Consider the following 57,671-nt stretch of genomic DNA (forward strand, 5'->3'; position numbering starts at 1 on the left):
GTCCGGTGAGCCGTTATTTCCCACGCAGGCATTGTATGCCCCCATTGCATGATCGCCACGGAACAGGGCATTCCAGTTCAGCTGCGCCGGACGTGCTCCTCCCCCAGTAACTGTCTTTGAATCAGTCATTTACTTTCCTTTTCTGAAAAAATTCTGCTTTTTCGCTACCTGAGCGATGTCTAAAAAAATTATCTCTCGAGATGAAGGCTTGGGGCAGATCGGGGTCATGTATTAGATACAGTATAATCACCTCCGGTTCTGTCATAAACCGGATCTGAGAGTGAAAGAAAACGCCCAAACCATAAAGCAATAAAGATTTACAGATTTACAGATTTACAGATTTACGTTTATAAAATATGCTCAACGCACCAAGTAAAGCAAAAATGCTTTACGAAATAATTAAAAGCCCTGAAGGATAAAAACATCATGGTAATGCTCAATGCCCGCATCGATGATGAACTGAAGAAACGCGTAGACCCGATGTTACAGGCGATAGACTGCACGGCCACCCAGGCCATCAGTGGACTCTGGCATTACATCGACCAGCACGGCCGCCTTCCCTTCTTCATAGAGTCCCGGACTTATACTCCGGAAGATGCTCTCATCGACCTGCTGACGCATCTGCAGTCAGCCGGATACCTGCTGACCGTGTCAGGTGAACGCATGGCTGCAGGGGAAGACGCCAGGGAAAACCGCCTTGCGGTCTGTACGGCGCTTACGCCGCTTCAGAAGTTGGTCCAGGATGACCTGCGCCGCGTGCAGTTCGGGCGCGATGGTGAGCATCTGGTGAATTATCTTCAGACGCCGGCAGGAGAAGCCTATCTGGCACTGACAATCTGCGTCAACATCCTCGGTAACGAGGCGAACGACCATAACCAGGCAATGTATCTGAACAGGGCGCAGCATTTCCGTACCGAACTGGAAGCACTGGAAAAACGCATGAGTGAAATGGGGCTGTACCAGCATGAACCTGCCGTCCGTTCGTATCATGCCGTCGGTCAGCACTGTGCAGCTGAGATTTTTCAGCCCGAAAGTTACGGGCACGGTGCATGGCAGGTCAGGGTGACGCTGAAACCGGGCAAGAAAGGCAGCGAGCCGGGCGATCCGTACTGGTACGGATTGCCATTCCCGACAATTCCCGGACGAATCTTTAACCCGGGGACACCTTACAGTATCCCAGTCAGCGGGAAACATGGCACCGAGATAGGGTTTAAGTTTGTGGAGGGGGTCAGCTTCTTCCACATGTACTCCAACGGAATGCCAGAAGAGCAAAATGAAAACAGCGCAGAGACGGTCACCACTTTGCTGTGCCGGCATGTGGATGAGATCCTGGCTGGTTTTAACGCTTCATGATTCTGGAGGAGACTGGGGTCAGTTTGGATATCGAAAATTATTGTACGTTAAGGTGATTTTTTGTACCTCTGAGCTGTGGTAGAGCTTGACCATGTTGACAGGCAGCTCTGAGCGAACAACGGACATAGCATTTTGCTAAAAAATCAGTCGTTGTATGTTTTCATACCTGATATAACCCCCCGCATTATTGACAGTATAATTTTATATCGGCCCTATTTCTCCTTGCTGAACGATTCACAACTCATTCGAATAGCGTTTCTTAACCACTGATGGGCAGGATCCCTGTCTTTTCTTACATGCCACGCTTGTAAGTATGAAAAGCCCGGCAGGGCAACCGGTGGAGAAAATCTGCACAATGACTCGTGGTAACTCTCAGGGCTGACTGAACGGCTGGCAACGGTCAGAACTAAATCGGTACCAGGCAGCAGGCGCACGGCTGCGCTCCAGTGCGGAAGTGCAACGCAGATGTGCCTTTTAAGTCCCTTTATTGCCAGAGCTTTTTCAATTTCATCAACAGAGTCTGGCTTCAGGCCCAACATGACATGGGGCTTTTCAAGCCATTCCTCCAGAGTTAAATCTCTTCCGTCCGGTAAAAAATCCCTGTCGGCCAGACAGATGAACTGCTCGGGGAATAAGTCTTCTTTTTTGATCTCACTTCGGGCGTCAGGGAATATGCCCAGCGCCAGATCCAGCTCTCCGTCTTCCAGTTGAGCCAGCATCATTTCACGACTCGCCTGGCTGATGGCGAAATCAAAGCCCGGTGCTGCTTTGCGCGCGTAGTTCACCAGCGAAGGTAACACGATGCGTGCTGCGTAATCTGACATGGCAATTCTGAAAGTGCGGCGAGCCGTTAAGGGATCAAATTCAGGTGCACCTATCAACTCGTTGAGCTCAGACAACGCACCGTCCAGAGAAGGAAGCAGGCCCTGTGCTCTGACCGTGAGTACCATCTTTCCTTCCCTCCTAACAAGGAGGGGATCATCAAAATGCGCGCGAAGCTGGGCCAGAGCATGGCTGACTGCTGGCTGACTGCGGTGAAGCCGGATAGCCGCGCGGGTAACGTGTTTTTCTGTCAGCAGCGCGTGCAACGTTAACAACAGGTTCAAATCAATTTTTCTGAGCTCATCCATGCTATGCATACTCCACATACATACAAACGATTTTTATAAATATAACTGATAAGTGAAAATAGTCCCATCAAGTCATTACGCTACTGAAGAGGTTTCAAATGTTGAGTAAAGCAATGGTTCTGACATTCGTGCCCGCCGCAATGGCATTTCTTGCCGGTGCCGTGCTGCCTTTTCAGGCAACAAGCAACGGCGCGGTGGGCAAAGCTCTGGGGCATCCACTCTGGGGGGCTCTGGTTTCACTCACCGTCAGCACGATGGTGATTCTGCCTCTGCTCTGGTTACTGAAGGTGCCGGCTCCGCGAATCGGTACTGCTCTGCAGGGCCCCTGGTGGATGTGGATTGGTGGCGTGCTCGGCGCGATCTATGTCGGTAGCGCTGCGGCCTTCGCGCCAAAACTTGGGGCCGGCGGATTTATCGTGCTCGTAGTCGCCGGCCAGATGATTGCCGCGGTAATCGTTGACCACTTTGGTCTGATGAATCTGACGCCGCGTCCCATCAATCTGGCACGCGTTGGCGGAGTGTTGCTTATCCTGGCCGGAGCCCTGTTTATCCAGTTCGGGGGTAGCACGCAGTCTGCCAGTACAGCACCTTTAGCCGATGAGCGGACGTGACCCTTATCGTTCCACATTAAGCAATAATGCAGCCAGGCTGCAAAACTTATCAAAGCAACGTAATTGAGGAGTATCTGTATGAGCATCGTAAAAATTCAGTTCAGTGATGGCCGCCCAGACGTAACCGGCATTCAGGATGCAAATAATGTCCTGCACACAGTAGGTGTTCGCGCCAGTACGATTGAAATCCCGGCGGAGGCACGCCCTTTACTGAAAGCGTATAAAGACCGCGCTATCACCGAGGGTGAGGAGCATCAGTTGATTTCTATGTTCAACCTCACCCGCGCTGAGCTGATGGAGCAGATCCGTCTGGCAGGCCGAACTCCGGTCATTGAGGGCGGCGGTGAGTTCACCACCGAGGGGGGGCAGTCATCATATCCTAAAGTTTACGATATGAAGGCAATGCCACCGGACGTACAGAAATTCGTCCTGAATAAATATGGTCGTCTTCACGTCAATACCTCGGATAAAGGAACAGGGATTGACGAAGTTATGACTGTTATCGCCGGTGGTCCTTTCACCTGGATGTTCCTGCTTACAGACGGAACTCTTGCGCGCCTGACTGTTGGATTCGTTGGTGAAAATGACGATGCCGTCCGCCTGAGTTATCCGGGTATTCGCATGCATGCAGGCTACATGGATGCGAAAGAAGGTCTGGTTGTGGCCTTTGCACACGGTCCGGATAACTTCGAAATCCGTTATGAAGCGGACATCAAGCATGCTGAGCTCTTAGGTGATAACCCGTGGGTAAACTTCTCGGGTGACATGCCAGAACTGCACAGCAAGCTGGCCTGAATGTAAGCAACATCTTGAGCGGCATAAGGATGTGCCCTGAGTGAAAAGTGAACGCAGATTTAGAAGGGGAACAGAAATTCAACATTCCCCGTCTATCCTGTGCTGTTACCTTGTCAGTCGCGCAGACGGTTGACTGTTTTCCCTTCAAGCCTCTAAAACACATATCAACCTCCCGAACATAGTTACCTTGATGTAAAGTAATTACCGTTCTACTGTTTCCTGATTCGCATACAACGCATATCTCAATGCTAAAGACTGCTATATCGTCTCTGAAGGAGAGAACTATGGAAAACTACATATGTAAGGGCTGCGGAACTTCTTATACAGCCTCGGTGTGCCCGCCAGAACTCTGTCAGGTCTGCAACGAAGAAAGAGCACACGTGCCTGGCGGTCAGCAGGAGTGGACGACGCTCAGGGACATGCAAAGAAAATATCGTAACAGCTGGAAGATGCTGGAACAGGATATGTTCGAGATCACCACCGTGCCCCGATTCTCAATCGGCCAGCGGGCCATACTGATTCGTACGCCAGCGGGCAATATCCTCTGGGACTGCATCTCCTTCCTCGACAATGCGACTAAACATCTGATTGATTCTCTGGGCGGCATTTCTGCCATTGCCATTTCTCATCCTCACTACTACACAACGAGTCAGGATTGGGCTTCCTCGTTCGGTTGTCAGGTTTACCTGCACGCGGATGACAAAGAATGGCTTATGCGACCAGATTCTTCTATCCGTTTCTGGGAAGGAGACTATGTTGAGCTTAATAAGTATGTCTCGCTCGTCAGGTTAGGTGGCCACTATCACGGCGGAACAGTTGCACATCTTCCCTTCGCTGCAGAAGGAAGAGGTGCAGTGTTGTCAGGAGACATAATTCAGGTTGCCGCCGATCGCTGTCGGGTGTCCTTCATGTGGAGCTATCCAAATATGCTGCCACTTTCGGAGCGTACCGTTAGCAGAATGACTGAAACGGTGCTGAAATATCGCTTTGACCGACTTTACGGTGCCCTTTCCGGTCATGACGTCTTGTCCGGAGCAGGAAAAATCATCCGTACTTCAGCCGATCGATACATTGATTTACTGAATGACAGAACAGGCACAGAACTACCGGCTACTGAATGATCTGCTTCGGTTCCTACAGGAGGAAACATGGCCATTCTTGAAAACGGGACATGGTATCCCGATAAAAACGCATCTGAGCTGCTAAACGTGGACAGTCTTGAGCACAGCTTCGTGCCTGAAGTCAGCCGTTATCATCTATATGTTTCGCGCGCCTGTCCTTTTGCGCACCGTCCGTGGCTGGTTATCTCAGTTCTGGGACTAGGGCATGCCATCAGCGTATCTTCAGTAGCCGCGCGACGTTACGACAGGGGCTGGGAGTTTGACGCCGACGACCGTGATATTGTTGGTGGTAATCAGCGCCTAGCGGATATCTATCTGCATAGCAAGGCTGACTATTCGGGACCGGTTACCGTTCCGGTAATGTTTGACCTTCATGAAAGAAAAATTGTAAGCACGGATTCAGCGTCAGTTGCGCTGAAGCTGGCAACAGAATGGCTGCCCCTCGCAGCAACACCATTGGATCTGGTTCCGGAAGGATCACGCCAGGACATCAACTCACTTAACACATGGCTCCATGCGTCCGTTAACAGGAAATTCTATCAGGTTGGGTTTGCACAGCAGCAGGATGAATACGAACAGGCCAGCCGGGAACTATTTACCGCCTTGGGCGAACTCGAAAACATATTGGCAGCACAGCCCTTCTTGTTAGGGGAATCGCTCACGCTGTCAGATTTGTTTCTGCTTCCAAGCCTTCTTCGGTTTGAAGCAGTGTACGCTATTCACTTTAAAGCTAATTCAAAATCGCTGACTCAGCTGCCAAATCTTTACTCTTACATGTTGAGAATGCTTGAGGTGCCAGGTGTGCGGGAAACTATAGATATGGAGCACTCAAAGCTGCATTACTATTTCTCACACCGCCATATAAACCCCACCGGCATTGTACCAGCTGGGCCTGTTTTGACCTGGCTGAAACACCAGTAGTTTAGGAAAACCTTCCGGTATTATTATCGGAAGGTTTATGCGCTCCGTATCAGGCGTGCTCAAACCGGACTTGCGATGTAGGGCGGACAGAGCAAAGGCTAGTTTTGCTCCCCTCTGGAGATATCATCAGCCACTTTGCGATGTTCTTTGGGTATAACGTTCTGTGGACCTTAAGGAATATACGCACTCAGGGAATCGCGCTCTGTAAGAGAGTTTACGAATTCTGCCGGAACAGCGACATGGCAGGGGGCATGATCAATACATCTCCTAGATAAACCAGCTTAAACGCATCTGTAATACTGACTGGTGATCATGATCATGAATGCATAACAAGTTGGCTGTAGGTGTTATTATCAAAGAAAGAGTTATTATTTACCTTCACATCAAAGCAATAAGTATTAGTCCTTCAACTTCCACCTAATAGCAGGGTATCAGCAGCGCATGAGCACAAATCGTAAAAGAGATCCCGTAGACGACATCCTTGAGCAATGGCAGCGCGAGCGCCCTGACATTGACTCTTCGCCAATGGGCCCCCTCGGGCGACTGGTTCGATGCACTGCGCTTGCGGAACCACTGCTGCAAGCAGGCTATCGCCGGCACAACCTGGAAGTATGGGAGTTTGACGTGCTTTCCGCTCTGCGCCGTGCAGGGGCGCCTTTTATTTTAACTCCAACCCAATTATTACCCGCACTGATGATCACTTCAGGCACAGTAACGCACAGGCTGAAACAGCTAGAAAAAAGGGGATTGATTAGCCGGAAAGCAAATACGGAGGATGCCCGAAGTAAATTTGTCTGCCTGACTGCAATTGGAAGAAAATTGATCGACGTGGCAATTGAAGATCATGCAAAAAATGAGAAAGAAATTGTATCTTCACTCTCACCTGAACAGCTTCGCCAACTGGACGACCTTTTATCAGTTTTCATGCAAAGCCTTGCTTCCCGGTCGAAATTTTAGCTGGGAAATATTAAAAATATTCATATTTTTTAACAGGTTAACTTTTACATCGACGTGCAGGTTAACTTTCATTCAGCAATATAAAATACGTATTTACATTCGAATGTACACGGTGAAATGTGACAAACCGCACTTACCTTGACATAAAGGTAACTATGTTTTAGGCTTTAGCTATGCCGAATTACCGGTCAATTCAATACAAATTTGCACTATGTGCATATTAGCATGCAGTGTTTAATGCTGTATATATATTGAATGGTTAAAGTTATCAAGTTGAAAGGTTGATTATCATGAGTTTAAATTATTTTTCTGTGGTTAAGTTTCGGAGAGCCACATTTTTTAAAGCTGCAACATTATTAATATTATCAGGCGCGTCACTCTCGTCATTTGCGTCAGGTGGATATCAGAATCATAAAGAAGAGCCACAAAAGGGTGACGTCTACGCAGGGCATATGATTCCGAAAGAAAATATGCAAAGCACCGTGACTGCAGTCAGCTCTTTTAAACAAAACTCATGGATTACACTTGAGGGAAGCATTATCAGTCAGCAGGAAGGGAATCATTTTACATTCCGTGATAATACGGGTCATATTCCTCTGGTAGTCAGTGACGATGCCTGGCGTGGACTGGACGTTGATGCTCTTTCGTTGATAAGGGTCAGTGGATACGTAAAGGAAAATGATAGTCAATATTATCTTGATGTCAGACATATTGAACTCCCCTAGTTATTATGTTTAAGGTTAATGTAATATAGGAAGCCTGATCGATTTATTTTCATTTAAAAAGATTATTCCTGTTACTCACACTAATACATAAGCACCTTTCCCCCGGTTAGTTTAAAGAAACATACAGCATGCTGATTTTGCCCGCATCACAATCCGAATCCGAAGAGCTGCAATCTATTCTTAATGCAGCATTCGATTCAAACGCCCGGTACTTTCCGGAAGATATGGAAGAAGATGAGGATAGTGGCGAAGAATTAACTATCCGGTCCGCATTATATGCAGAGGACATAATTGTTCTGGCCTTCTGGGAGGGTATTCTCCTGCTAGGCGGTGCCATTATCAGAACTGGGGAACAAGATATTAATTATCTTGAAAGATTATTTATACTGCCTCAGTTCCAGCGAAGAGGGCTTGGTTACCAAGCCTGGCTATGCATCGAAAGGCTTTATCCCTGTAAAGGGGGATGGAGGCTCAGAACTCCAACGTGTCTAATCAACAATGTCTGTTTTTATGTAAATAGATGCGGATTTGCGATCACTTGTGTCGAGGATATGGGCAACGATGGCGTTGGAATGTTTGTTTTCACAAAGGCATCAGCACAGGATGAAGCCTGTATCAATGGTGTCGGTGATTGACAGAAGATTTCTGCGCTGATTATCAACGTCCACTCCTGGCACTGAGCGGAAGCGCATGTCAGGTCCGCTATGAGCGAAATTGGCACACCTTTTTATCAGCCATTTGCATTGTATATTGCTAATTCATTCGCGATAACATCGATCAGCTTTGTTACCCGACGGGGTTGAACGGGAGCTGGCGAGTAAACGATATGTAGTGCAGTTGGTGAAGGGGCGTAGGCAGCCAAAACTTCGACGAGCCTGCCACAAGCAAGATCATCCTCAACATCCCATATGGACTTTTTACACAGCCCATGTCCCTGCAATGCCCACTGTTTGATTAACTGGCCATTGTTGGTTGTCCGCTGTCCGTTAACTGAGACGGCATAGGGTGCTCCATGGTTTTGAAATGACCAAATACGCTCGATTCCCTGCGTAAAGCGCATCATGATGCATTCGTGATTTAAGAGATCATCGGGGTGTAATGGAATGCCTTTACGGTTCAAATAATCGGGAGACCCACAAATCAAACGACGATTTTCTCCAATCGGCCTGGCTTTGAGTGTGGTGTTAGAAAATGTTCCATAACGTATGGCGAAATCGACTCCCTGACTCACCAGATCAACAAAACTGTCGGTCAGGTTGAGATCAATGGTGACATCGGGATGACTGACAAGGAACCGATCGAGAATGGGCACAACACGGGTTTGTCCTAAATCGACGGGCGCGGTGATTTTGATCGGACCAGATATTTTTTGTGTTCCTGATTTGATGCGGCTTTCAAGTTCATCGGCCTCGGCCAGCAGTCGGCGTGCACCTATCGCGAAAATTTTTCCCTCTTCAGTAAGGCTTAACGAACGAGTCGTTCGCGCCAGGAATCTCGTCTTGTAATAAGACTCCAACATCATCAGACGTTCAGACACAGAAGCTGGAGAAAGTCCAAGTTCACGTCCTGCTGCTGACAGGGTGCCCTTTTCAACAATCATAAGGAACAACTTCAAATTTTCTAACATTATTCGGAATTCTCGAAATATACATTCGTTATTGCACCACTTATCAATAATTTCCGCAAGGTTTACACTCATCCTCCTTAAGAAAAAATTGAATAAGATTGGGACATGATTTGACGACACAAACGACGCCGCACCCTGACTCTGCCCCCAAAATGGCAAGCTTAAAGACTTCCACTGTCATCCTGTTTGCTTTTGCCTGCGGAGCCACTACCGCGAATGTTTATTACTCACAATCAATCGCCGGATTGATTGCAAGTAGTATGCATCTCCCGGCGAGTCTCGCGGGGCTGATTGTCACTACCACCCAGCTTGGCTATGGCATGGGTCTGTTTTTTCTGGTTTGCCTGGCCGATTTGATTGAGAACCGTCGGTTAGTATTGATGACCACCGCGGGTACTATACTTAGCCTGATTGGTGTAGCGATCAGTTCTGGTCCCGCAGCGTTGGTGGTCACTTCGTTTTTGCTTGGAGTTTGTACCGTAGGCAGTCAAGTCCTGGTGCCGCTTGCGGTTCATCTTTCGCCGGAGCGTAAACGTGGGAAAATTATCGGCAATATCATGTTCGGATTGGTCTCTGGCATTATGCTGTCTCGCCCCTTAGCGAGTTTTTTGGCAGGCTATTGGGGATGGCGATCCATCTTTGTTTTCTCTGCGGCTTTGATGCTCGGTACCTTCGTGCTAATGATGCGCGCGTTACCACAATGGCATCCCCAATCGAAGCGAAATTATTGGGCTACGCTGCGGTCAATGCTTAACTTGCTGATAACTTCAAGAACTCTGCAACGCCGGGTGGCCTATCAGGGTACGATTTTCGGCATATTTAATATGTTTTGGACTGCCGCTCCTCCCATGCTGCATCTGCGTTTTGGTCTCGCCCAAGCGGGAATTGCTGCCTTTGCGCTGGCGGGAGCGGCAGGCGCACTTTCAGCTCCCGTGGCAGGTAAAGTTGCAGACCGCGGGGGAGCAAAAATCGGCACCGGTATAGTGATCGGTTGCGCGGGTATTGCGCTACTGATGAGTGGCTGGGGGCACGCGGAAGATTCATTGATGATTTTGGTCTTTGCCGCGATAATTCTCGATGCCGCAACACAGGCGAATCAGGTCTTTGGCCAGCGTGCCATCCAGAGTCTGGATACCGGGGCGCGGGGAAGGCTAAATGCGGCTTATATGACCGTGATTTTCATTTGTGGTGCAGTGGGTTCGGCGCTGGGTTCATTTACTTTTTATCATGGCGGTTGGAGTGCGATCGCTGTGGTCGGAGCATGTTTGGCAATGGCAATTCTGCTGGTCTTTATGACTGAACTGCTCACAAATAAATCTGCATAAATCTTGTCTCTGCTATTGTCAGCATGCTGATTTTCTGTAAAAGCGCAGTGTACTGTTCCTGACCGCAGCGCGTAGCTGCAAATAAATGAAAAGCCCGCCGGATTTACTGCGGGCATTTCAGTAAGAGAAAACGGGATACGGTAATTTAATGACTGTGCCTGCATTTGCAGCATTTGCTCGCTGTCTTTGTCAGTAAGTTTTCGTCAAGTCTTCCCGCAAAGAGGCCGCCACTTCTTTAAGGATAGCGTTGCGTCGACCCGTTGAACTCACAGCACAAAGCGGACCTTCCCTGAATATCCTTTCTCAAATTGGCTTAAAGAAAGGGTCAGCGGGTGCTCATGACAAGCTGAACGGCATTATTCCAGCTGATTCTGAATACAGGGGCATTATCTGATGAAGGCATATCGGATACTGTATGCTCGGTAATAACTCCGCCTAGCCTTTGGTAATAGTTGGTTGCCCTGACGTTATCTTCAAAAACCCACAGGTAAAGTGGTGACTTCGCATCTTCGCTGCATACCCACTCTGCTGCATGATGGAGCAATTTTTTTCCTGCACCCTGGCCTCGCAGTGCAGAACTGACATGCAGGCTGTCAATGTACGCCCCCCATTGAGCATCCTTCTTTAGCATTACACATATAAACCCTTCAATGTTCTCTTCATTTTCTGCGACAAAGACAGCCACATCTCGGTTGCTCTGATTCAACAGAGACTGCCAGTGGGAAAAGCGCTCATTTTGCGCATGATTTTCGAGAAAATCTGAAGACATCACATTTCCATAGGTATCACGCCATCCGGCTGCGTGGAGATGTGCAATTGCATCGGCGTCACTGTATTGAGCTTTTCTTAACTGAATCACGTATGTGCCTTGTCTGAAATCATTATGAGGAAAAAGCGATTATGCCCTGGCAATTAGATAAATATTTATCGTAGAAAACAAGACGTGATTACCAAATTGTCACCATTCCGGGAACGTCCGTTTCTGGCACCAAGCCGCCTGCTGAGAAACGTCGTCGGCTAAGAGCGAGGAGCAGACACTGAATGTAAACGGCGCGACATGGATGTTTATTGTTCTGATTTCACGGGCGGGAGAGATGTTTTTGCCTCAGATATTAATTTTTCCACCACTTCCAAAGGGATGTTCTCTTCGTAGCAGGTTAATACTTGTCTGTCTGAGACTGAACGAAGGGGGCGGACAGATAACTGTTTATGACACTTCATCCTAACTGCTGTTAAAATAACATTTATCCTCGTTATGAGATGCTAAGTGCCGACCAACATTGATAAGGAGTTCAGATGTCTATTTGGCAGCCAAAAAGCCATGAAAATAGCCTTAAATTACTACTGAAAGATATTCCTGATTGTAATTGGGCACCTTGTATCGAGATGACCGTAGGTGGTTTAACCGAAGTCGCTTTTTCACGCAAATATAACCACTTGCTCCTGATAATTTCCTCTTCCGGAAGAGGGGTGCTTGATTGCCTGAGTGGCGAGATTATTGCCAGAAATTATGAAGAGTATGGAAACTGGTACGACTCAGTTGGCCTTAAATGTGCAGGTATAGGACCGCTGAGTGGTGAGATTCTTTCCATTGCAGGTCTGTGTGGCGGTGGCTTACCCATGTATAACCGGTATGGTGAGTCACTGGAGCGAGTATCCCCAGAGTGGCCTTTGGAAATGTTAATCTGGTGCCCGCCGGGTAAGAGCGCATTAATTGCCTCCCATAAAGAGGGGTGTCTCAGGCTTGCAAATGATTACTTTCACTGTGTTGGTTTCTCATGGGATGGTGAGTTAATTATATCTGCAACAAGCAGTGATATTACGGTCTGGAAAAGGCAGGGTTGATTAATCTGGCAGCTACGTGATGTTATACATCAAAGCAGAGCATGTTTTACAATTCCTGGCGCCACAGCAGTTCAAAATGGCTCACAATAACCTGCAAACAGCTACGGCTATGAACAAGGTGGATATAGATTAATTTCGAACCAAAAAACCTTTGAAATATGAATTATTGTCAAATGAAGTGAACGATGTTTTCTATATTTCAGATGAAAATATAGAATTAAAGATGTGATAGGGTGGTATGAGCCATGCCCAATTTTTTGATACACAATAGCCATCGCAACGTCCGCTTCTGGCACAGGTTGTGTGAAAACTTTTTTGGCCGCTGAAACTGCCAAAAACAGAGCTGAAAACCGCGCTCATACGTAAAATTCGGCTCTATTAACCAGTCGATCAATTCCAGATTTTGCGTAGACGTGCGCACTTCAGTTTTTGATCAGGGTTTTCACACAGCCTGGGCACACAGCTGACCTGCTCCCCGTTGATTAATACAGACTGAATAGACCTAGTTTTAGGCCTCCATCACAGATAATCGTTTGTCATGGGGTCCGCTTGGAATTCGGAAATTATCCTACGTTAAGCGTTTTAAGCTTAACGGGTGATTTCGTTCCATTGAGCGGAAACCCCTGACCGTAAGTGATGTACGGTACGTTCAGTCTGTCCGTTTATGGTTTTGCTCACTTTCGGACATGCAGACAGAATGGTGTACGTAATCGTTCGGTTTCGGACGCAGAAACACCACAGCAGCTGCAATTAACGTAGTTGCAGACACCTTACTGGTTAATAAATAGCCTTGGCGTAGGATGTTTTCCCTTTTCCAAGCGGACCCCAATACGGCCAATTTCCCTCAGTGCTTTGGCAAGTCCGTTTTGCTTGGGGTAGCTGGCAAGCTTTTTCAGCATCAGGGATGCCGTCACTGTTCCCTGCTTTATCGAGGTCGCCAGACGCAGCACTTCACGCCAGTGGATTTCGATCTCTTTCAGATTCAGGCTGGTCGTTGATATCAGTGACTGAAGTGCCGGGTATTGGTCCGGTTTCCCTTTGATAAATAGCTTCTTGTCGTGGAGATCCCTGATTCGCGGACAGAACGCAAATCCCAGCAGATGCATCAGGGCAAAGACATGATCGGTGAAACCCGCGGTATCGGTGTAATGCTCCCTGATTTCCAGGTCGCTTTCGTGGTACAGCAAGCCATCGAGCACATGGGTTGAATCCCTGACCCGACTGATTATGCAGGTGTAAAACGGGCTGTATTGATCCGAAATATGGGTATAAAACTGACGTCCAGGCTCTTGCCCATATTTCGGGTTAACCTGCCCTGCGTAGCGGCCTGAGCTGCCTGTTCTGAAATTCTGTCCATCTGATGATGACGTTGTCCCGTCTCCCCAGAATGTCGCCAGTGGTCTTTTCCCCTGCGCATTTACCAACTCTGCAAGAGCGGCTGAATAGGTTTCGTCGCGGATGTACCATGCCTGTATATCTTCGAGCGATGATTTGGTGCTCCCGGGGCAGGCTTCCGCCATTTTGGTCAGGCCAAGATTGATACCATCCGCAAGAATGGTGGTGAGAAGAAGGCGGGTATCGGGACGGGTGATGTCATTTTTTATATGCGAAAAATGTCGGGTAAATGTCGTCCAGCTGTTTACCTCATCGAGAATTTCCGTGATTTTAGGGCGCGGTAGCATGCTGTAAACCAGCTCTGCCAGCGGTGAAACCTGCACCGGAACGCTGTTGTCCAGCGGAGAGACTTTTACGCCCCTGTCGGAAATCTCCACATCGGGCAGTTCACCAAGGGCAGCCATGGCATTGACCTCTTCAAGTCTGGACTGAAGCAGGGTCATACGGCTGGTAATGTACTCATGATAATCAGCAGATACAGGCAGCGCCGGTGTGAGTTTGTCAAAGTCCTTTTCGGGAATGAGGTAATCATCAAAATTTTTGCAGCGGCGTGAACCTTTAACCCAGATGTCCCCGGAGCGCAACGCTCCCTTAAGCTCGCTGAGCGCACAAAATTCATAGTACTGCCGGTCAATACCTGCAGGTGTAATTACCACCTTGCGCCAGCTTTCGGGGACAAACTCCAGCGGCGCTGTCGCCGGAACTTTACGTGACTGTTTCCGGTACATATCCTTGATCACAACCTAGCGGGTTTACAAATAAAATTTCTCATCTGCTCTCCAATGAGAATATACGTGTGACCGGGTTGTATCCCCCGGATTTCGAACTGACAGGGTTAGATACGTTTATCCATAGCCAATCCAAAATGGGGGAGCGTTTATTGAATGGGCGCTCGATCTGGGAAACCATTCGTTTTGTGCTGGGACAACCGCGTAGTTGTCATATCAGTAGCATCTACTTTGAAGGCCCCACCCGGTAAAAACTGGGAGATTAAGGCGCTATCTGGCGACGTTGAGTAGTCTGCTCAACGTCCGACCCCTTGTTCTAATACAATGTCATCTTCTCAGGGATGGCCCACTTTATAGCAGAGGCGGGTTTTCACTCTCCGTATCCACCCGACTATCCATCAGGATGTACTCTCCCCCCTACGAAACACCACCCTGTCATAAAGTTATCTAAAATCCTTATATAATTTTTTGTGACAGTCGTGATATACAAACGTTAATGAAATTCATATTTCCACGAAGATAAAATATAAAACAAAGGAAGGGGGACAGATATTGGGAAATACTCACCGCCTGTATACGACCGCATTAGTTGGTTTTGGACCAGCCAATTTAGGATTGCTTCTTTCTGCATATCGGAAAAATAAACTTTCAGAGATAGCAAAGAATGGTATTGCCATCTTTGAAAAATCACCCCGATTGGGAGCTGGCAAACTGGGATATTATCAGATAACAGCCAATTCCCTCTCATCTGTTTTTTTAGAATGCATCGACGATCCACGATTTTATGAATTAACTTCTGATTTTATCGGCGGCGACGCACTCACATTTTTAAGAGATTATCCGGATACAGCACCACAGCTATCTCTGGTAGCCGATCTGTTAGAAAGACTGGCAGAAAAAATAATTTCACGTCTGGCTGAAAAATATCAGATAACACTCTATCGTGAAGCAGAGGTTACGCAGATAAAGAGGTCAGGGAAGAGTTTTTCTATTTCTTTTAACCATAATGGCAATATTGCCACGGCAGAAAGTGAATTCGTGTTCGCCAATTGTGGCGGATACCAGACGGCTGAGCAGTCGCTACTCAATGATATCGCCCCCGTTGCTGTCACCTCTGACGAGTTTCTGAGTATCGATAAAGATGATGCCAGCGCCCTGTTACACCGGCATAAGATTCAGCGCGTCGCGATTATCGGCGGGTCACACAGCGCGATCTCCAGCGTTATCAGACTCTCTGAGATTGCCGACAACGCAAGCCTGGCTATTACGATCTACTGTCGCTCGCTTCCACGTCTCTATTTTGAAACCGCAGCCGCTGCCCAGGATGAAGGATATGCATTCGATCCCGTCGCGGATGTCTGCCCTCTCAGTGGTCGCATTAACCGCTTTGCCGGACTGAGATACGACTCCCATCAGGCAGCACTCTCTATTTTCCGCACCGGCTCTGTGAGCCCACAGAGTCCTGCAGTCAATTTTATCGTTAGCGATAATCCCTTTATTACTGCCAGCAACAGCAGTAATCAGGAGCTCTGTATCCTCGCAACAGGATATCGTTCAGCCAGCCCCGTTACCGGGTTATCCGGGAAAGATACAGATGGACGAGTCAGAGATATCGCTGGAAATCCCGTTCCTGGCCTTTATTCATTTGGACTGGGAGCAGGCTTATCTCCTTCAGAAAAAGCAGGAGGGGAACCCTCGTTTAAAGGGCGATTAGATGGCGTCTGGCTTTACATAAACGATGTCGGAGATGTAATTATTGACGCATATACCGAAGATCAACATATCCCGGAAAATATTGCCACAGGAAGATAAATATATGTCTGATGAATCTATTAAGAAAGCTGTTATTCTTGCAGCCGGAACAGGCAATCGTCTCTTCCCAATTACTGAAATTATCCCGAAGCCGTTAACTCCCGTTAACGGTAAGAGCATTATTGAACGACTGGTTATTAATCTGCTGGAAACTGGTGTTAATCAGATAGTGGTTGTAACAGGACATTTTGGTAAAAAAATTCAGTCGCAGCTGAATCATGCATTCCCTGATGTCGATATCACCTTTATTGAAAACACCCGCTATCAGACGACAAATAATATCTATTCACTATGGCTTGCCAGAGAGTATTTTACTGAAGACTTTCTGCTGTTAGAGGCCGATGTTGTTTTACGCAGCTCTGTGCTTGAACAACTGGTCGGCGGTAAGAAAAATACCAGCGCCTGCATGGTTGCGCCAAAAGCGATTTTTATGGATGGCGCATGCGTGGAGTTGAGAGGTGTTCCGCTGGTTGTCACCGCGCCAAAACAGGTGCCGGTGCATAAGCAGGGCCCGCATCATTACAAGACGTTAAACTTCTACCGTCTGTCATCATCATTTGCCAGCGGCTGGCTTTTACCGCAGCTTCAGCACAAGGTAAATAGTGACGAACTGTCAGATTACTATGAAACGCTTTTTGCTCAAGCCATCTCCGAGGGGATTGAGGATTTTCAGGCATCCATTGTTCCTTCATATGACTGGTATGAAGTCGATAATCTTAACGACCTCGATATTGCCGAATATCTGCTCAAGCCGGTTGAAGATCAACAGACATGGCTTGAAAAAAGGCACGGCGGTTACTGGCGCTATCCGGTGCAGGATCACTGCCTACTGTATAACTTCCATTATCCACCGAAAAAATTGCTGGATCACCTCTCCGCCCGGTTAGTGAATCTGGTACGTGAATATCCCTCAGCGCAGAGGCCGATAGTTGAACATCTATCATCATACTATGGCGTGCCGGCAACAAACCTGGTGGTGGGAAACGGCGTCAGTGAGCTGATCCCCCTGCTGTTATCCGGCATTAACAAACCGCTGGTGATCCCCAGCCCCTCCTTTAACGAATATGAAGCGGTTATCCCCGCGCATCAGGTGCGACGCTTTATGCTGAGCGAAGAAGATGGATTTGCGCTCAGTCCACAAAAAATCCTTGAATATGCAAGAGAAACCGGTGCCGGGCACATTGTGCTGATATCCCCCAACAATCCGACCGGTAATGCTCTGACCAGAGAGGATATCGCCCTGATTGCTCGAGGCGCGCAGGAGCTGGGTATTGAGGTAATTCTTGATGAGTCTTTTGTCGACTTCCAGGGACAAGGACGCACGCCGTCATTCCTGCCTGATCTGCTGCAGCATACTAATCTGTCGCTGCTGTTCAGCCTGAGTAAATCGCACGGTATTGGCGGCATTCGTCTGGGATTATTTGCCTCAGCAAATCAGGAGCGGGTTGCTGACGTGCGCCAGCGGCTGCCAATCTGGAACATCAACTCCTTTGCTGAAGAGTATTTAAGAATGTTTTCCGCTCACCGCAAAGAGTACGAAGCCTCATGTCAGAAAGTGTTTGATGAAACGCAAGCATTGCAAAAAGCGCTCAGCGATATTCCCGGATTACAGGTTTTCCCTACTGAGGCCAACTTTATCTTTTGCCGTCTGGATAATGAACTGGGAACCGCACGTGAATTGATCACAGAACTTCTGCAGACAGATGCCATATTCCTTAAAGACTGCTCCGGAAAAATATTGCAAGACTCTCAGCAATATTTCCGCGTTTCTTCGCGTAATGGTAAAGATAACAGAAAACTGACAGAGGCTATTTCACGCGCGGTTTTACGTAAAGCCAGTAAATTTATTTCTGCAGTGGCGTCTTAATATGCTGAGTTTTTATCAAGACCGGGCCAACCTTTGCTCTTTTTTCGGGTTTATTGCGGGCTGTGTGGCACTTTATTCTCTGACCCAATCAGAGATGTCTCTGGCCCTGGGCTTTATTCTGCTGGGTGCCATTGCCGACGTTTTTGACGGGCCTTTAGCCAGAAAAACGCTAAACCGTCCACCGCTTTTCAGCGAGTTTGGCCAGGGGCTGGATACGCTGGGAGATATGTGTCACAGCGTGCTGGCACCCGCGCTGTTTGTCACGCTTGCACAGGGAGGATCGCTGGCTGGCATTCTGTGCGGCCTTATCCTTGCCGCCGCAGGAACGACAAGGCTGGCCTATTTCACCGCCGTGGGCTCAGACAAACCCGGTTTCTTTGTTGGCGTGCCGGTGACATATCTACCGCTGACCCTGGGTATTGTTGCCAACCTGTTCCCGGCGCAGCAATCAGCATCGGTCGTTTATATTCTTTACTCACTTATTATGGTGGCACTACAAACCGGTAAATTTTATTTCCCTAAATTCAGCCACAAGTGGCTCTATCTTTTCGCATTGATTCTTATTTTGCTGGCTACTCTTTCCTTCAGCCGTGCGTTATTTCCGGCAACATTTTAACTGGAGATCTTTTAATGTCATCCGCAGATTCAATTATTGTTCTTGATATTGACGGCACGCTGACTGACAGCGTGCGTCCACACCAGATTGCGTTTGAACAGGCGTTACGCTCTTTCCCTTTCCCGGCATTATCCACTGACTGGGGGCAATACCAGCACCACTCAGATAGCGGGATCTTTTATGAAGCCTGGGAGCTGGCGGGCTTTAACGGTAAACCAGACCTTATACAGCTTGAAGAGCAGTACCGCCTCGCTTATGACCAGGTGCTGGCGCAGCATCCGGTGACGCCAGTTGCGGGCGCTTCTGCTTTTATTGCCAGCCTCAGCCAGACGTGGGGCATTGTTTTCGCCACCGGCAGCCTGCGTTCAGGCGCTCTGCACAAGCTGAGCGTGATTGGCATTGATCCTGATGACTTTATTCTGATTACGGCATCAGAGTTTCATACGCGTGAAGAGATTGTCCAGCAGGCCGTTCAGGCTGGCAGCCTGCGTTATCAAATCCGCCAGCCACAGCGGGTGATATCGATAGGCGATGGCATCTGGGATCTGAAGACCGCCAGAAATCTTGGTTATGAGTTCCTGGGCATTGGCGAAGGGACAAAAGCAGAACAACTGCGCACGTCGGGTGCAACGGTTTATGCCGACTTCAATGACCTGCTTGCCGACTATCGTCAAATTTTTTCAGCGCAGAACAGCGGGGAAACAAGGTGATCGCCATGGGAACTGGTCAGGTATTTTCTGCGGGTATCCCCTTCAGGGGAGAAAGGGAGATTTTAACCACCCGAGAGATCCTCTTTGCCATACATAAAGTGCTGGATGCAGATTGCGATGTTATTGAAGTGCACTCCTCAATACCAACGCTCTCCGGGCTGAAACGCGGTACAGCCAAATGGAGTTTTCTGCGTGCAATCAGAGAACTGGTAAGACAGGGGAAAACGTTACTGTTTCCCGCATTTACGTTTTCCTATTCAGCGGGCAAAGAGTTCAATATTCACCATTCTCCGTCGGAAACCGGGGTGCTGGCGGACTGGGTGCTGAGTCTGCCGGAAGCGAGGCGCACACCCAATCCAATTTTCTCTTTTGTGGTTATCGGCCCCAAATCCCCCCTTTTTTTAAATGCCGATCACCACGATGCCTATGGTCCGCGCTCGGTTTTTGCGGTGCTTGAAGAGCAGAATGCCGGTGCGCTGATGCTTGGCGCAGCCTGGGATTACCTCAGCTTTCTGCATAAAATGGAGCAACAGCACGCCGTCCCCTACCGTGAATTTAAAACCTTTAATATCCTGGCGGACTTCGGCAACGGGCCGGTTGACCCGGATATGCGCGTTTATGTGCGCCGCCGCGATATCAACACTGAACTGAACTTTGCCGCGGCGGGGCTGACAGCAGAAGCAGAGGGGGTCGTTACCTCGTTTGCGCTGGGACAGGGAGAGATTAAATTTGTCTGGCTGCGCACTATCGTGAACATCTGTAACCGGGAGATGGCCGCCAGCCCATTTTTCTTATTGCAAGAAGGCAACCGGGTCGCTGCCGATATTGCCAACCTTGAGTTACAGCAGCAGCAGCAGCCGTTTCGCGTTGCACTGCTCAGCGCCGAGAATCCCGATTACCTTGTAGAAGCGTTAAAAAAGCAGCTGGCGATCGCTGCTCCGTCAAGACGTTTTGTTTTTTATGCCAATCACTATGGCAACTTCTATCAGGATCTGACCTTAAACGACTCTTCCCTCCGCGACTTCAAACCCAACCTGACGATTATTGCCGATACACTCGAAAGCATCAGCGGTAAGGCCGGGCGTTATGCGCTCGATGAGGAGAGCCACCACAGTCGGTTACAGCGCTGGCACAGCGCTGTCTCTTCATGGATGGCAACCAGTGACCATCAGGTGGTGGTGTTTAAACCGGTCTGGAGCATTTCTGCGCCGGCGGATGAAGGCGTTGGTGCTTCTTCCACACGGTATGACGCACAGGTAGAAGAGCTTGCCGCTCAGCTAAGCGCAGAGTTACGTCAGCGCGGCGGCATCCTGATAGATACCGCAACCCTGGCCGCAGAGGCAGCCAGCCCGCTTCGCGATCCGCGCACCTGGTATCTGGCGCGTACGCCCTGGTCCCCCCAGTTTGCCCGGGCTGCGGCCAACCGGATAGCCGGTTTGATCCTCGACCGCTGCGGTCTTTCCGTGCGTCTGATTGTGGTGGATCTCGATAACACGCTGTGGGGCGGTGTGGCAACCGATGATGGCATTGAAGGCGTGGCGCTGGGAGGAGACTATCCGGGCAACGCCCACAGAGATTTTCAGCTGCTGCTTAAGTCCCTGTCGCAGTGTGGGATCGGACTGGCTGTCGCCAGTAAAAACGATGCAGATGTCGCATGGGAAATTATTGATCGCCACCCGGAAATGGTTCTGCAGCGGGATGACTTCGTCGACGATGAGATCCACTGGCAACCAAAGGCGGACTCAATCCAGCGTATTGCGAGCCGTTTAAATCTCGGTCTCTCTAATATTATGTTCCTGGATGATAATCCGATTGAGCGCGAAGCGGTCAGACGCACGCTCCCGCAGGTCATTGTGCCTGAGCTGGGCAATGAACCAGCCCTCTATTGTGAAGTGTTGATTAAAACACCGGGGCTTAACCGGGCGCTGATCACCGAAAATGACCGTCATCGCGTGCAGTCATTTAAGCAGCTCAAAACCGTAGCCACAGCGCGCAGCAGCGCCTCTGACGCATTCTCCTTTATTAAGGAGCTCAATGTCACGCTGACATTTTCGGCACTATCGTCCGGAAACAGTTCGCGTGCTGAACAGCTGATGACAAAAACCAATCAGTTTAATACCACGATTAAGCGATACAGCGCGCTGGATTTAAAATCTCTGCAAGATCGTGGTTATACGGTAACGGTATTAGAGGTGACAGATAAATATAATCCGCAGGAGATAATGGGCGTACTGGTGATGAAAGATGAGGTTGTCGATTCAATCGTTATTTCCTGTCGCGCATTTGGTAAAGGTATTGAGCAGGCTATTTTTCACGTGCTGACAAAACAGACTTTCGAGCGTTTCGCGCGTGCTCTCCGCGTGGAATTTATTAAAACCAGTAAAAACCATATCGTCGCCGATATTCTCAGCGGCTTAAAGTTTACCGAGCAGGATGGTAGCTGGACTGCCAGCGCCGACAGCATCAGTGTTGCCATCCCGGCAGTGACCCTTTCAGGGCTTGAGGAACTCCCTTTATGAAATTCAGCCAGTTTTCTGTTGGGCAGTATGTATCGTTTGACAAAACATTCTCTCTGACAGATTACGAGAAATTCCGCGACTTCAGTGCAGATTCAAATCCTCTGCACTGGAACCGCGACTTTGCTCTTGCCTCGGGAAGTGCTCAGCCGATACTTCCGCTGGGGCTGGCGACCTCGCCGTTTTCAGCTATTGCGGGAATGGCCTTTCCGGGGGTGCCATCCTTAATTATCTCATCATCGTATAACGCACACAGCCCGGTACACTATGACCGGGATATTACCTACTCCGCTAAAATAACCCATATATCTGCGGAAAAAAGGATTTTGAAACTTGAGCTCAAGGCATACGAAAAAACCGTTGCGCTGATTTCAGGTGAAATGGTGGTACAGGCCAGATTTGATGAATGGGAAATTCCCGCCGATCTCACCGCTGAATTTACGCTTAAGCAGCCAAATAATCTTGTGCTGATTACCGGATCTGACGGTGCAATAGGCTCCGCTTGTGCAACGCAATTTGAAAAAGCAGGCTGGCGAGTGATTCGTCACAGCCGCAAACGTCAGGCCGCAGAGGTTATTACCGCAGACTTAAGCCAGGAAGAGGGGCGCAGCAGGCTGGCGGAGGCGGTTAAACAGTACCAGCCAGCGCTGATTATTCACAGCGCCAGCGCCGACATCATCGCACCACTGCAGGAGCTGATTGCCACCAATTACCAATCGTTGAAATCGCTGACGGAAGCCTCTCTGCCTGGCATGCTTGCCGCCCAGCGCGGGCGCATCATTAATATTGGTTCTGTTGCTCAACAACGTGCCAGTGAACCACTAACCGACTACGCAGGAGCGAAAAGCCTCGCAGACTGGTATCTGCAGCAGACCGCTCTGCGGTACCGGGAAAATGGCATCGAAACCACCACTATTTTGTGTGATTTAACGCGCAGCGCGTTTTCATCTGCTCTGGATCTCTCTGGCACAACGCCGCTTGAACCGGAAGAAGTGGCAGAAAGCGTGCTCACCACGGGGCTTCAGCAGCAGCGTCTGGCAGGGCATTACATTCTGACCAGTAATGGACTTTTCGAGTTACGGGATGAAGAAAGAAGCGCCGCTGCGCTGCACGATATCCCGCCAGAAAAAACAGCCCCCACGCCGGCGGGGGTCAACGCTGCAGTAACGCACTCGCGCAGCGCACTACGTGCCCTGCTTAATCAGATTTTGCCGGACTCGGTCGGTAAATCCGATCAGCAGCTGCGAATGAATAATATTTCTGGCTGGGACTCAATGATTCAAATCGCAATTGCGCTGGAAGTTGAAGAAAAATTTGGCATTACGCTCTCCGGTAGCGCTATTTCTGAACTCACTTCATTTGACGCTCTCTGTCAGGCTATCGAATCAAGGTGAAGATCGCGTTTTTATCGCCGCAGATGGTCTCAATACTATTTCACGGTTAATTTCCTCGGTGACGTACAGGAAGAAGAGATATGGAAGCAAAAAGTTCACACCTGGTTTTTGTGGAAACGCGTTATACCAATCTTAAAACGCTCCATTACGCGTTGGATGCAGGCTACCGGGTCAGCTATATCGGTTCACGGCGTTATTCTGACTCTTATGACGGGCCGGAATTCCGCGCGCTGCAGTCGCGGTTACAGAATTTAATCTGGGTGGACAATAGCGCCGAACGCGAAGATGTCAGATCCGCATTAGCCACCATCACTCAGCAGCATCAGATCGATGCCGTTATCTGTTTTTTTGAAATAGCCATTAATGCCTGTGCGCAGGCTGCAGATGATTTGGATCTCCCCTTCACTCACGCTGAGGCTGTCGCAATCTGCCGGGATAAGCTGCGCTGCCGCGCCTTTCTGCATGAGCAAGGTATTCCGACTTTGCCCTGGTATGAACTACGCGAGAGAGGAGAAATTTACCGTGCCGTTGAGGAAATCGGCCTGCCGCTGATTGTCAAACCTCGCCGTGGGGCAGTCAGCAAATTTATCGATATCATAGAAAATGAAAAAGATTTACAGCTGTTTCAGGTGCAACATGCCCAGCCCTCGGCAAATGATACCGGCATTGATGCCGAGGTGTTATCACATGGATTTCTAGCCGAAAGGTATTTATCCGGCAAAATGTACTCCGTGGAGCTGATTGCCAATGGTCGTGAATTAAGATGTATCACCGTTACTGAAAAAATTGTCTGGAATACCTCATCCTTCGTTGAGCTGGGCGCAATTATACCCGCCAATACCAGTGCAGATAAATTCAGAGAAATATCTTCCTACGCCATCAACTGCGTCGCCGCCATCAATCTTGGGCGTGGGATATTCCATGTCGAAGTGATTGATACGGGTAATGAGATAGTACTGATAGAGATCAACCCAAGAATAATTGGTGGTAATGGCCGTAAGATGATTATCTCTTCTTATGCGTTTAATCTCGACCAGGCCATTATTGATGCTTACCTTGGCAATGACTTTGGCGATATCCCGCAACAGCCAGTAAAAACCACTGTCGGACATCATATCGCGCCGCTGGAAGCAGGAAAACCAGCGGTACGGAAAAATGCTGCACTGACTATAGATGATCATGTCGATCTCTATATAAAAATTGATGAGAACGCCTCGTTTAACGCCTTCAGAAGCAATTATGACTCCCAGGGCTGGTTTATTAATGCCGCAGAACAACGCAGCCTAGCGCTTGAGCAAAACCGTCACGGACTGAATGCCATCGCACAACATTATGGCATCAAACTTATTATCGACACCCCGCTGGTGTAACCTATGAACAGAACATTTTTTATGCAAGGGAATCTGAAAGAGAACTACCATAAAATAATCTTTGGTTTTTCTATTTTTCGCGTATTCAGAAACCTGACCTTTCACTATGCCATCATGGTCTCTTTTTACCTCAGCATCGGGCTGTCCGTTGCCCAGATAGGCTGGCTGGAGGCAGCATACTGGGGAACCAAAATGTTCTCCGACGTTCCCTCAGGCTATGCAGCTGACAGATATGGACACCGGCGCGGACTTTATATCGGCAACGCACTGATTATTGCCTCTCTTACGCTGCTGGTGTTCAGCACCAGTTTTTCACAGTGTGTTGCAGCTCAGATTATCGTGGCGATGGGGCACAGTCTGACTGCCGTTTCAGATTCTGCAGGCTGCCGCCAGTCTTTGGTTAACCTGAGAATTGCCAGCAAGTATCGTGTGGCAGAATCTGTTGGTACGGCAAGTCGCAATTTCTCTCTGTTCGTCGGTGTGAACTGCGGTGCCATTCTTTTACATTTTTATGGATTGCGTGGGTTGTTTATATTAAGCATTGGCGCAATCGCAGCAGCTATCGCCACGGTTCATCTGTTTTGCCCACACCATGATGCTGAAAACCGTCAGGTCAGCGGCAAAAGCACGCGTGAAAGAGGCTCACAACGGCAAGACTTTTCTGGAAAATTATGGATTAGCTCGCTAGCGATTGCTTATTCCTGCCTCTACTTTATTGAATTTTTCTCCATCCCTTTTACCCAAGTGCTGCTTGGCGAAAAAGGATTCTCTTCAGACTCGATAGCCATGCTGTTTAGTTTCCTGCTATTAGGCAGCGGGGTTGCATCTACCGTTATATCAAGGCTCTCGTTATCGTTCGGCGTATTAATAACATTTATCCTGATAGCGGTATTAATTCACGGTATTTTTCTGGTGATTCTGGTCGAAAACAGCTGGTCTTACGCACTATTTTTACTCACTTATAGCGGGTTTATAGTTGGTAAAGGCGCTTATATACCGATAATAAGAAGTGAAATACTGAGAACGGCCGATCCCGCCAGAGCATCTGCCGTTCTTGGATTTATTTCTATGCTTGGCGGGGCAACGCTGTTTTTCCTCTCCCCGGTGATCTTTGATCTGATAAGCCAGAAAGGTAGTATCGCTGGTGCGATAGTCATTCTCGCCGTCGGTGTGACTGGCGCTCTCGTTATGCTTATTGGCTGGCTGTATTCCCGTTTGTGCGTCAAAACAAAGATTGTGCCTTCCACTGTGTCAGAGTAGTGCTCAGGGATTAGTGCACAATCCGCAGAGAGGCAAGATAAATCTTGTCTCTCTGTAAACCTGCCATCAGGAATACTGATCCTACCCACCATTGACGTCGGTTCAGAAGTCATACTCTTCCCGCTCCTGACGGCTTAGCGGCCTTGCACGGCGGGGGCAGTTTGCGGCTTCCTGAGCATCCACCAGGTTATCTTTTTGGCTGAAGGCGTCAGCCAGCGTTGCACCAGGGCGAATAATGCTGAGTTTGGTGATTAATCAGATCGCACAATCCGGCTGAGTGCCCTCAAAGTGATCTCCTATTGCGAACAGTTATTTAGGGTTCATCGCGCTTTAATAACGATTTTGCGGAAATATTTACGGCCTTAAGCAGCTATTCCAGATTAACACCCTGCATTTTTCCCTCTTTTTTTACAATTCGACCATCGATGATCACTGTCTCAACATTATCTGGTTGAGCGGAGTAAACAATAAGTGATGAAGGATCGCCGCCGCCAAAACCTGCCACATTGAGACTGTCAGGGTTAATTATCTGCCCGTTTTCTCTCTTCCAGAGTGCCGGTAATATCACTCAGCCCCAGAGATTCAGCTGAGCGCCGCATTGCTAACCTCAGCAGTTCCCGAGGATCAGGCAGCGTTTCATCCTTAGCTTCTCCGCTCTGGGTAAGCGCAGAGATACGAAGCGTTTCAAACATGTTTCCTCCCCCGGCCAGAGCATTTCCGTCGATACCCAATCCCTGTCTTTCAATGCCCCTGAAATGATTAAGCAGCGTAAGTCCGTAACCAACGCGCTGCTCACTGACCGGTGTTAATGCCAGCCCTCCTCCGGCTTCCTGCAGTGCGTTCAACTGCTGTGGCAGGGCGTCGCTGGCGTGAACCACCGTAAGAGAGGGTGAAAGGTAGTGGCGGTCTATCAGGGGGAAGGTCACTCTCCCGAGTGAACAGCAGCGAACTTCTGCTGTTCGCTCAAAGCTGCCTGTCAACATGGTCAAGCGCTACCACAGCTCAGAGGTACAAAAAATCACCTTAACGTACAATAATTTTCGATATCCAAACTGACCCCTATTATGCCAGTCGCCTGTACGCAGAAGGAAAGGGTGCGATCGTTGACGTTGACGCCCCGGATTTTCAGTCGATGATGAATAAGCTTTACGGCAGCATGACGACGCTCATTGAAGAGCCGCCGGAGGCCCACCTGTCGGCCACGGGTAGCGCTGAGGAATAGACCGCTGCCGTCTCCCGCACGATGCGCCAACCCGCACAGACGCAGCTCATTGGCGGCCCCGGTAAAAAGCCATAGCCCCACCTGAACGGAACCCCGCCCACTCTGCACCAAAAGCCGCACTTGCGGCTTTTTTTATTTCACCCGGTTCACCTTTATTGAGCAGTTCGGTGTGGCGATGCTGCTGAGTCTGGCCCGCCTGAGCAGTGGCGGTCTGCTGCTGCCGGTACTGCTGCATGCTGAAGCCTCCGTTATTGCCCTGCTGCTTAACCTTTGATCTGCTGCTGCCGTCCCTTTGTAAAGTTTACTTCCGCCAGGTACTATTCGAATCCCCGGCTCACCGCCCCATTATTTTATGCGCGTCAGCGCATGAAGGCGACATCCTGTGTGTCATGTGGCTCAACCGGTAAAGGTCGCCGTGACGCGGCGTAGCCGCCCTGCACTGATAGGTTCCACCAATCCCAGCCCCCTCCCTGCTAAGCCAGACCCGCTCATAGCCTCGAAGAAGCTTTATTTGCGCCGTCGGAGTGGTCCGGTCGAAGACCGGGCGTATCTCCGCGTTAGCGGGCCCCCAGGGCCGCTTACGGGCGTGTACTCAGCACCTGAAGCGACACCTCTTACAGCAACTCAGTCCTTAGTTACAACACCCATTCTAAAGCCACACAGTTCCGGGCCTCTGGCCCGGGGCGGCGGGGCTTTGTAGTAGGAATCAAACACCTTTTGTACACACAAAAAATGATCTGGCAGGGGTAGCAGCATGGGTATCATTCACGATGTTCAAACGATATAAATCTCGCTGATAAAATCATTCATCACACACAAATAGCCATCACCCCAAAAATCTGCCAATATACGTTCCATATATGTTTCGTATAGGTGCCATATGGGAATCGTCAAAATTTCCGACCTGATGCATGAGAACCTGCGCATTGCCAGCCAGGCGATGAGTCGTTCGATCAATTCACAGGCGGAGCACTGGTTAAAAATCGGCATGCTGGCCGAGCTCTATCCCACGCTCACGCATCATGAACTGGCCAGAGCGCTGGTGCAGGCAGAGCTGGATGGGGGAATGGAGATGGCCCGTATTCTCAATGGCGACGTGAAAACAGAAAAGGCGGTCTGAAAACGATGGTAACTCTCCACTCTGCTGATGAAATCGAACGTGCACGCGCAGCGGGCCATGCCGCGGCACAGGTCCTGGCAATGATCGTTCCCTTTGTGCAGGCCGGTGTGACGACCGATGAACTGGATCGGCGCTGTCATGACTATATTGTCAATGAACTGGGCATCATCCCGGCGAATATTGGCTATCACGGCTACACCCGCACCCTGTGTACCTCCGTGAATCACGTGGTGTGCCACGGCATCCCGGATAACAAGGCGTTGCAGGAAGGGGACATCGTGAATATTGATGTTGCGGTAATCAAAGATGGCTGGTTTGGTGATACCAGCCGCATGGTGTTTGTCGGAAAACCTTCAGAACAGGCGCGGCTGCTGGTTGAAGTGACTTACCAGTCACTGCTGGCGGGGATCCGGGCGGTACGTCCGGGTGCCCGGCTGGGAGATGTCGGTGCTGCCATCCAGCAGGTGGCGGAAAAAGCCGGTTTCTCGGTGGTGAGGGACTACTGCGGGCACGGTATTGGTCAGGTTTATCACGATACGCCAGATGTGCTGCACTACGGCACGGCAGGGCGCGGGATGCGACTAAAGCCGGGAATGATTTTTACCATTGAACCGATGATTAATGCCGGAAAGGAAGAGACCGATGTACTGTCCGATGACTGGACGGTGGTGACGCTGGATGGTTCGTTGTCCGCACAGTGGGAACACACGATTGCGGTGACAGAAACGGGGTTTGATTTACTGACGCCGTGGCCGGATGGCACGGGGCAGTACCCGGCGGTGTGAACAACAGGGTGAAGCTTCTTCACCCTGTTTTACAACAAGCACTGATAGCTGCCTTTTAAACTATCTATTTTTATTGGTTTTTTTTCTTGGCCATAAAAAAGTTACAATACAGCTGATTAGTAGTATGGAAATGCTTGTTAAAAACCATCTGTCGGGGGAAAGTATAAATGAAAGTAAACAAACGAAAATGACATATAACTCAATAAAAAAACAATCAATGAGTGATTTTATGAAAAAGTTATTTTTGAGCGTTTCTGTTTCCTGCTTTTCGGAAGATAAAGCGCGAAATTAAGTATGATATTACACTTGATATTACCAATAGTAGAATAAAAAACGAATCAAAGTCGCTTTCAGAGCTAAAAATGTTTGTTGTTTTGGCAATGCGGTAAATTATATCAGATGGAAAGAATTTAAAGATAAGAATGAGGGCAGTGGTGATGACCACTATGAATGTGATTAGCAAGGTTAGTGTGAAAAAAATCCATTTCTTCAAAGTACAAACTCCTGTATTGTAATTTCCGCATATAATACTACATCTGATAGAAAAGGAAATCTATTATGTGATTAGCATCACATCTTAAAGTTAAAATGGAATCGGAACGAAGCGCAGCGCTGGCTCTGGATAAGGCTGCAGAAGCTTTCAGAACGGTGTAGTACTCAAGTTCTTAATGATGTTAGAGGTGGATTTGAGAGGGTAACCTGGTACGGTTCATGCCTGTTTGACAGATATAATGATGTATGTTCTGAACTCAACAATGAGAATAAAAGGTTTTTCTTATCTATTTCTGAAGTTTATAAAAGAAATGATGTAATATTAGATATGGTAAAAATATATTTGAACTATGAATTGGACAAGGTTCATGGAAAAATATTATTCAAGAGTTAGATAGAAAAATACTACGCGTAAAAATTATGGAGGGTTTATTTTGTCTAAATGGATATCAAAGAAGCTGAGTTTTGTCTTTATTTTCATGTTATTTACTGTTGCTTTTTTTGAACTATTTTTTAGATTTATTCCAATAGATATCGCTGATAAGTTTGCATCTTATTCAAATCCTTTTTACATCTTTAGTAATCTTAGTGTCATTGTCGTCGCGCTTATATTGATATCTTTAGCTGCAACAATATTTCTACATTCGATAATATTTCGAAAAAACAATAAGTGATATAAGGGTGAAACTTCTTCACCCTGTTTTGCTATACGCAGCTTACGCGGCGGGCACGAAAGGTTCGCCCAGCGTCAGCATCAGGCGGTTGGCCCAGGCGAAGAACGCGGTGGACTGCACCAGATCGAGTAACTCCAGTTCGCTCAGCCCCTGGGCACGCAAGGTCTCCAGCTGTGCCAGACGGGGTGTCGGCGGCGTGGCTGAGAGGGAAGCGGCAAGGTCAATGATCGCCAGCCAGCGGTCATCCTGATCGGCCGCCAGCGGCTGGCCAGGCGCGATATCAATAAAACGCTGCACGTCTTCCGGCTGTTTCGAGAGCTGTCCCGCCTTACGCGCATGAACAGAGGCGCAGAAGATGCAGCCGTTGACTTTACTGGCCACCGTTGCAGCCAGCTCACGCTCTTTGCGCGGCAGTCCGCCTGCTGTATAAAAAATCCCTTTATCCGTCAGCGTGCGCTGTTCCAGCAGCGGCAGGTTACGTGCCAGCAGGCGGAAGTAATCAGACTCTGAGTGACCGAATTTTGCCAGCGTGGCCTGCTCGACCGCATTAAATTCCGCCAGAGGTTTGGCGGCCAGCCACGGTTCCCAGCCCAGCTCATCACGGGTAAAGCGCACCGGCGCCTGCTGGCCACTCAGTGTATGCGATTCGGTGCGCCAGACGGCGGCCGGAGTCCGCTCGACAGTGCCTGCGGCCACATCTTCGCCACCCAGCAGGCGCAGGCCGCGTAACAGACGGCTCTGGAAACTCACAAACGCCACCAGCTGTGACAGCGTCACGATAGCGGCGGCTGACCATCCTGCCTGCTCCAGCTCGCGCAGATGCTCAGGCTCAGCGGCTGCGGGTTTAAATGTCAGCCGCTCCGCGTGAGCCAGTGCGCTTTGCCACTTTGTTTCCGGCTGCGCCCCGGCCTGGCGTGCGGCGTAATGCTCTGCCAGGCGTGATTCGCCGTGCCAGTGGGCAACCTGCTGGGCAATCGCCAGCCGTGCGATCAGGGGGAAGTCATCGCCGTTGTGTGCAGAGAACAACACCTCGTAGCTGCCCTGAGTATGTTCAGTGGCGGCATCACGCGTCTGGCGTGCGGCGGCCAGTGCACTTTCCGGGGCGATCCCGGCCAGCTGTTGCAGTAAATCAATGGACTGTGTCATACGGTTTCCTTGTGGGAGAAGGCGGTAACAGGGGCGCGCCAGCCAAGCGCCGGGGCGACGTCAGTGGCCAGCAGCTCAATGGAGGCCAGGATCTGCTCGTGCGGTGGATCGATCGAATGTACCTGGAACGACACGTCAGTGACACGGGCCAGGGCGGTGTCGCGCTGCAGGGATGTGACCACCTGTTGCGGCGTACCGAGATGTACATCGAAGGCGGCAATATAATCGTCCAGCGTATTCCCCGGCACCACATGACCCGCTGCACGATGTTGCGCAGCCTGTGCCGTCAGGCCCGGCAGTGCCAGGCGGCGCGCTTCTGCCCCGTCGCGACTGACGAAAGCCGTACGCGAGGCAAGAATGCGGGGAATCGTCCCTGCCGGGAGCGCCGCGAGATAGGCATCGATCATCGGGTTCTGTATCTCATCCAGCGGCAGAAGAGGGGTGCCGACAGGCCGCGGCTGCGTGCGCGACAGCATCAGGCCATGCCCGGCTGCACCGGCGCGGGCGGCACCCGCCACGGAGAAGGTCGCCTGCCAGATGCGTTCTGCCAGCTGTGGTGCGGCCGGGTAGAGGCGGTTGTCGTCATGGCCCAGGGTATCACCGCCCCAGGCCTGTAGCAGGGTGTTCAGCCCGGTATTAAAGGCGGCGGCGCGCTCATCAAAGGTCAGCCCGAACGGCAGAAATGACGTGTGCGTTCCGCCGGAACCCAGCCCCAGCTCCAGACGCTGGTGGCTCAGCAGGTCGAGCACGGCGGCGTCTTCTGCCACGCGCAGGGCATTTTCCATCGGCAGAGTGATAATGGCCGTGCCCAGGCGGATACGCGAGGTCTGCGCCGCCACACTGGCAAGAAACAGCAGCGGAGAGGGCAGGCCGCCTTCGTTCTCATGAAAGTGGTGCTGGGCGATCCAGGCGGTATCATAGCCCCAGCGCTCCGCGTGCTGGATCTGCAGGGTGGCGAGACGATAGCGTTCTCCGGCACTGGTTTTATCCAGCAGGCGGGTGAAAAACCCAAGGCGTTTGGTGGTCATGCGGTGTCCTTAGCGCGGGTCAGCGCAGGGATGGCGGCGATCAGTTCACGGGTATAATCGCTGGCCGGAAGCGAGAAAATGTCGGCAGTATTGCCGCAGTCAACCTGTTGCCCGGCACGCAGTACCGACACGCTGTGCGCCAGCTGGCGAACCGTGGCGAGATCGTGAGAAATAAACAGATAGGTCAGCCCCAGTTCCTGCTGCAACTGTTGCAGCAACGTGAGGATCTGCGCCTGAATGGTGACATCCAGCGCGGAGGTGGCTTCATCCAGCACCAGGATCTGCGGGCGCAGCACCAGCGCCCGGGCAATGGCCACGCGCTGGCGCTGGCCGCCGGACAGTTCATGAGGCTTACGATCCAGCAGGGCGAGAGGCAGCGCCACGCGGCTGGCCACCTCTTCCACTCGCTGGCGGCGTTCTTCCCGGCTGACCGGAGCAAAGTTCAGCAGCGGCTCTTCAATCACCCGAAACAGCGTCTGGGAGGGGTCGAGTGAGGCAAACGGGTTCTGGTACACCAGCTGGATCTTCTGGCGCAGCTGGCGCAGGGCTTCACCGTGCAGTGCGCTGATATCAATGCCGTCCAGCACGATGCGCCCGCTGTCAGCCTGCTGGAAGCCCAGCAGAATGCGGGCAAGGGTGGTTTTACCGGAGCCGGACTCGCCCACCAGCGCATGAGTGGTGCCGCGTGCCACGCTGAAGGACACGTTGTTCAGCGCCTGAAAACCTTCCTCTTTGCCCAGGGAAAAGTATTTGTTCAGGCCGCTGATCTCGATGGCGGGCTGGGAAAAACTGGCTTCAGGCGGCGTGGCGAGCGTACCGGAAAGCGCAGGTGCATCGGCAAACAGCTGGCGGGTATACGCATGCTGCGGGCGGTGGATAATCGCATCGGTGCTGCCCTGCTCCTGAATCTCCCCCTGGCGAAACACCAGAATGCGGTCGGCTCGTGCCGCCGCCACCGCCAGGTCATGGGTAACAAACAGCACCGCCGTGCCGGACTCGCGCCGTAGCTCGTCAATCAGATCAAGAATGCGTTTTTGTACCGTAACGTCCAGCGCACTGGTCGGTTCGTCAGCAATGATCAGGGCCGGTTTCAGCGCAATGGCGATGGCAATCAGTACCCGCTGTTTCATCCCGCCGGAAAGCTGGTGCGGATATTGCCGTGTGCGCTGTTCAGGGTGTGACAGGCCGACGCGGGCGAGCAGGGCGATCACCCGTGCTTCGCGTTCCCGGCGTGACAGTCGTTCATGCAGCAGCAGGATCTCACCCACCTGGTCGCCAATGGTTTTCACCGGGTTCAGTGAACTGCCAGGGTCCTGTGGGATCAGGCTGATGCTGGCACCGCGCAGGGCATCCAGACGTTTTTGCGACCAGTGGGTGATCTCGGTACCGTTGAGCCAGATTTTCCCGCTCTCGCGTTCACCGTTTTGCGTCAGCAGGCCGATAATCGCCTGCGCGGTGGTGGTTTTACCGGAGCCGGATTCCCCCACCAGCGCCACCACTTCTCCACGGTTCACCTGGAAGGAAACATTGTGAACCACGCGTTTATGCTGCTGGCCACTGCGGTAGGCGATGTTGAGGTTCTCGATTTTCAGTACCGGAGTGATGGATTCGCTCACCGGCGGCCTCCTGAATAGTGATGGCTGATACGGTTAGCGGCCAGTACTACCGCCACGACGATCACGCCGGGGAAGGTGGTCAGCCACCAGGCGGTGGAGATGTAATTACGGCCTTCGGCAATCAGCAGGCCCCATTCCGGGGTCGGCGGCGGTGTACCGTAGCCAAGGAAGCTCAGCGTTGAAATTGCCAGAATCGCGCTGCCGAACTGCAGCGCAGAGAACGCCAGCACCGGAGTCAGTGAGTTCGGCAGGATATGACGCCACAGCACGGCGATAAAAGTGCCCCCGCTGCCGCGGGCAGCTTCAACGTATTCTGAGTGACGTACGCGCACCACTTCCGAACGGGCCAGACGTGCGAAATTCGCCACTGAGGTGATACCCACGGCAATGGCGGCGTTGACCGTGCCAAAGCCGAGCAAAATAATAATACTTAATGACAGCAGCAGGCCGGGGATCGCCAGCAGAACGTCGACCAGGCGCATCATCACGCCCTCGCTACGCCCGCCCAGCGATCCGGCGGTTACGCCCAGTAAGGTGCCGACCGTCAGGCCCAGGGCCACGGCCACCAGTGCCCCGCTCAGTGAATGGGAGGCGCCCCATACGATGCGGGCATACACATCGCGGCCCAGCTGGTCCGTACCCAGCCAGTGACCGGCCTGCGGTGCCAGACGCTGCGCGCCGGCAACGCCTTCCGTGCTGCTCCAGTCGGTGAACCAGCCGGGCACCAGTGCCCAGAGGATCACCAGAATCATCACTGCCCATGCCAGCGTCAGGCCCGGGTTCAGGCGCTGATACCACCCGCTGCCTGCACGGCGATGGCGGGTTCCTGTGATGCTGTTCAAATCCACCAGGCTCATGATGTCGCCCTCGTAAAATGTTTCAGTCGCGGATCGAGCAGCGGTGAGAACAGATCGACCAGCAGATTAATCAGCACAAACCCGGTCGCTGAAATCATCACTACCGCCTGCAATACCGCCACATCCTGATTGTTGACCGCCTGCTGAGTCAGCTGGCCGAGGCCGCTGAGACCAAAGACCGTTTCGGTGATCAGTGCGCCTGCAATCAGTTCACCCAGCAGCAGCCCGGCGATGGTCAGTACCGGTAGCAGGGCGTTGCGCGCCACGTGATGCCAGAGTACGCGCCGCTGGCTGGCACCTTTGGCACGCGCGACCGCCACGAACGGCTGGGTCTGGACCTGGTCAATACTGCGGATCAGGATCTGCGCCAGCGGGGCGGAAATCGGTACCGCCAGCGTGATGACCGGCAGGATCAGTCCGACCCATTCGCCGGGGTTAATAATCGGGATCCAACGTAGCTGGAAGGAAAATACCTGGATCAGGGCAATCCCCAGCCAGAAGGTCGGCAGTGAGATAAACAGCGACGGTAGCGCCTGCAGGGCATTACGCAGCCAGCGCAGGCCCACCAGGCTGGATGAGAAGGCAATCAGCACCGCCAGCAGGGTAGCCAGCAGAAACCCCGGCACGGCCAGGCGCAGGGTGGCGGGGAAATTCTCCGCCAGAAGCTCACTGACCGGCACCCCGGCCTGCACGGAGAAACCAAAGTCACCGTGCAGCATGCTTGCGAGGGTATGCAGATACTGCTGCCAGAGTGGCGTACTGGCACCGTAGGCCTGACGCATCTCTTCGATCTGTGCCGGGCTGAGGCCAAGGTCAGGATTCTGAAACTTAATCAGGATCGCATCGCCGGGCAGTACCTGGAGCAGAATAAAAGAGACGGTAAACGCCGCCCACAGTACCAGCAGTGCCTGCCCCAGCCGCCGGGTAAGATAACCGGTCATGGTGGCTTACCCCCGTTTTTCCAGCCAGACAGCATAGAAGCTTGGTCGGCCGACGGCTTCAAACGTCAGACCTTTCAGCCACGGCGCGCCCGCAAACACCTGCGGTTCTTCGAAGATAGGAATGTTATAGGCGTTATCGATCAGATAGCGCTGAGCGTCGCCCGTGAGTTCCAGACGTTTTTTCGCATCGGTTTCGCTGGCGATGCCGTCCAGAATGGCGTTCAGTTTGTCGTCGCGGAAGTTTTTCACCAGGCTGCTGGAACCGCCTTTCTGAAGCAGCGCATCACGCACGGTCGGATAGAACGAGCTTTTCACCACATCCGGGTCGGCGCGGCCCACTTCGGTCACATTGAGCGGGGTTTTCAGCGGATCAAGGCTGTCGACGGTTTTGCTGCCCGCATCGCCTGCACGCACAGTCAGGGTGACCCCCACCTGCTTCCACTGCTGAGCCACCAGCTGTAACACTTCTTTATTCTGCGGCTGTGGCAGGGACTCATACACCGCCAGCGCCAGCTTTTTACCGTCTTTCTCACGGATGCCGTCGCTGCCCGGTTTCCATCCTGCTTCATCCAGCAGTTTTTTCGCCAGTACCGGATCAAACGTCAGTCGATCGCTGAGGTCGACGAAGCCTGCGGCTGAAGTGGCCAGTACCGACTTCGCCTGTGGGTAATTTGGAGAGAACAGCGTATCAACGATCTGTTTGCTGTTGGTGGCATGTAACAGCGCTTTACGCACCTTCACATCGGCGACCAGCGGGTTATCCGGGCGGAAGCTCAGGCTGTCATTAACACCGCGTGTCGGAGCCGCATAAATCGGGAAGTTCTGCTGCTGTGCCTGTTTCTCATCATAAGCCTGCACCTGGCGGATGGCATCCGCCTGGCCTGCCAGCAGCGCGCCGATGCGCACACTGTCTTCCGGCGTCACGATAATTTTGATGCCATCGAGGTTCGCCCGCCCCTGCTGCGCGAGGTTTTTTGGCCCCCACTGATAGTCTTTGCGCACCGCCAGATCGACTTCACGCCCCAGCTTCTCGCCACTGACAACAAACGGCCCGGAACCGATGATGTGGCGGGCATCGCCCAGGGCATCAAAGTTACGTGCCAGCGTGCTGAGTGATACCAGACCGGAACCGATGGTGGCGGTACCCTGCAGGAAGCCAGGAGACGGCTTTTTAAAGAAGAATTTGACCGTCAGCGGGTCAACCACTTCGCTGTGATCGTAGTTATTGATCACCTCTGAAACGGGCAGACGCTGGGCTTTATTCCCCAGGCCGTAAGTATCAAAGTTTTTCGCTACTGCTGCGGCGTCCAGCGGTGTGCCATCGGAGAAGGTGACGCCCGGGCGGATTTTGAAGGTGTACTCGGTATTATCAGCGTTGTGCGTCCAGCTCTCTGCTATCCACGGCTCCACCTGCAGGGTTTCCGGGTTCTGCCAGGTCAGCTTATCGGTGATCTGGTTCAGAATCCCGCCGTTCGGATAGAAGCCCCCGGCCGGAGGATAAAGATTGGTGTGAGCCTGCTGCTCCAGATACACCAGGGTGCCGCCCTGTACAGGTTTGTCTGCGGCCGATGCGGCGGTGGCGTTCAGTAAGGCAATGGCTCCGGCAAGTGCCGTCAGGCGAAGAGCAACGCGCATGGTGAATTCCTTTATTGTCAGTGTGCTAAGTGGCTGACAATAAATATCAGGCCTGACAAGGGGTCAGGAGAACCAAGAAATTCATCTGGCTATTTGCGTTTTTTGCATAACGATCAGGCGTATTTTTGCACACAGGTCATTTCAGGGGTGATCGCATCTCCCTGCTGGTTGCACACCACCAGCGGTGCCAGCGGTTTACCGCTGGTGGTTTCCAGTAAATCGGAATGGGTTTCACCGGCAGCAAACAGATGCTGTTCCCCAAACTGTTGCAAAGAAACAATCAACGGAAACAGGTCCCCGGCGCGGTCGGTCAGCACATACTCCTGCCAGGCCGAGCCATCAGAGGCCGGTTGCACCCGCAGCAGTCCGGCTTCGACCAGCTTTTTCAGCCGATCGGCGAGAATATTGCGTGCCACCCCCAGGTTACGCTGAAACTCGCTGTAGCGGCGCACGCCGTCAAACGCATCGCGCAGGATCATCAGCAGCCAGCGATCGCCAATCAGATCAACACTGCGTGCGACCGGGCAGGACGACTGGCTGAGAGGTAAACGGTCAGTCATGATTTGTTCCTCGTCAATTTAGTTGCATTTTAAAACCACTTGCGGCAGGCTGCAAATGGTTTTAATTTGAAACCAATTGGGGCATGGCATGAATACATGGGTAGCGAAGAGCGCGGACAGTACAGGCTTATCGTCATTGCAGGTAAGTCTGTTTGCCTGCAGTAGCGGCCTGAGCGTGGCGAACGTCTATTATGCGCAGCCGCTGCTGGATGCGCTGGCGCACTCTTTTTCCATCTCCTCTGCGGCTGTCGGTGGGGTGATTTTTGCCACCCAGGTGGGTTGCGCACTGGCGTTGCTGCTGCTGGTTCCGCTGGGGGATGTGTTTAACCGGCGTCGACTGATGCGCTATCAGCTTGCCGGATTAATTCTGGCGCTGTTACTGGTCTCTGTGGCCACGCATGTGCTGATGTTACTGGCAGCGATGTTGCTAATCGGCCTGCTGGGAACGGCAATGACGCAGGGCATGATTGCCTATGCGGCCGCGGCGGCCAGCCCGGAAACGCGTGGGCGTGTGGTGGGTGCCGTTTCCGGTGGCGTGGTGATTGGATTACTGCTGGCGCGTGCGGCCGCGGGTCTGGTGTCAGATATTACCGGCTGGCGTGGCGTTTACGTCTGTTCTGCGCTGGTGATGCTGCTATTGGCGGCGATCCTGTGGCGCAGGCTGCCTGATTTACCTCAGGCTGCGCCTGTACGCTGGTCACAGGTAATGTTTTCTCTGTGGCGTCTGCTGCTTACTCACCGGGTATTGCAGGTGCGTGGTGTGCTGGCGTTACTGATGTTTGCCAGTTTCAATATTTTCTGGAGTGCGTTGGTATTACTGTTGCGTGCCCCGCCCTGGCAATTGACCCATGGACAGATTGGTGCACTGGGGCTGGTGGGCGCGATCAGTGCGCTTATCGCGGGTCGTGCCGGACGCTGGGCTGACAAAGGGCTGGCAGAACGCACCTCTTCGCTGGCGCTGGTGGTACTGCTGATGAGCTGGTTGCCACTGTGGCTGGGGGCAGGGTCATTGCTACTGCTGATGGCCGGGATCCTGCTGCTGGATGCAGCCGGGCAGGCATTACATGTCAGCAGTCAGAGCCTGATTTTTGCCAGTCAGCAGGAAGCCGGAGGGCGGTTGATTGCGGGTTATATGCTGTTTTATTCCACTGGCAGCGGCGCTGGAGCGCTGATTTCAACCCAGGCGTTTGCCCGGGGAGGGTGGGACGCGGTGTGCCTGTGCGGCGCTGCCGTCAGTCTGCTGGCGTTACTGTTTTGGGTGATGATGCGATTAATACGAGGTCAGTTATGAACGAACGGGAATTACTCTCTGCCGCAGATGCGCGTGCCCTGAGCTACAGCGCCTCGCTGGCTACCCGCCGGGTGTTTCCCGATGCTGCGGCGCTTGCCGGGCTGGCGCGTTTTGATGAAGCGCTGCCGGTGAACGGGTTACCCGCAGAGCAGACGCTGGCGTTGTTGGATGATGCCGGATCGCCCGCCACCACGGCATCCAACGGCCCGAACTATTATGGTTTTGTTATCGGTGCCTCACTGCCCGTGGCCGCGGCAGCCGAGCGGCTGATGATTGCCTGGGATCAGTGTGCTTCTGGCTGGGATAACTCACCCGTTTCCGCCACGCTGGAGCGGCTGGCCGGGCGCTGGCTGCTGGAGGTCCTCGACCTGCCACGTGACAGTACGGTAGGGTTTGGCACCAGCGCCACGGCCTGTACGCTGAGTTGCCTGGTGACGGCCCGGCGTGAGTTGTTACTGCGTCAGGGCTGGGATATTGACCATGACGGGCTGGCAGGCGCGCCGGAAATCAGGGTGGTTGTGTCCGAACTGACGCATATCACGGTGAAAAAAGCCCTGCGGGTTCTGGGCTTCGGACTGCGTCACCTGAACGTTGCGCCGGTGAACGGTCGGGGACAGATTGATCTGACGCGCCTGCCCGCCCTTGATCACCGCACGATTCTTTGTTTACAGGCTGGCGAGGTAAATACCGGCGAATTCGATGATTTCTCGGCGCTGATCCCGGCGGCGAATGCTGTCGGTGCCTGGGTACACGTCGATGGTGCCTTTGGTCTCTGGGCGCGCGCCTCAGCGCTGAAAGCGCTCACGGAGGGTGTTGAGAAGGCGGACAGCTGGACGACTGACGGACATAAGTGGCTGAATACCCCTTATGATTGCGCCATGGCGATCTGCCGTCATCCGGGTGCGCTTGCCTCGGCGATGAATGCTGATGCGGCCTATGCAGTGGCGGCACCGGATGCGCAAAAAAATCTGACGCTGGAGTTTTCCCGTCGCCCGCGGGGTATTCCGGTCTGGGCGGCATTGCGTACGCTGGGTCGTGAGGGCGTGGCCACCCTGGTTGAGCAGCATTGTGCGCTGGCGTGTCAGATTGCGTCAGGTCTGCAGGACGCCGGGTTCGAGATATTGAATCGGGTGATACTCAATCAGGTTTTATTTCGTGCACAGGACGATGAACATACTCAGCGCGTACGTGAAGCACTTCAGGGATCCGGAGACGCCTGGTTTTCAGGGACGTTGTGGCAGGGAAAAGCGGCATTACGCATCAGTGTGTGTTCATGGCGAACGCAGGAGGAACATGCGAAGAAGCTGGTGGTATTATTGAGGCAGTTGTTTGAGCAGACGCAGTCTGTCAGCTGAAAATGCATCCGGCCGCCTGTCAGGCGGCCGGTTGGCATTTACTTGATCAGGAAATCTTCAAGTTTTTTGCCGGCATCCAGTGCCTGCTTAATCACAGCCGGGGTACGCCCCTGGCCGGTCCATGATTTCTTCTCGCCATTTTCATCAGTATATGAATACTTGGCTGGGCGTGGAGCACGTTTAGCGCGAGTCTTACCCGTCGTATTATCGGCAGCAGTCAGTTCGCTTAAGTCGATACCGTCTTCCAGCAGCATCTGGCGGTATTTAGCCAGTTTCTCTTCTTTTTCTTTAATCTCAGAAGCAATAGCGGCTTCTGAGTCACGTCTTTCGTTCACTACCGCTTCAAGTTTTTCCAGCATCTCTTCCAGTTCAACCAAAGACACTTCACGAGACTGGGCACGAAGGGTGCGAATATTATTTAATACTTTCAGCGTTTCGCTCATAACGGAATCCGTAACCTGTAAGTTGGTTTAAATTAGTAACTATTGTGACAAGACTCAGTGTACAGACAAATGAAGAGTGAAAAAACACTAAACTAGAAAAATGTTAGTTCAAATGTTACCTGGATACCATTTTACTCTGCTATTGGGTAAGTCCGGGTGTTCTTATATTTACAACTTATGGGATAAATCTTAACAATTCTTTTGATTGAGGTGTTTACTTCTGAAAGTTTACCCCTATTCGCCACTGGTAAATCATACTATATTTTCCACAGTCATGCTCTTTGCAACGTGTTGTAATAAATGGATTTTATGTTTTACAATATAATTTCTTTGAGGCGTTTTTTCACATCGTGTTAGTTACGGCATCACGCAATATGACTGAGTACCGTCAGACCGTCGTAAAGTCATTGTGTATTGCAGATTGGGAAATTGAGCGCGTTCATTCGGGAAGTAAAAAATCGATGTCAGTTCGACTGATTTTTATCCGTGTGATGAGGCAATTTATCCTGTGCTCCTATTTTCACCCTGGTTCGGGATGAACATGAATGTTGCGTCAGGTATTATCACTGTTGTTTGAGGGCGATCGTGACGGGGTAAAAGACAAAGGGGACGTGTTTTTTTTCGTGATTGGGAGTGACTTATAATTTTTTAGTTACAACATTCTAAGTGTGAAATATAACCTGACATGCGATTATCTTCAGCATATTCGCCTGGGTTTTTCAGGATAAAAACGGTGAGTTTCCTGACGAAACCTTGTTTCAGGGGTTAATGTATCTCCCCTCTTACCCCTATATCCTGGTCGTGCGTTCTGCTGTGTGGTGGCTGAATTAACATAACAGAGTGCGGTCACTCTGAATGAAATAGCCCAGTAAATGTCGATATTTCCTTTCTGTTGTCTACTTTTGGTTGGTCATTTCCTGCTCCGGTTATCCTGCAGCCGGATATTTCCTGTTATCTGTCCGGGGTACACAACATGCCATTCCTCTGTCTTATTATGGATTGCCGTCAATGGATAATTAAAGAGGCGCCATTCCCTCCGGAATACTGCTCAGATGAGGTATCCGATCTTTCCTGGGAAGAGTGAGAACAAGGTGGTCGGGCCTTATTTCTTTTCATGGCTAATCTCCTTTACAAGAAACGGAAGTGAATGCGCTGCGTAATCTGTGTGACTCCAGACCTATTAAGTCTGGAGTCATATGCTTTTACGCGATAAAATCAACCTCTCAGTAGCGTTAAAAGTCCGTTGGCAATGTCTCCGAAAGGTGAAGATGATAAAATCATATGATAAGAAAATCTCAGGATTACAGGATGTCTGAATCCCAGAATCCTGAGATTCTTACTTCTCCGCATGTCGGGCGTCATGTGGTGTTGTGGCTGAACGCGGTAAGTACGTCATCCCTGACCGAGCTGGAAGCCAGCGGCGATGAAGGGTCTGTGGCGCAGGTGATGAAACTCTGGGTCAGGTTGTCGCTGCTGCAAACGCGCCGCCGCCCGGAGATTGCTATCTCATCCTTACTGAAACATGTGCTACCGGCAATAGGTGAACGACCCCTGTCATCCATTACACGACTTCAGCTGAACCGGTTGTTTAATATTCTGATCGCCGACGGCAAAAAAGAAGAGGCGCGGCGGGTGTTTGCGTTGTGCAAGCAGTTCTTTGCCTGGGCCGAAATGCAGGGTTACCTTGAGCATTCCCCCCTCAGTGCGATGAAAAAACGTGATGTTGCGGGCAGAAGTGCACCTCCGGGTAACCGTACGCTCAGCGATGCTGAAGTCTGGATCTTCTGGCACGGCCTGGATGCCTGGGACCTCTCAGAACAGTGCCGCTGGGCGCTGCGCTTTTGTTTACTGACGGCCCGCAGGCCGGATGAAGTGGTGCAGGCGCGTAAAGACGAGTTCAATCTGACTTCCGGGATCTGGCGGCAGGGCACGCGTAACAAATCGCAGCGCGAACATATTCTTCCGCTGACTCCTCTGATGCGCGTCTGTATTCACGCGCTGATGCAGTCCAGTCCGGAAGAATCACCCTGGCTGGTGCCGTCCCCCGTGACGTTGTCACAGCCTTTATCACGCGGTGCCATTACACAGGCACTGCGTCGTATGATACGTGCTGACCGTGGTCTCGGAATTGCCCCCTTTACCACCCGTGATTTGCGGCGCAGCGCGCGTTCAAGGCTGGCCGCATTGAACACGCCGAATGATGTCGCCCGTAAGATCATGAATCATGCGCTGGAAGGGATTGACCGTGTTTATGACACCCACAATTATTTGCCGCAGATGCAACACGCGCTGAATGCGCTGTCTGACAGTATTGAACATATTATCGCCGCTGAGTCTTACCACCTGCTGGAACATCGCTATCCCGGGGAAAAACTTCAGCTCGACGAACGCGCACTGCTCTACATGGAACCTTAACATGACCACATCACCGGTTTATCGTAATGAAAAGTTCATCCCACGCCATTTCACGGGCAGCATTGTAGAAAACACGCAGTTCATCAACTGCGATTTCTCGGGCTGCGACCTGACCGACACGCGTTTTCTTCACTGCCAGTTTTACGATCGGGAAAGTGAGCAGGGTTGTAACTTCAGCCGGGCAACATTGAAGGATGCCAGCTTTAAGCACTGTGATATCTCGATGAATAATTTTCGTTCTGTCAACGCGTTGGGCATTGAGATCAGTGAATGCCGAGCGCAAGGGGCTGACTTCCGCGGTGCCAGCTTTATGAACATGATCACGACAAAGAGCTGGTTCTGCAGCGCGTTTATCACCAAAACCAATCTGAGCTATGCCAACTTTTCCAAAGTGGTGCTGGAGAAATGCGAACTGTGGGAGAACCGCTGGGTGGGTACCCATGTGCTGGGGGCGACCTTCAGCGGTTCCGACCTCTCCGGCGGTGAATTCAGCGCATTTGACTGGCGTTCGGCTGACTTCACCCACTGTGATTTGACACGTTCCATCACCAGCGAACTCGACCTTCGCAGCACTGACCTGGAGGGGGTAAAGCTGGACAGCGCTCAGGTCAGCATTCTGGTTGAAAGGCTTGGGATTATGGTCGTGGATTAACCGTCTTCAGCGGCAGGAAACCCGTGCTGTCGCGCCGACAATATGATCAGCCACGTCAGGATAAGTAACACCAGTAAAACCGGTGAGAAAAGGGTGGAACCAAAGCCGTTCAGTATCGCGGCACCCGCCAGCCCACCGCCGGCAATCGCCATATTCCATGCGGTGACCAGCATCGACTGCGCAACGTCAGCGGCATCCCCGGCGCTGTTTGCCAGCGCGGTCTGAAACAGGGCCGGGGCACCTCCGAAGGCCAGCCCCCAGACGCCTGTTGCAAGATAAATCACCAGTGGATTTCCCGACGTCAATGCCAGTGCTGACAGTGCGAAAAGCGCGGTAGCCAGCAAAGACAGCCCTCTCAGCCCGCCGTCCACTCGCGTCCCGACAACCCCTATCCCCAACAGTGACGTCAGGCCAAACACCAGCAGGATCAGGCTGATGCTGTTGCCCATCCCTGCATGCTGGAGAAACGGTGAGATATAGGTGTAAAGGATGTTATGCGCCAGCACGAATATCAGGGTAACCAGCAGGATGGGGCGCACCCCCGGAAGTCGAAGAACATTCAGCAAGCGCTGACGTTTTGCCGCTGCCTGACCGGGGAAATCAGGCACGCTAATCATTATCCATCCCGCCAGGACCAGAGTCAGCACGCTGATCGCCAGGAAACAGCTCCGCCAGCCGATGATCTCACTCACCCAGGTGCCCAGTGGAATGCCTATTGATAACGCCAGCGGCGTGCCGACCATCGCCAGGGCAATGGCGCGTCCTTTGATGGACTCGTGCACCATTCTGGCGGCATAACCGGCAATCAGTGCCCACAATAATCCCGCCGAAACACCGGCAATGAAGCGTGCGACCAGCGTCAGCGCATAGTGGTGGGAAAGTGCCGTGAGGGTATTAGCGACAGCAAACCCGGCAATGGCGCTTAACAGCAGAGGCCGGCGTCTCAGCGTTTGCGTAGCGAGCGTTAATGGAATGGCGGCCAGAAGAGAACCGATGGCGTACACCGTGACCAGTTGCCCGGCCAGCGCTGGTGTAATCAGCAGGCTGCCACCGATCTGTGATAACAGACCCGCCGGAAGGGCTTCGGTGAGAATGGTAATAAATCCCGCCGTGGCCAGCGCGAGCAGGGCGGAGACAGGCAGTTTTGAGGATACATCCATCATTTTCATACGCCGTACACCGTATCACGTTGCTCGTCGATGGCTTGCTGTACCACGGTTTGGAAGGCCGCCGGGAGGTCATCAGGGCGGGCCAGTGAAGATAAAAGGGTGTGCATCAACAGAGTCTCATCATCAGTAAGGGGATCGTCATCACACCTTAATCGACACCTCATTAAAGAAAAACCAGGGTATAGTTCAGTTAACTACGGAATAAAATTCTTGAATGGAGTGATGATGGACAGCCTCAGTGGATTTAGCGTCTTTGTGCAGGTGGCTGATACCCGTAGCTTTGTGAGTGCAGGGCGCCAGCTGGGCCTCTCGCCTTCAGCAGTGGGAAAAAATGTGGCACGCCTGGAGGAAAAACTCGGTGTGCGCCTGTTCCACCGCAGTACCCGCAGCATTACCCTGACAGCGGAAGGGGCACTGTTTCTGGAGCGCTGCCGCCGTATTCTGGCGGAAGTCGAGGCCGCGCAGCTGGAGCTGTCTCAGGCGAGCGGAAAACCCGCCGGTCGCCTGCGTATCAGCCTGCCGATGGTCAGTACGCTGATGCTGCCGGTGCTCGGTGATTTTATGCGCCAGTATCCGGATATTGCGCTGGACCTGGATTTTACCGACCAGTTAGTGGAGGTCATTGAAGAGGGATTCGATGCCGTGATCAGAACCGGTGAACCGGCTGATTCGCGCTTATCGGCCAGGCATCTGGGCTACTTCAGCGCTTTGCTGGTTGCCTCTCCGGCGTATCTGGCAGAGAAGGGAACGCCTCAGGCTCCTGGCGATCTGCTCCGACATCACTGCCTGCATTATCGTTTTCCGCATACCGGGAAGCTGGAAAAATGGCCGCTGCGCGGGGCGGCCGACCTGGCGATCCCCACCTCAATGGTTTGCAATAATATCGAAACGCGCGTCTGCTTTGCACTGCGTGGACTGGGGATTGCCTGTCTGCCGGATTTTGCCTGTCGTCATCTGGTGGCTGACGGCAGTCTGGTGCCGATCCTCGGAGACTTTGTCGAATGGCAGGGGACGTTTCATATCCTGTGGCCCGCCAGCCGCCATGCTTCACCGAAAATCCGTGCGCTGGTTGATTTTCTTGCTGCCAGAGTGTTTCCGTCATGAGAGCGGGGCAGGTTAGTGCGCCGGGTACCCGGCTTTATGGTAAATTAACCCGTTTTTTGTGAGCCGAAGAGGGAAAATGAATACTCCGTTAAACCGCACCACCCGTGAAATGCGCAAAAATAATGTTGCGCGGGTCGTTCGTACGCTGAAATCACTGGGCCCGGCGACCAAAGGTGACGTGGCAGCCCAGACAGGGCTGAGTGCGGCCACCTGCGGAGCCGTGCTTAACGAATTGACGCTCAGCGGAGAAGTGCTGGCGCTGGAACATGAGGCTTCCCGTGGCGGCAGGCCTGCACAGCGTTATGCCTGTAATCCTGATTTTTTCTCTGTCCTCAGCCTCTACGCGGCAGGCAGTGATGATGACGCCGAACTGGTCTGGTCGTTAACCTCTGCCACCGGCGGCCTGCTGGCAAGCGGCGACCGTCCCTTTTTGCCGCTAACCGCAGAGACGTTTTATCAACTCATCGATACACTGCTGTCTGAGTTCCCTGGCGTACAGACCATTGGCTTAGGTCTGCCCGGGGTGATCGTCGATGGTGTGGTCACGTCCTGCGATATTTCACTGTTTACCGACAGGCATATTGTTGAGGAAATCCGTTTAAAGTCAGGTTGTTTCACTGAAGTCGGCAACGATATCAACTTCACTGCCTGGGGCTTTTACCGCAGCAGCTGCGCGGGAGTCAGCGCACCGGTTGCCTATATCTACAAACCGGAAGTCCCCTGCACGGGATGTGGGATTGTGATCAACGGGCAGGTGCTGGCCGGCGCGAATAATTTTGCGGGGGAAGTGTCCCGGCTGCCCTTTTCTGCCACCGCGTTAACGCTGACGCAGGAACTGGCTAATATTGTTGTCTCGCTGGCGGCGCTGATCAATCCTGTGACGGTCGCGCTGTCAGGGCCTCGTCTGTGCGAAGCAGATTTGCCCGACATCATGCAAATCTGCCAGCAATCTATTCCGCAGAAACATCTTCCTGCGCTGATCTATCGCCCCTCGATTCGTCAGGACTATCTGCAAGGTATTGCGGAGCTGACGCTGGAAAACTACAACTTCCATCGCTTGTTTATCGTGTAGATCCTGCTCTTCATCCCTCGGGTTCTGTGTTAAACCTTTCCGTCGCCGATTGACATCCTTTTCGCTCACGCTTTATACTTTTACTTATTAAATGTCTTTTAATAAGTAATTAAAGAAAAGGATAAATTGCCGATGACAGTCAAAAACGACCCGCAAGAGACAGGAAGCCCCGCCCGGTGTAGGGCTACCCGGGCCATTTTTTTTGTCACGGGTATGGCAATGGGGTTATGGGCCGCACTGGTGCCTTATGCTCAGATGCGAACCCATGCCGAAGCGGGTCAGCTGGGCCTGTTGTTACTGTGTCTGGGCGGCGGATCGCTGATAGCGATGCTCGGATCAGGACGTATTATTGGCCTGGCAGGGTGCCGACGGGTGATTATCGCGGCGGTGGTGTTGTATTGTCTGACGCTGCCGTTGCTGGCAACGCTCAGTGATATCCGTTTACTGGCCATCAGTCTGTTTGTTTTTGGCATGGGAATCGGACTGGCAGATGTGGCGATGAATGTGCAGGGGACCCTGGTCGAGCAGGCCGCCGATAAACCCCTGATGTCCGGGTTTCACTGTCTGTGGAGCGTGGGAGGGATTGCCGGAGCCGGTGGTGGAGCCATGCTGCTGAGTGCCGGTCTGACGCCGCAGGCCACGTCATTCTGGGCGATTGCGCTGGTTGTGCTGGTGACCGCCTGCTCTTTTCCTGCCTTACTTGCTGCCAGTGGCGAAACCTCGCAACAGGAGAAGGGGAACGCCGGCCGACCCAATTTCCGTCTGGTGTTGATGGCGATTATGGCGATGATCTGTTTTATGGCCGAAGGCGCGATTCTCGACTGGAGCGGTATTTTCATCACGCAGGATCGCCAGATGGCGGTTGAACATGCCGGATGGGGGTTTGCCACCTTTGCGATTGCGATGTCCCTGATGCGTTTTATTGGTGACCGTGTGGTAAAGCTACTGGGGCGTAAGCGCGTGCTGATGTCGGGTGGAATACTGGGTATTGCGGGTTACCTGATTGTTGTGCTGCTACCGGGATGGGGATCTTCCCTGTTCGGCTTTGCCCTGGTCGGTATCGGTGCTGCCAACATTGTCCCTGTCCTGATCACCCTGGCAGGGCAGGAGAAAGCGATGCCGGTGCATCGATCCGTGGCGATGGTCGCTACGCTGGGCTATTTCGGGGTGCTGGGCGGTCCGGCCGTGATTGGCTGGATTGCCCATCTGGCCAATCTCTATGTGGCCTTCTCTCTGGTCGCGATGGCATTTGTGGTGATCGTTCTCGGTGCCTCTAAGCTGAAATACGCATAAATTAACGAGGAGTGGTAATGAGCATCAAACTGATTGCGGTGGATATGGATGGCACGTTTCTGAATAGCCAGGGTGACTATGCACGCGCCCGTTTTGCTGACCAGTACCAGCAGATGAAGCAACAGGGGATTAAATTTGTGGTCGCCAGCGGTAACCAGTATTACCAGCTGAAAAGCTTCTTCCCGGAGATTGATGCTGACATTGCCTATGTGGCGGAGAATGGGGGTTACATTGTTGACAGACAGCAGGAGGTCTATTGTGGCCGGCTGGCACCCGATGACGTCAACAGAGTGATCGCGACGATTGGGGCGATGACCGGCGTCCGTTTTCTGGTCTGCGGTAAAAAGGGCGCGTATATGCTGTCCAGCGCGGGTGAAGATTTCTTTGCCGATATGCGTGTTTTTTATCATCACCTCGACAGGGTTGATGATTATGCAGAGATTGACGATACCGTTTTTAAGTTTGCCCTGGGTTTTCATCAGCCCGATGTCAGTGAGCTGATGGTGAATATTGAGCGAGAACTGGGCGATATTGTTGTACCCGTTTCCAGTGGTCATGGCTCTGTCGATTTGATTATCCCCGGAAATCATAAAGCCAATGGGGTGAAACGCATCCAGCAGCGTTACGGTATCGAAGATAATGAGGTACTGGCATTTGGTGACGGTGGAAACGACCTGGAAATGCTGCGCCATGCGGGCTTTGGTTTTGCCATGAGTAACGGATCAGAAGCAGCAAAAGCGGCCGCTGGCTATCTGGCACCGTCGAATGATGAAGAGGGGGTGCTTCAGGTTATTGAGCGCTGCTTGTCTGGAGAAGGTCTTTTTACGACGAACGTATAAAGTGAATGTTGCTGAATCGGTTACCGATGCTTAATGTATCGATAACTGACTCAGTGATATGTATGTTGTAACTATAATGCGTTACTTGCTCAACCAACCCGCCTCTCTTCCGTCTTTATCGCAAACTGGTTCTCAGGCTCACTCAACCCCAGTTGTTCACGCAGAGTATTGCCTTCATAGTCGTGACGGTACAGGCCGCGCTGTTGCAGGATCGGGATCACCTGATCGACAAAATCATCAAACGCCGTTGGCGTTCCGCCGCGTACGATAAACCCATCGGCCGCGCCACGGGTAAACCACTGTTCCAGACCATCCGCGATCTGTGCTGCCGTGCCGGAAAAAGTCGGGCGCGGAGTGGCCGCTTCCAGCGCAGCCTGACGCAGGGTTAAACCACGGTCGAGCGCCTCTTTCTTGATGGTATCGGTGGTACTGCGGAAGCTGTTCTGCCCCAGATCACCAATATCCGGGAACGGTGCATCCAGCTCATGCTGGCTGAAATCGTAATGCTCGAAGTAACGGCCAAGGTACTCCAGCGCTTTTTCCGGTGTGACCAGCTGTGCCGTTTGCTGATAACGACGCTCGGCATCGGCACTGTCGTCACCGATAATGACACTGATGCCCTGGAAAACGCGAATGTCATCGGCATTGCGCCCGCGCGCCACCAGCTGGCGGCGCACATCTTCACGAAATGCCCGGGCAAGCTCCGGGGTTTCCTGGCGGGTATAAATGGCATCGGCGGTTTCGGCGGCAAACGCTTTACCGGCCTCAGATGCCCCCGCCTGGAAGATCACCGGACGCCCCTGCGGCGAACGGCCAACGTTCAGCGGCCCCTGCACGGAGAAGTAGTGGCCTTTATGATTCAGTGTATGCAGCTTCTCTGGCGCGAAGAATTCGCCGCTGTGCTTATTACGCACAAAGGCATCTTCCTCCCATGAATCCCACAGCCCTTTGGTGACCTGTAAATATTCGCTGGCGATACGATAGCGTTCGCTGTGCTCGGGATGCTGGTCACGGGAAAAGTTCTTCGCCGACCCTTCCAGTGGCGAAGTCACCACATTCCATCCGGCACGTCCGCCACTCAGCTGGTCAAGGCTGGCAAACTGGCGGGCGACGGTAAACGGCTCGCTGTAAGAAGTGGACAGCGTCGCCACCAGGCCAATTTTCTGCGTGACCAGCGCCAGCGCTGACAACAGCGTGACAGGTTCAAAACGGTTGAGGAAGTGTGGGATCGATTTAGCATTGATGTACAGTCCATCCGCCACGAACAGGAAATCAAATTTTGCCCGTTCTGCCTGCTGCGCCAGCGCGGTGACATATGCAACGTTGATGCTGGCATCGCTGATCGCATCAGGATGACGCCAGGCCGACATATTGCCGGACGGGCCCTGGATAATCGCGCCCAGCCGGATGCGGGTTTGAGTCTGACTCATGATAGAACTCCTTTCAGGGATAGCTCAGGCAGCGCGGCCGGGCAGTGCCGGTAGCGCTTCCAGTAATTGTCGGGTCCAGGGATGAACAGGGCGGTTAAACACCTGTCCGACCTCACCACTTTCCACCACACGGCCTTCTTTCATCACAAGTACCCGATCGGCAAGGTGGTGGATCACGCCCAGGTCATGTGAAATAAACAGCAGGGCCGTCCGGTGTTCGGCCTGCATATCGGCCAGAAGATCAAGGATCTGCGCCTGCACAGAGACATCGAGTGCGCTGACGGGCTCGTCGGCCACCAGCAGCGCCGGATTAGGCGCAAAGGCACGGGCGATGGCCACGCGCTGACGCTGACCGCCGGAAAGCTCTCGCGGGTAGCGCGTCAAAAGGCTCCGGCTCAGACTGACTTCATCCAGCAGCTGTATCACCCGCTGCCGGCGGGCTTCGCCATACACTCCTGCGGCATCCAGGCTCTCACCGATCAGCCGTTCCACGTTGTAGCGCGGGTCAAACGAGCTGAGCGGATCTTGCGCAATCAACTGCAACTGCTGACGGCGTGCACGGCGCAGTGTTTCCGGCTGGTGACTCCAGCGCTGCCCGCCAAGGGTGATCTCACCGCGCTGCGGCTCCGTCAGCCCCAGCACCAGCCGGGCCAGAGAGCTTTTGCCGGAACCCGACTCACCCACCACACCCAGGGTTTCCCCGGCGCGCAGTTCAAACGACACATTGTTCACCACATGCCGGTCGCCATAGTATTTGTGCACGCCATTGACGTTAATCAGCACGTCACCGGGAGGCGCTTTCTCCGGTAATCGCTGTGGTTCGGGCGAGGCCAGCCGCAGGCCACGGTTCTGTGGTCGTGGGATAGCCTGCAACAAACGGCGGGTCCAGGGATGCTGTGGCTCCGTCAACAGCGCGTGGGTCGGACCACTCTCCACCACTTCACCTTCACGCATCACCAGCACACGATCAGCGAGCTCGGCCACCACCGCCAGATCGTGACTGATAAGCAACAGTGCCTGACCCTGTTCACGCCGTTTGCGCAGTAAGGTGAGGATCTGCTGTTGCACCGTCATGTCCAGCGCTGTGGTCGGTTCGTCCGCCACCAGCAGGGCCGGTTGCCCGGCCAGCGCACAGGCAATCAGCACCCGCTGACGCAGGCCACCGGAAAGCTGATGCGGATAAACCGACAGCCGCTGTTGCGCATCAGCCATACCTGCTTCGTGTAGCAGTTGCAGGCTGCGCGCCTTAATCGCTTCAGGCGGGGTTTGCCGGGCAGCCCATAATGCATCGGCAAGCTGTTGCCCGACGGTACGCAGGGGATCGAGTGACACCAGCGCATCCTGTAGCACATAGCCGATTTGTCGCCCGCGCACCCTGCGCCACTGACGCTCAGAATGGTCCAGAGCGGGCTGTCCCATAAGGGTAAACGTCTCAGCGCTGAGCCTGGCCTCCGCGGCCTGTAACCCCAGCAGCGCCCGCGCCGTCACCGTTTTACCCGAACCGGACTCTCCCACCAGCGCAACCGACTCACCGGGTTGCAGGGTCAGGCTGAAATCGCGCACCGCGTGATGGTGGCCAAAATGGATATTAAGGTTGTGAATATCAATCAGTGCCGTCACAGTCGTTTCCCTTCAAAATGCGCCTGCCAGTGGCGGCCGAGAGTATTGACCGCCACCACGGTCAGCGTGATGGCGACACCCGGCCAGACGCCGGTCCACCAGGCGTTGCGCAGATAGTTACGCCCTTCCGCCAGCATCAACCCCCACTCCGCTGTCGGCGGCTGTGGCCCCATGCCGAGGAAGCTCAACCCGGCTGTACCGATAATGGCCGTTCCCAGCCCCAGCGTTGCCAGCGCAGGCACCTGGGCTATCGCATGGGGCAGCACATGGCGCCACACCAGTACCCGCCAGGGCAGGCCAAAGGTACGGGCCTGTTCCACGTAGCCCGAACGCGCCACCATGAACGTCTGCGCCCTGACCACGCGCGCAAAGCGCGGCACCGATGCCACGCCCAGCGCAATGATCAGGTTGGTTGTCCCGGGTCCGGTAAAGGCAATCAGCATCAGCGCCAGCAGCAGATCCGGGAAGGCTGAAATCACATCCAGCGTGCGGCCAATGGCTTCATCGAGAACACCCCGCGCCAGCCCCGCCAGCAATCCCAGCAGACAGCCACCCAGTACCGCCAGCATCATCGCGGCAACGGAAATCAGCAGTGAATAACGACTGCCGTAAATCACACGGCTTAGTAGATCGCGCCCCAGTTGATCGGTCCCTAACCAGTGCTGCCAGGAGGGGGCCTGCATGGCGTTAACCGGGTCAGCCAGCAGCGGGTCGTCCGGTGCCAGCCAGCCGGGGAAGCAGGCTGCCAGCGTCAGAACGGTAAGAAACAGCAGTGACAGCAGCAGCCCAACGGGCAGGCGCAGCGGTACGCGTAAACTGGCGATATCCGACATTTTTTACTCCTGTGCCTGATGGCGTAAGCGGGGATCCAGTAACAGATAGAGAATGTCCACCAGCGTGCTCATCACCACATAAATCAATGCGGACAGGATCGCCACGGCCAGCACTACCGGCAGGTCTTTCCCCAGTACCGCGTCCACCGTCACTTTGCCCAGACCGGGACGGCTGAACACCTGTTCGGTGATCACCGCGCCACTGAGCAGACCGCCAACCAGCCAGCCTGTGAGGGTGACCGCAGGCAGGGCAGCATGACGCAGGGCATGGCGCAGACGTATCTGCAGATTACCGATGCCCCAGGCACGCAGCGTCAGCGAAAACGGCTGATCGAGCGCATCTTCCAGACCGCGACGCAACACCTGAGACACGACCGCCCCCTGGGCCAGCCCGAGCGACAGCGCCGGCAAAACCAGCGCAGAGAAATTGCGATCCCCGGCCACCGGAAACCAGCGCAACGTAAAGCTGAAAACAAACAGCAGAACAATGCCCAGCCAGAACGACGGGGTGGAAGCCAGTACCAGCTCCAGCCCGCTCGCCAGCCGGCGTCCCCAGCGACGATGCGCCGTGGTCACGGCGACGACCAGTGCAAAGATCACGCTGACCACCAGCGCTGCACCGGTCAGTTTCAGCGTGGGCAATAACTGTGATCCCACCAGCGGTCCCACATCGACGTTCAGCAGATAGGAACGACCAAAATCACCATGAGCAATTCGCCACAGATAGCTCAGATACTGCTGCCACAGCGGTTGATCCAGCCCCCACTCGGCGCGGATAGCCGCTTCGATGGCCGGTGTACTTACCTGCTCACCCACCAGCAGGCTGACAATGTCACCCGGTGCCAGCCAGACGCCAATAAACGACAGACTGACCGCCGCCCACAGCACCAGAACACCACCGCCAATGCGGCCGCTAATACGCCACCACAACGTGGTAGCCGGGGCCGGACGTGACCGCACGACATGTTTAAGGAGGGGCGTGGTTTCGCTGCTCATGATGTTTGCCTTTAGTGATCGCTTAACCAGATGTCGTACGCATTTTCCGGCATCTGTTTGAAGGGACGGAAGCCGGCACCCTGCACGTAGCTGGCGGCGGCAATCTGATCTTCCGGCTCGTATAACGGGATGGCCACCGCCTGCTGCACAATCGCAAACTGTTGCAGCTGGCCATAGAAGCCGCGACGCGCAGAGGTATCGAGCGTGGAGGAGGCGGCTTTCAGCCACGGCAGCAGTTCAGGTGCCGATGTGCGGCTGTAGTTAATTGCCCCTCCCGCCTTCACCGGCAGGTAGTGGTTTTCAATATCGATCCCGTCGGTTTCGGTATTGGAGTTGGCAATCGACCCAAACTGCCCGCTGTTACGCAGCTCGCTGTAGGTGCCGGAGTCGACATAACGCAGCTTCAGCTCAACGCCCAGTCGCTGGCGCGCCTGGGCCTGAATGGCCTGCAACAGCACGTCACGCTGATCGCGCACCGTGGCCTGCGCCTGAATAATTTCAATGCTCAGTCGCTGACCGTTCTTCGTACGGAACCCTTCCGCATCCCGCGATGTCCAGCCCGCTTCGTCCAGCAACTGGTTACCCAGCGTCGGGTTATTGCCGTATTTGCCTTCCAGACCTGCGTCATACAGCGGATCAACCGGTGAGGTGATGCCCCAGACGCGGGTGCGTTCGCCGCGATAGATCGACTTCAGGATCGGATCAATATCCAGGCCCTGTAGCAGCGCCTGACGCACTTTCTGCTCGCGGGTCGGGCCATATTCCACATTCAGGAAGAGCGAGTAAGGCGTGCCGGCATTCAGCGCATGCTGATAGCTGAAGTCAGGGTTATCTTTAAATTCAGCCGCATCGTTCCCGGAAACCCCTTCAATCAGATCCACCTGACCTGATAACAACGCCCCGGTACGCACTGAAGATTCAGGCAGGAAACGGTAGGTCACACCATCAAGCCAGGCCGGCCCCTGATGCGCCGCGTTGGCCGATGCCCAGCGATAATCTTTGTTTTTCACATAGACAATCTGCTGGCCTTTTTCGTAGCGCTGGAGAATAAACGGCCCCGTTCCGGCGAGATCGGTTCCGCCTGATTTCAACTGCGGCGACTGCCAGGATTTTGGCGAAATCAACTTCAGCCCGGCAGCAAAGGAGAGGAAGGGCGAATACGCGTCTTTCAGTGTAATGATCAGCGTACTGTCATCCGGGGTTTCCACCGTGGCGATATGGCCGCCCAGTGCACACAGGCTTGAGCCTGCGCAGTAGGCCGGATCCTGAATATGGCGGAAGTTTTCCGCCACCGCATGGGCGTTGAACTTCTCACCATCGGAAAAGTGCACATCCTTACGCAGGGTGAAGTGCAGGCGTTTCCCGCCGTCTTCAACGCGGTAGCGCTCGGCCAGCCACGGAACAAAGCTGCCATCGGCCTTACGTGCCAGCAGGGATTCATAGGCCACGCGCAGGATCAGTTCGGCCTTTGACTGGCCATTGAGCTGAGGGTTGAGCGTATTAGGCTCGGTTTCCACACCCCAGGTTAAAGTGCCTCCGGAACGCGGTTTATCAGCAGCAAAAGAAGAGGCAATAGAGATCGACAGCAATGACAACGTGGCCATCATGGCCACTTTATTATTTAAGCGCATAGTTTTCCCAGATAAGTCATCAACACGTTCAGGCGGTGAGTGAGGTTTCAATAAAGTCGTGCACGTATTCTTTTATTTTGGCGTTTTGATATCGCTGCTGATCGAGCACCTTGGTTAAATACACCAGTTCCACGCCCAGTGGATTAATTGCCCGGTGAAAAGGTTGATAGCCGCGGCGTAAATAGAGATCGGTCAGCCAGGGATGTTTAATGGCGGTGGCTAAATAAACGGCAGGCGATTTTAAGGCGTCGCGCAGAAAACTTTCTTCGACATAGCGGATAATCCGGCTGCCTTGCCCCTGGCCTTTGTGAGCCGGATCAACGGCAAACCAGTGCAGGAACGGCCACGGCGCCAGCTGCCGCCTGGTCTCAGTCCACGGGAAGCGTGCCGTCAGCGTGGCCACCGGTTGTCCGTTCTGTTCCAGGACGAAGGTGGATTCACTGGCAATGACGGCGGCAACATCCGCCACCGAGGCCTGGGTAATGGTGAAATGAATACCCTGCGTTAATAACGGTGCATAGGCACGTTGTAACAGATCATGCAGTAATTCAGCGTCTTCCGGTTTAGCTAAACGAATACGTTCAGTCATGATCGCTCCACCTTTGTGGCGTTAAGGTGAGACAATTATTAACAGCATGATGAATAACTGTGAAAGATAAATATATGATAACGATGCGTAGTTAAAAGCTTACTCTCAGGCAGGAAAGAAAATACGTGCTGATGGGATAAAACCGGGTTCGGGGCACTGACGTGCCCCGGAATAATTAATGGCTTAACTGAGTGGTATAATTTGCCGCCACCCAACGGTAGCCGCTGCCGTCACGTTTGACATGACCGAATCCCGGGAAAGCAATATGTGCGGCCGCTACCCAGTCACCTTCCTGCGCCATCTGCGCCAGTACCGCTTCACGCGTCCGCACGGCCTGCTGCTGATTCACATCAAAGTGAATCGCCACATGGGGATCCGGCATCTGCACCGTTTTCGCATGAATGATATCGCCCCACAGTACCAGCGTCTGCCCTTCACTTTCCACGCGATAGAGCACACTGCCCGGTGTGTGTCCTGCTGCCGGAACCGCCCGGATGCCAGCGAATACCGTAGCCGGCGCAGAGAAGGTCGTCAGGCGACCGGCATCAATTACCGGGCGCAGCGTACGTTCAGACTCGGCAAAGGTATGCGCCTGGCTGGTTTCCACCTTGCTGGTGTTAGCAGAATTGAGCCAGAAATCCGCATCTTTCTTTTCCACATACATCTGCGCATTGGGGAACGCCGGCCTGCCGCTGCGTGAAACACCCCCAGAGTGATCGGCATGGATATGCGTTAACAGCACCGCATTGATGGTCTCTGCCGGGTAGCCTGCTGCCGCCAAATTT

The 57,671-nt window shown here is 52.8% G+C and carries 48 protein-coding genes and 2 pseudogenes (1 of these 50 running past the window's edge); 29 read left to right on the forward strand and 21 right to left on the reverse strand.

The window, feature by feature from the left end; genetic code table 11:
• The first annotated feature begins 426 nt into the window (after positions 1–426).
• Positions 427–1,353, forward strand: coding sequence for a type II toxin-antitoxin system RelB/DinJ family antitoxin (locus HHI26_RS22430; RefSeq protein WP_171149717.1), 927 nt, complete (start codon positions 427–429; stop codon positions 1,351–1,353).
• Between the two features lie 212 nt (positions 1,354–1,565).
• Here HHI26_RS22430 and HHI26_RS22435 read toward each other — a convergent pair whose 3' ends face one another.
• Positions 1,566–2,483 (reverse strand): LysR family transcriptional regulator, encoded by a 918-nt coding sequence (locus tag HHI26_RS22435; RefSeq protein WP_171149718.1) that lies wholly within the window; start codon positions 2,481–2,483, stop codon positions 1,566–1,568.
• Between the two features lie 98 nt (positions 2,484–2,581).
• On the opposite strand from HHI26_RS22435, the gene HHI26_RS22440 reads away from it, so the two are divergent.
• From HHI26_RS22440 to HHI26_RS22470, 7 genes are all read left to right on the forward strand, one after another.
• Positions 2,582–3,094, forward strand: coding sequence for a DMT family transporter (locus HHI26_RS22440; RefSeq protein ID WP_171149719.1), 513 nt, complete (start codon positions 2,582–2,584; stop codon positions 3,092–3,094).
• 78 nt (positions 3,095–3,172) lie between these two features.
• Positions 3,173–3,889 carry a hypothetical protein gene (locus HHI26_RS22445; protein ID WP_171149720.1) on the forward strand — a complete coding sequence of 239 codons (717 nt, stop codon included), beginning with the start codon at positions 3,173–3,175 and terminating at the stop codon, positions 3,887–3,889.
• 284 nt (positions 3,890–4,173) lie between these two features.
• Positions 4,174–5,010, forward strand: coding sequence for an MBL fold metallo-hydrolase (locus HHI26_RS22450; RefSeq protein ID WP_171149721.1), 837 nt, complete (start codon positions 4,174–4,176; stop codon positions 5,008–5,010).
• Between the two features lie 27 nt (positions 5,011–5,037).
• Positions 5,038–5,931 carry a glutathione S-transferase C-terminal domain-containing protein gene (locus HHI26_RS22455; protein ID WP_171149722.1) on the forward strand — a complete coding sequence of 298 codons (894 nt, stop codon included), beginning with the start codon at positions 5,038–5,040 and terminating at the stop codon, positions 5,929–5,931.
• 441 nt (positions 5,932–6,372) lie between these two features.
• Positions 6,373–6,888: a MarR family transcriptional regulator gene (locus tag HHI26_RS22460; RefSeq protein WP_171149723.1), complete on the forward strand. Its 516-nt coding sequence runs from the start codon at positions 6,373–6,375 to the stop codon at positions 6,886–6,888.
• A gap of 290 nt (positions 6,889–7,178) precedes the next feature.
• Positions 7,179–7,613: a NirD/YgiW/YdeI family stress tolerance protein gene (locus HHI26_RS22465; protein WP_171149724.1), complete on the forward strand. Its 435-nt coding sequence runs from the start codon at positions 7,179–7,181 to the stop codon at positions 7,611–7,613.
• A gap of 128 nt (positions 7,614–7,741) precedes the next feature.
• On the forward strand, positions 7,742–8,248 hold the full coding sequence (locus tag HHI26_RS22470) for a GNAT family N-acetyltransferase (RefSeq protein WP_171149725.1): 507 nt from the start codon (positions 7,742–7,744) through the stop codon (positions 8,246–8,248).
• 95 nt (positions 8,249–8,343) lie between these two features.
• Here the strand turns inward: HHI26_RS22470 and HHI26_RS22475 are convergent, their stop codons facing one another.
• A complete protein-coding gene (locus HHI26_RS22475; protein WP_171149726.1) occupies positions 8,344–9,240 on the reverse strand; it encodes a LysR family transcriptional regulator in 897 nt (298 codons plus the stop codon).
• 110 nt (positions 9,241–9,350) lie between these two features.
• Here HHI26_RS22475 and HHI26_RS22480 point away from each other — a divergent pair, with 110 nt between their 5' ends.
• On the forward strand, positions 9,351–10,565 hold the full coding sequence (locus HHI26_RS22480) for an MFS transporter (protein WP_171149727.1): 1,215 nt from the start codon (positions 9,351–9,353) through the stop codon (positions 10,563–10,565).
• A gap of 325 nt (positions 10,566–10,890) precedes the next feature.
• On the opposite strand, the gene HHI26_RS22485 is transcribed toward HHI26_RS22480, so the two are convergent.
• A complete protein-coding gene (locus HHI26_RS22485; RefSeq protein ID WP_244874740.1) occupies positions 10,891–11,424 on the reverse strand; it encodes a GNAT family N-acetyltransferase in 534 nt (177 codons plus the stop codon).
• Between the two features lie 437 nt (positions 11,425–11,861).
• On the opposite strand from HHI26_RS22485, the gene HHI26_RS22490 reads away from it, so the two are divergent.
• On the forward strand, positions 11,862–12,410 hold the full coding sequence (locus tag HHI26_RS22490; RefSeq protein ID WP_050321647.1) for a hypothetical protein: 549 nt from the start codon (positions 11,862–11,864) through the stop codon (positions 12,408–12,410).
• An 827-nt stretch (positions 12,411–13,237) separates the two neighbouring features.
• Here HHI26_RS22490 and HHI26_RS22495 read toward each other — a convergent pair.
• Positions 13,238–14,542, reverse strand: a pseudogene (locus tag HHI26_RS22495) (Tn3 family transposase); the annotation flags it as partial.
• Between the two features lie 8 nt (positions 14,543–14,550).
• Between HHI26_RS22495 and HHI26_RS25555 the strand changes: the two are divergent.
• The 9 genes and pseudogenes from HHI26_RS25555 to HHI26_RS22535 form a co-directional block, all read left to right on the forward strand.
• A pseudogene (locus HHI26_RS25555) lies at positions 14,551–14,784 on the forward strand (deoxygluconate dehydrogenase); the annotation flags it as partial.
• A 301-nt stretch (positions 14,785–15,085) separates the two neighbouring features.
• A complete protein-coding gene (locus tag HHI26_RS22500) occupies positions 15,086–16,345 on the forward strand; it encodes a hypothetical protein (RefSeq protein ID WP_171149728.1) in 1,260 nt (419 codons plus the stop codon).
• Between the two features lie 4 nt (positions 16,346–16,349).
• The gene (locus tag HHI26_RS22505; RefSeq protein ID WP_171149729.1) at positions 16,350–18,212 is read left to right on the forward strand and encodes an aminotransferase class I/II-fold pyridoxal phosphate-dependent enzyme; all 1,863 of its coding nucleotides are present in this window, start codon (positions 16,350–16,352) and stop codon (positions 18,210–18,212) included.
• Between the two features lies 1 nt (position 18,213).
• Entirely contained in the window at positions 18,214–18,828 is a 615-nt protein-coding gene (locus HHI26_RS22510; RefSeq protein WP_241008335.1) for a CDP-alcohol phosphatidyltransferase family protein, read from the forward strand.
• A gap of 14 nt (positions 18,829–18,842) precedes the next feature.
• Entirely contained in the window at positions 18,843–19,538 is a 696-nt protein-coding gene (locus HHI26_RS22515) for an HAD family hydrolase (RefSeq protein ID WP_171149731.1), read from the forward strand.
• 5 nt (positions 19,539–19,543) lie between these two features.
• Entirely contained in the window at positions 19,544–22,057 is a 2,514-nt protein-coding gene (locus tag HHI26_RS22520) for an HAD-IIIC family phosphatase (protein ID WP_171149732.1), read from the forward strand.
• Positions 22,054–23,448 (forward strand): SDR family NAD(P)-dependent oxidoreductase, encoded by a 1,395-nt coding sequence (locus HHI26_RS22525; RefSeq protein WP_171149733.1) that lies wholly within the window; start codon positions 22,054–22,056, stop codon positions 23,446–23,448. The genes HHI26_RS22520 and HHI26_RS22525 overlap by 4 nt, the downstream gene beginning before the upstream one ends.
• Before the next feature lie 80 nt (positions 23,449–23,528).
• Positions 23,529–24,818, forward strand: a complete 1,290-nt coding sequence (locus tag HHI26_RS22530; RefSeq protein ID WP_171149734.1) for an ATP-grasp domain-containing protein — start codon at positions 23,529–23,531, stop codon at positions 24,816–24,818.
• 3 nt (positions 24,819–24,821) lie between these two features.
• Positions 24,822–26,078 carry an MFS transporter gene (locus HHI26_RS22535; protein WP_171149735.1) on the forward strand — a complete coding sequence of 419 codons (1,257 nt, stop codon included), beginning with the start codon at positions 24,822–24,824 and terminating at the stop codon, positions 26,076–26,078.
• 521 nt (positions 26,079–26,599) lie between these two features.
• Here HHI26_RS22535 and HHI26_RS22540 read toward each other — a convergent pair.
• Positions 26,600–27,061 carry an amidohydrolase family protein gene (locus HHI26_RS22540; protein ID WP_241008338.1) on the reverse strand — a complete coding sequence of 154 codons (462 nt, stop codon included), beginning with the start codon at positions 27,059–27,061 and terminating at the stop codon, positions 26,600–26,602.
• 1,119 nt (positions 27,062–28,180) lie between these two features.
• On the opposite strand from HHI26_RS22540, the gene HHI26_RS22545 reads away from it, so the two are divergent.
• Positions 28,181–28,420, forward strand: coding sequence for a ParD-like family protein (locus HHI26_RS22545; protein ID WP_159338387.1), 240 nt, complete (start codon positions 28,181–28,183; stop codon positions 28,418–28,420).
• Positions 28,421–28,425: 5 nt separating this feature from the next.
• Positions 28,426–29,205 carry a type I methionyl aminopeptidase gene (map, locus tag HHI26_RS22550; protein ID WP_133846709.1) on the forward strand — a complete coding sequence of 260 codons (780 nt, stop codon included), beginning with the start codon at positions 28,426–28,428 and terminating at the stop codon, positions 29,203–29,205.
• Positions 29,206–30,413: 1,208 nt separating this feature from the next.
• On the opposite strand, the gene HHI26_RS22555 is transcribed toward map, so the two are convergent.
• The 7 genes from HHI26_RS22555 to HHI26_RS22585 all read right to left on the reverse strand — a co-directional run bounded on the left by HHI26_RS22555 (position 30,414) and on the right by HHI26_RS22585 (position 38,154).
• The gene (locus HHI26_RS22555; RefSeq protein WP_171149736.1) at positions 30,414–31,517 is read right to left on the reverse strand and encodes an alkylhydroperoxidase domain protein; all 1,104 of its coding nucleotides are present in this window, start codon (positions 31,515–31,517) and stop codon (positions 30,414–30,416) included.
• Positions 31,514–32,545, reverse strand: coding sequence for a putative FMN-dependent luciferase-like monooxygenase (locus tag HHI26_RS22560; protein ID WP_171149737.1), 1,032 nt, complete (start codon positions 32,543–32,545; stop codon positions 31,514–31,516). The genes HHI26_RS22555 and HHI26_RS22560 overlap by 4 nt, the downstream gene beginning before the upstream one ends.
• Entirely contained in the window at positions 32,542–34,161 is a 1,620-nt protein-coding gene (locus HHI26_RS22565; RefSeq protein WP_346775707.1) for an ABC transporter ATP-binding protein, read from the reverse strand. Before HHI26_RS22565 ends, HHI26_RS22560 begins: the two co-directional genes overlap by 4 nt.
• A complete protein-coding gene (locus HHI26_RS22570) occupies positions 34,158–35,018 on the reverse strand; it encodes an ABC transporter permease (protein WP_159338390.1) in 861 nt (286 codons plus the stop codon). The genes HHI26_RS22565 and HHI26_RS22570 overlap by 4 nt, the downstream gene beginning before the upstream one ends.
• Complete coding sequence (locus HHI26_RS22575; protein WP_167863530.1) at positions 35,015–35,959, reverse strand: ABC transporter permease; 945 nt, start codon at positions 35,957–35,959, stop codon at positions 35,015–35,017. Before HHI26_RS22575 ends, HHI26_RS22570 begins: the two co-directional genes overlap by 4 nt.
• A gap of 6 nt (positions 35,960–35,965) precedes the next feature.
• A complete protein-coding gene (locus HHI26_RS22580) occupies positions 35,966–37,594 on the reverse strand; it encodes a TIGR04028 family ABC transporter substrate-binding protein (protein WP_133846794.1) in 1,629 nt (542 codons plus the stop codon).
• Positions 37,595–37,707: 113 nt separating this feature from the next.
• Positions 37,708–38,154 carry a helix-turn-helix domain-containing protein gene (locus HHI26_RS22585; protein ID WP_167863529.1) on the reverse strand — a complete coding sequence of 149 codons (447 nt, stop codon included), beginning with the start codon at positions 38,152–38,154 and terminating at the stop codon, positions 37,708–37,710.
• A gap of 88 nt (positions 38,155–38,242) precedes the next feature.
• Between HHI26_RS22585 and HHI26_RS22590 the strand changes: the two genes are divergently transcribed.
• Together HHI26_RS22590 and HHI26_RS22595 are read left to right on the forward strand one after the other, a co-directional pair.
• Positions 38,243–39,445, forward strand: a complete 1,203-nt coding sequence (locus tag HHI26_RS22590) for an MFS transporter (protein WP_171149738.1) — start codon at positions 38,243–38,245, stop codon at positions 39,443–39,445.
• On the forward strand, positions 39,442–40,800 hold the full coding sequence (locus HHI26_RS22595; protein ID WP_159338393.1) for a pyridoxal-dependent decarboxylase: 1,359 nt from the start codon (positions 39,442–39,444) through the stop codon (positions 40,798–40,800). Before HHI26_RS22590 ends, HHI26_RS22595 begins: the two co-directional genes overlap by 4 nt.
• Before the next feature lie 38 nt (positions 40,801–40,838).
• On the opposite strand, the gene HHI26_RS22600 is transcribed toward HHI26_RS22595, so the two are convergent.
• A complete protein-coding gene (locus HHI26_RS22600; protein ID WP_159338394.1) occupies positions 40,839–41,243 on the reverse strand; it encodes an H-NS family nucleoid-associated regulatory protein in 405 nt (134 codons plus the stop codon).
• Between the two features lie 1,308 nt (positions 41,244–42,551).
• Between HHI26_RS22600 and HHI26_RS22605 the strand changes: the two genes are divergently transcribed.
• On the forward strand, positions 42,552–43,658 hold the full coding sequence (locus HHI26_RS22605) for a site-specific integrase (RefSeq protein ID WP_171149739.1): 1,107 nt from the start codon (positions 42,552–42,554) through the stop codon (positions 43,656–43,658).
• A gap of 1 nt (position 43,659) precedes the next feature.
• Positions 43,660–44,310 carry a Qnr family pentapeptide repeat protein gene (locus HHI26_RS22610; protein ID WP_171149740.1) on the forward strand — a complete coding sequence of 217 codons (651 nt, stop codon included), beginning with the start codon at positions 43,660–43,662 and terminating at the stop codon, positions 44,308–44,310.
• On the opposite strand, the gene HHI26_RS22615 is transcribed toward HHI26_RS22610, so the two are convergent.
• Positions 44,307–45,473 carry an MFS transporter gene (locus tag HHI26_RS22615; RefSeq protein ID WP_171149741.1) on the reverse strand — a complete coding sequence of 389 codons (1,167 nt, stop codon included), beginning with the start codon at positions 45,471–45,473 and terminating at the stop codon, positions 44,307–44,309. The two genes, HHI26_RS22610 and HHI26_RS22615, sit on opposite strands and share 4 nt — an antisense overlap.
• Positions 45,474–45,704: 231 nt before the next feature.
• Between HHI26_RS22615 and HHI26_RS22620 the strand changes: the two genes are divergently transcribed.
• From HHI26_RS22620 to HHI26_RS22635, 4 genes are all read left to right on the forward strand, one after another.
• Positions 45,705–46,583: a LysR family transcriptional regulator gene (locus tag HHI26_RS22620; RefSeq protein WP_171149775.1), complete on the forward strand. Its 879-nt coding sequence runs from the start codon at positions 45,705–45,707 to the stop codon at positions 46,581–46,583.
• 76 nt (positions 46,584–46,659) lie between these two features.
• Positions 46,660–47,655, forward strand: coding sequence for an ROK family protein (locus HHI26_RS22625; RefSeq protein ID WP_171149742.1), 996 nt, complete (start codon positions 46,660–46,662; stop codon positions 47,653–47,655).
• A 219-nt stretch (positions 47,656–47,874) separates the two neighbouring features.
• Complete coding sequence (locus HHI26_RS22630) at positions 47,875–48,948, forward strand: MFS transporter (RefSeq protein WP_171149743.1); 1,074 nt, start codon at positions 47,875–47,877, stop codon at positions 48,946–48,948.
• 17 nt (positions 48,949–48,965) lie between these two features.
• Entirely contained in the window at positions 48,966–49,787 is an 822-nt protein-coding gene (locus HHI26_RS22635; RefSeq protein ID WP_133846785.1) for a Cof-type HAD-IIB family hydrolase, read from the forward strand.
• Between the two features lie 89 nt (positions 49,788–49,876).
• On the opposite strand, the gene HHI26_RS22640 is transcribed toward HHI26_RS22635, so the two are convergent.
• The 7 genes from HHI26_RS22640 to HHI26_RS22670 all read right to left on the reverse strand — a co-directional run.
• Positions 49,877–51,217 (reverse strand): LLM class flavin-dependent oxidoreductase, encoded by a 1,341-nt coding sequence (locus HHI26_RS22640; RefSeq protein WP_133846784.1) that lies wholly within the window; start codon positions 51,215–51,217, stop codon positions 49,877–49,879.
• A 24-nt stretch (positions 51,218–51,241) separates the two neighbouring features.
• On the reverse strand, positions 51,242–52,837 hold the full coding sequence (locus HHI26_RS22645) for an ABC transporter ATP-binding protein (RefSeq protein WP_171149744.1): 1,596 nt from the start codon (positions 52,835–52,837) through the stop codon (positions 51,242–51,244).
• Positions 52,834–53,670 carry an ABC transporter permease gene (locus HHI26_RS22650; protein ID WP_133846782.1) on the reverse strand — a complete coding sequence of 279 codons (837 nt, stop codon included), beginning with the start codon at positions 53,668–53,670 and terminating at the stop codon, positions 52,834–52,836. The genes HHI26_RS22645 and HHI26_RS22650 overlap by 4 nt, the downstream gene beginning before the upstream one ends.
• Positions 53,671–53,673: 3 nt before the next feature.
• Positions 53,674–54,666 carry an ABC transporter permease gene (locus HHI26_RS22655; protein WP_171149745.1) on the reverse strand — a complete coding sequence of 331 codons (993 nt, stop codon included), beginning with the start codon at positions 54,664–54,666 and terminating at the stop codon, positions 53,674–53,676.
• Positions 54,667–54,677: 11 nt separating this feature from the next.
• Complete coding sequence (locus HHI26_RS22660) at positions 54,678–56,297, reverse strand: ABC transporter substrate-binding protein (RefSeq protein ID WP_133846780.1); 1,620 nt, start codon at positions 56,295–56,297, stop codon at positions 54,678–54,680.
• Between the two features lie 28 nt (positions 56,298–56,325).
• Entirely contained in the window at positions 56,326–56,886 is a 561-nt protein-coding gene (locus HHI26_RS22665; protein WP_171149746.1) for a GNAT family N-acetyltransferase, read from the reverse strand.
• Positions 56,887–57,061: 175 nt separating this feature from the next.
• Positions 57,062–57,671, reverse strand: the 3' portion of a protein-coding gene (locus HHI26_RS22670; RefSeq protein WP_171149747.1) for an MBL fold metallo-hydrolase. Its footprint extends 344 nt past the window's final position; only the last 610 of its 954 coding nucleotides appear in the window; its start codon lies off the right edge, out of view; its stop codon occupies positions 57,062–57,064.

Source organism: Erwinia sp. JH02 (assembly GCF_013074405.1).
Taxonomy (GTDB): domain Bacteria; phylum Pseudomonadota; class Gammaproteobacteria; order Enterobacterales; family Enterobacteriaceae; genus Erwinia; species Erwinia rhapontici.

Excerpts from the sequence above, each read along its gene's own strand:
- HHI26_RS22490 (WP_050321647.1), top strand. The coding sequence starts at position 11,862 with ATGTCTATTTGGCAGCCAAAAAGCCATGAAAATAGCCTTAAATTACTA.
- HHI26_RS22640 (WP_133846784.1), bottom strand. The coding sequence starts at position 51,217 with ATGAGTCAGACTCAAACCCGCATCCGGCTGGGCGCGATTATCCAGGGC.
- HHI26_RS22510 (WP_241008335.1), top strand. The coding sequence starts at position 18,214 with ATGCTGAGTTTTTATCAAGACCGGGCCAACCTTTGCTCTTTTTTCGGG.
- HHI26_RS22635 (WP_133846785.1), top strand. The coding sequence starts at position 48,966 with ATGAGCATCAAACTGATTGCGGTGGATATGGATGGCACGTTTCTGAAT.
- HHI26_RS22590 (WP_171149738.1), top strand. The coding sequence starts at position 38,243 with ATGAATACATGGGTAGCGAAGAGCGCGGACAGTACAGGCTTATCGTCA.
- HHI26_RS22445 (WP_171149720.1), top strand. The coding sequence starts at position 3,173 with ATGAGCATCGTAAAAATTCAGTTCAGTGATGGCCGCCCAGACGTAACC.
- HHI26_RS22580 (WP_133846794.1), bottom strand. The coding sequence starts at position 37,594 with ATGCGCGTTGCTCTTCGCCTGACGGCACTTGCCGGAGCCATTGCCTTA.
- HHI26_RS22465 (WP_171149724.1), top strand. The coding sequence starts at position 7,179 with ATGAGTTTAAATTATTTTTCTGTGGTTAAGTTTCGGAGAGCCACATTT.
- HHI26_RS22470 (WP_171149725.1), top strand. The coding sequence starts at position 7,742 with ATGCTGATTTTGCCCGCATCACAATCCGAATCCGAAGAGCTGCAATCT.
- HHI26_RS22600 (WP_159338394.1), bottom strand. The coding sequence starts at position 41,243 with ATGAGCGAAACGCTGAAAGTATTAAATAATATTCGCACCCTTCGTGCC.
- HHI26_RS22505 (WP_171149729.1), top strand. The coding sequence starts at position 16,350 with ATGTCTGATGAATCTATTAAGAAAGCTGTTATTCTTGCAGCCGGAACA.
- HHI26_RS22610 (WP_171149740.1), top strand. The coding sequence starts at position 43,660 with ATGACCACATCACCGGTTTATCGTAATGAAAAGTTCATCCCACGCCAT.
- HHI26_RS22570 (WP_159338390.1), bottom strand. The coding sequence starts at position 35,018 with ATGAGCCTGGTGGATTTGAACAGCATCACAGGAACCCGCCATCGCCGT.
- HHI26_RS22605 (WP_171149739.1), top strand. The coding sequence starts at position 42,552 with ATGTCTGAATCCCAGAATCCTGAGATTCTTACTTCTCCGCATGTCGGG.
- HHI26_RS22530 (WP_171149734.1), top strand. The coding sequence starts at position 23,529 with ATGGAAGCAAAAAGTTCACACCTGGTTTTTGTGGAAACGCGTTATACC.
- HHI26_RS22660 (WP_133846780.1), bottom strand. The coding sequence starts at position 56,297 with ATGCGCTTAAATAATAAAGTGGCCATGATGGCCACGTTGTCATTGCTG.
- HHI26_RS22625 (WP_171149742.1), top strand. The coding sequence starts at position 46,660 with ATGAATACTCCGTTAAACCGCACCACCCGTGAAATGCGCAAAAATAAT.
- HHI26_RS22595 (WP_159338393.1), top strand. The coding sequence starts at position 39,442 with ATGAACGAACGGGAATTACTCTCTGCCGCAGATGCGCGTGCCCTGAGC.
- HHI26_RS22655 (WP_171149745.1), bottom strand. The coding sequence starts at position 54,666 with ATGAGCAGCGAAACCACGCCCCTCCTTAAACATGTCGTGCGGTCACGT.
- HHI26_RS22630 (WP_171149743.1), top strand. The coding sequence starts at position 47,875 with ATGGGGTTATGGGCCGCACTGGTGCCTTATGCTCAGATGCGAACCCAT.
- HHI26_RS22455 (WP_171149722.1), top strand. The coding sequence starts at position 5,038 with ATGGCCATTCTTGAAAACGGGACATGGTATCCCGATAAAAACGCATCT.
- HHI26_RS22560 (WP_171149737.1), bottom strand. The coding sequence starts at position 32,545 with ATGACCACCAAACGCCTTGGGTTTTTCACCCGCCTGCTGGATAAAACC.
- HHI26_RS22475 (WP_171149726.1), bottom strand. The coding sequence starts at position 9,240 with ATGTTAGAAAATTTGAAGTTGTTCCTTATGATTGTTGAAAAGGGCACC.
- HHI26_RS22460 (WP_171149723.1), top strand. The coding sequence starts at position 6,373 with ATGAGCACAAATCGTAAAAGAGATCCCGTAGACGACATCCTTGAGCAA.
- HHI26_RS22535 (WP_171149735.1), top strand. The coding sequence starts at position 24,822 with ATGAACAGAACATTTTTTATGCAAGGGAATCTGAAAGAGAACTACCAT.
- HHI26_RS22440 (WP_171149719.1), top strand. The coding sequence starts at position 2,582 with ATGTTGAGTAAAGCAATGGTTCTGACATTCGTGCCCGCCGCAATGGCA.
- HHI26_RS22540 (WP_241008338.1), bottom strand. The coding sequence starts at position 27,061 with ATGTTGACAGGCAGCTTTGAGCGAACAGCAGAAGTTCGCTGCTGTTCA.
- HHI26_RS22545 (WP_159338387.1), top strand. The coding sequence starts at position 28,181 with ATGGGAATCGTCAAAATTTCCGACCTGATGCATGAGAACCTGCGCATT.
- HHI26_RS22615 (WP_171149741.1), bottom strand. The coding sequence starts at position 45,473 with ATGATGGATGTATCCTCAAAACTGCCTGTCTCCGCCCTGCTCGCGCTG.
- HHI26_RS22665 (WP_171149746.1), bottom strand. The coding sequence starts at position 56,886 with ATGACTGAACGTATTCGTTTAGCTAAACCGGAAGACGCTGAATTACTG.
- HHI26_RS22435 (WP_171149718.1), bottom strand. The coding sequence starts at position 2,483 with ATGGATGAGCTCAGAAAAATTGATTTGAACCTGTTGTTAACGTTGCAC.
- HHI26_RS22430 (WP_171149717.1), top strand. The coding sequence starts at position 427 with ATGGTAATGCTCAATGCCCGCATCGATGATGAACTGAAGAAACGCGTA.
- HHI26_RS22515 (WP_171149731.1), top strand. The coding sequence starts at position 18,843 with ATGTCATCCGCAGATTCAATTATTGTTCTTGATATTGACGGCACGCTG.
- HHI26_RS22585 (WP_167863529.1), bottom strand. The coding sequence starts at position 38,154 with ATGACTGACCGTTTACCTCTCAGCCAGTCGTCCTGCCCGGTCGCACGC.
- HHI26_RS22450 (WP_171149721.1), top strand. The coding sequence starts at position 4,174 with ATGGAAAACTACATATGTAAGGGCTGCGGAACTTCTTATACAGCCTCG.
- map (WP_133846709.1), top strand. The coding sequence starts at position 28,426 with ATGGTAACTCTCCACTCTGCTGATGAAATCGAACGTGCACGCGCAGCG.
- HHI26_RS22520 (WP_171149732.1), top strand. The coding sequence starts at position 19,544 with ATGGGAACTGGTCAGGTATTTTCTGCGGGTATCCCCTTCAGGGGAGAA.
- HHI26_RS22620 (WP_171149775.1), top strand. The coding sequence starts at position 45,705 with ATGGACAGCCTCAGTGGATTTAGCGTCTTTGTGCAGGTGGCTGATACC.
- HHI26_RS22555 (WP_171149736.1), bottom strand. The coding sequence starts at position 31,517 with ATGACACAGTCCATTGATTTACTGCAACAGCTGGCCGGGATCGCCCCG.
- HHI26_RS22575 (WP_167863530.1), bottom strand. The coding sequence starts at position 35,959 with ATGACCGGTTATCTTACCCGGCGGCTGGGGCAGGCACTGCTGGTACTG.
- HHI26_RS22650 (WP_133846782.1), bottom strand. The coding sequence starts at position 53,670 with ATGTCGGATATCGCCAGTTTACGCGTACCGCTGCGCCTGCCCGTTGGG.
- HHI26_RS22525 (WP_171149733.1), top strand. The coding sequence starts at position 22,054 with ATGAAATTCAGCCAGTTTTCTGTTGGGCAGTATGTATCGTTTGACAAA.